Below are 56886 nucleotides of genomic sequence, written 5' to 3' on the forward strand. Positions count from 1 at the left end.
CCAGGTCACGCTCAGCAGGTCGGTCAGCAGCAACCCTTCCGGCGGCACCTCGGCCGTCAGCGCTTCCACGGCGTTCATCGGGAGCAAGGTTTTGCCGTCCGGTTCGGCCTGGCGGATTTTCGGCGGGGCGAGTTCCAGGGCGGTGCCGACGAGGAACGTCAACGGATTCGAATAACTGGTATTCCCCGTCTCCTTGCGCAGGATGCGATAGCTGGCCGTTACCTTTTGCCCGCGATTGGGCTCGATGTGGGTGGCGACGAACGTGGCATTGAGGGTGAAGTTCACATCCTTGTCGGCGGTCAGGGCATTGAGGGTGATCGAGTCTTCGGTTCGGCCGCTGACTTCGCCCATCCAGGTGTAGGTCACGATATCCCCGCTTTTGCTCGGGTTTTCCGTGGGTCTGGGGGCGGTCAATCGGCTGGCGCCGTTGGGCAGGTCGCCAGGCTCCAGGGCGCCATCGGTTTCACCGAGGACGATGGGCTTGACCAGTTCGAGTTGCGGCTCGCCGACCTTCAGTTTGGCGGCGTGCTCTGAGCCACGACGGACGACAGTGTCGTCTTCATCAGTGAGCAGGTTGTACGACAGGTCCAGCGTTCCACCCTCGAGCGTCTTGAGGTGTTTGCCGTCGACGGTGATGAAAAAGCCTTCCGGGTCGGCGGCTTCATCTTTGTCCGGAGAGAACCACTCCAGCTCCGGATCATAGGTACTGCCATTGGGTCGGGTGCCGAACCATTTGAGCTCGATCGCCGTCCCGACCACGATCAGTGGATTAAACGGAATCCGGATGCGGGTGCTGGGCAGGTCGGGGTCGAGGCTGCCCTGTTGTTCATCTTCGGCAATCGGCGCGACCAGGCGGGTGGCCTCGCCCACGACCTGGACAAACCGCCCTTTGGAACGCAGAGGGGCGGGGATGCCGGCCCGTCGCACTTCATAAGAGAAAATGACCTGGGTCTTCACCAGCTTGCGGACATCTTCGCTAGACAGTTCAGGCTCGTAAGTGTGAGGCAGGTTGTCGACTTTTTGTTCGGGCGCTGTGATTTCGACCGGGTCACCGTCCAGGGTGGTGCCGCGCATCTTCACGACGATGACATCGTTCAGCTCGAACGACGGCGGGGTGGCCCACACTTGAACCGTGACCGGCTTATCACCCAGGGCATCGAGGTCAAGGACATTGTTCAGCGTCTCCTTGACGATAGGGGCGAGCAGCAGACTGGTGCCGATGGAAACGACGATCCGGGTTTCCTTGCACCAATCCTCCGAGTAGTTGCCGACCTTGTCGCGCACGATGAAGGTCACGGCCAACCCGGCGCTGTCGGTGTCACCGGCCTGCTCAATGGTGTCTTTGGTGATCCGCACCTCGATCGGGTGATTGACCGGGTCGCTGATCTGCTGCGCGGTCAGTGGCGCTGATTGCTGGAACACGCCCCCCCAACTGACGAAGATGACATCACCCTCGGCGGCGTCGGGGTACGGGATGCCGGTGCCGGAGGCGGCGCGAATCACAATGGGCACCCCTTCTTCGGCGATGTCCTTGTCCACGCCGCCTTGGACGATGTCCGGGGGGATGAACATGAACAGGTTGGAGTGGCCGAAATCCGGGTCGGTGTCCTGGCCCCCGGGGATTTCCAGTTTGACGTAGAGCTCGAGGGGCGGGGCGTAGGTTTCGGGTGCCTGGTTGAGCCGGGTGACCCGGTAGGCCAGGGTGTATGAACCCGTCGGCAATCGAGCCGGCGCGACCCACAAGATTGTGCGCTCGCCGATTTCGGCCGGATCGGTAAGGGTGCGTAGGTCGACCGGGTCGTTGTTGAGCAACAACTCGACCTTGTCGCCCAGGCCTTGGGTCGACCACACGGGAATCTGCACTTTCAGCCCCTGTTCCGGAAAGTTGCCCTGGGCCGCGGCACGGTTGATGCCCCATTCGCCGGAAGGCAGTGGCGGTTCGGTGCGCCCGGGAATGTCCGGGGCGAGCAGGGCCAGGGGATTGAGGTTTTTCACGGGTTGAACGAGCATGACAAGGACTCCTGTCGCGAACGGAAGAGGGGCGCGGTGGAGGGATTTAAAGCCTGAAAAGGGAGGCTGCCTACTGTCAGATCTGACAGGTCTGGAGGGGTTTCCGATGAGTGGTAGGGGGTTGTCGCGTCTGTTTTGGGTGACGGGGCTGAGGGCGTTGCAGCTTTCGTTTCAGCGACGCCAGAACAAACGCGCCAGCAGCGCATCGATGCTGAGCTTGCCGGCACCCGACAGCAGCAGGGGCGTGAGGGCCACAAGGTAGATCAGAGGCAGTTTGAAGTTGCCGTAACCCTTGTTGCTGATGGCATAGCCTTGGGCGAGTTCACTCAGGGTGTGCCAGTCGGCGGGCCAATGCACCGCAGCGGTTGCGACGAGGGTCACCACCATCAGGCTTAACGCCGAAAAACGTGTGCCCAGGCCCACCAGCAAGGTCAAGGCGAAGATCAGTTCGGCCCACATCGACAGTTCCCAGTTCAGTGTCGCTGGAAGGTGGTCGAACGGAAACGGGAAGCGCGTCTGGATATCGGTAAACCAGTTCTGGCCGTTGAATTTTTCAAGACCGGACTCGAAGAATTCCCAGGCGAGGAATACCCGCAGCGCCAGGGGGGCAACCCAGTCGCCGGCACGGTCGAGGTTCAGGTGCAGGCCTTTGACGGCCGAAGAAATGGAGGTGCTCATGGACGTTGCTCTCTTTCAGGTCAGGGCGGCGGGGCAACGGCATGCCCCGTGAGTTGAGCGCTTTGATCGGCGTGGCCAATCGACAGGCGTATTTCATCAATGGGGTGTATCTGCGGTGTGTCGCTGTGGCGGGGTTTTGCGTGCGGGGTGTGTCGGGGGTGGGGCTGTATACATTGAGATACGTAAGCGGCCACCGCTGTCCCCCGTAGGAGCGAGCTTGCTCGCGATGGTCGTTAACGAAAACGCGTGCCTGCTGGATAAACGCGGTGTTCCGGAGTCCATCGCGAGCAGGCTCGCTCCCACAGGGGAATTGCTATACATTTTCAGGCCGCCCATTGCATGGTGATACCGCTTCATGTCCCTCGCGCTCGAACGTCTAGTCGCTGGCACGCCGATCCCTTTCGCCGGTAATCGTGTCACTGTCGTCAGCCCCGAACTGGCGCAACGCTTCCAGCCCGGTGACCACCTGCTGGTGGAGCAGGTCAATGGCGAGCTGCTGCTGATCCCCGTGGCGGACCAGCAAGCGGCCAACATCGCGATCGAGCGCGCCCAGGCGGCTTTTACCGCGCTGTCGACAGTGTCCGATCAAGCGATCAGCACGTTTTTCGACCTGTTTGCCCAACGCCTGGAAACCCCGGAATGCTGGGCCTTGATCGAAGCCGCCAACCTGGCCGACATCGAACGGGCCAAGGCACGCGGTCGCTCGACCACCCGCTTGCTGGCCGATGAGCGCATGCGTCGCGACATGATCGCCGGCCTGCGCGCCTGGCGTGATGCAGCGGCCAGCCGTGGCAAGGTGATCAGTTGCGTCGAGCACGATGGCTGGAAAGTCGAGCAAGTGGTCTCGCCCCTGGGCATTGTCGCGTTCGTCTTCGAAGGCCGGCCGAATGTGTTTGCCGACGCGGCCGGTGTATTGCGCACCGGCAACACCGCCGTGCTGCGCATCGGCAGTGATGCGTTGGGCACCGCCCAGGCGATCGTCACCCATGCACTGAATCGCGCACTGAGCGACGCCGGCCTGCCGGTCGGTGCCGTATCGCTGGTGGAAAGTGTCAACCACGCCGCCGGTTGGGCGATGTTCGCTGACCGGCGCCTGTCATTGGCGGTGGCCCGTGGTTCGGGTCGTGCCGTCAGCCAGTTGGGCAGCATTGCCCAGCAGGCCGGCACGGCGGTCAGCCTGCACGGCACCGGTGGCGCGTGGCTGATTGCCAACGCCGATGCCGATGCCTCGCGCTTTGCCGCCGTGGTGCGCAACTCCCTGGACCGCAAGGTCTGCAACACCCTGAACGTCTGCCTGATTCACCGCGACCGCGCCGCTGAACTGGTGCCGCTGTTCCTCGACGCACTCAAGCAGGCCGGCACCGCAAGGGGCCAGGGATGCAAGCTGCACATCGTCGAAGGCAGCGAGTCGCACCTGCCGCAGGACTGGCTGGCTGCAACGGTCCAGGTGTACCGCGCCGAAGGCTATCAGAGCGAGGCACAGGCCGAGCCGTTGCCGGAAGATCAATTGGGCCGTGAGTGGGAGTGGGAAGAAACCCCGGAAGTCAGCCTGAAGATCGTCGACGACCTGGACAGTGCCATTGACTTGTTCAATCGCTACAGCCCGCAATTCACGGTGTCGCTGATCAGTGAAAGTGCCGAGGCCCAGGAGCGTTTCTACAACGCGGTCAACGCGCCTTTTGTCGGCAATGGCATCACTCGTTGGGTCGACGGCCAGTACGCGCTGAACAAGCCGGAACTGGGGCTTTCGAACTGGGAGAGCGGGCGCCTGTTTGCTCGCAGTGCGATTCTCTCCGGTGATGGCGTGTTCACCATTCGCAGCCGCATGACCCAGGTCGATCTGGGTGTCAAACGCTGAGATGGCCCAGCCTGTGACCGTTGCAAGGGCGGTCACTTTTTGAATGGACGACGGTTCTGATCACTACAAAACCCTGCGGGCTTGCTCCCACTGTTGATCTCCGTTCAGGCATAAAAAAGGCCTGCTCCTTATCGGGAGCAGGCCTTGTTTATCAATAAGTCAGTCATGACTCATTTCAATTAGTAGAACCGGTCAATCACCCGAACTTCGTTCTGATTCTGCATCGAGGCCCAGGCCTGTTTCAGGGTTTGCAGAACATTACCGATGAAGTCCTTGTCGGCGGCGGCTTTCTTGCCGACATAGCCCTGGCCGCGACGGTACATCTTCAGTCGGGCCAACAGGTTCTGGTTGTTCTGGTCGAACTCTGCTTCATGGGCGTGCGGCGACAGGCAGTCGATATGAACCTGGCCACACTTGCTGATCCAGAGAATATGGTTGTCGTGGCTGTCTTTCTTTGCAGCGAAGATACGAGCCAGTTCATCGATAGTTGGTTGATTGTTCAAATTCATCATAAAGCCCCTTGACCAATTGGTGATCTTTCAAAGTTGATTCGCTAATACAGGTAGCCCATCGGTTAGTTGATCCCTGGCACCGAAACCAGGACGTCAGCGTTCGACCGCCTTATCGGGCGGGGTCCTGCGTCTGTTGCATGTAGTCGTGTTGAATAACTGCTACGCAATAGCGTCACAACGAAGAGAAGCGGCGAAAACCTTAAGGCCACTGCCGACGTTTTCAGGGTCGGCCACAAGCTTCATGAGGATTGCTCGCCAAGACTTCTCGCCCTTGTACTGGACGTTCAGGCCAGGTCAGCTTCTTCAATCTGCCTTGTGGGCAGCGTGTATCCGGGAAAAACAGCTCGGCGGTCAGACGAGCTTGCTCAAACGTGTTGCCTGTACTCCCGATCGGGGAGACGTCTGCATCATGCAAGGGCAAATCGGAGGCGTCAACGGTTTTGTAGTGAATATTTTCAGTCACTACATATTGTCGGACAAAGCTGTTGGGAATTAGCGCGGGGGGCGAGGTCGTGTCGGTCAGGACGACAAAGGCGGACACTCAAAGCGGTAAAAAGTGCAGGGATGACCGTCAACTACCTGCTGATGCAAGGTGAACCCGCCAACGTTGAGCCCCGGCATTACGGCGGCCCAGAACAGGCGCGCCGGCTGGTTCGCCTTGATGTGGAAAATCTGCCATTGACCGGGGAAGCGGCTCAAGAGGGTGGAAACGACAAATCGCGCGACACCCTGGCCACGGAAGCGTCGGCTGACAAACAGATAGCCGATGTTGTAGTCGGCACCGGGTAGATGGACCTGGTTATCCACGGTCACGAAGCCGGCCAGTTCACTGTCGACCTTGATCAGGAAGGGCCGGGTGGCCGGGTTTCGCCAGTAGTCGGGCATGGGAAGGATGTTGAACAAACCGTATTCGCCCAGTTTCAGCGGCAACCATTCGCTGAAGTCGTAGGTGTAGAACTGCATCAGGTTCTCGATGGTTTCCAGTTCATCGCGTTCGGCGGCGTGCAGTTCTATCGAAGGCATGCGGGTTGGCTCCAGTTACGCCGGGGCAGGGACACCGTTCATTATGGTTGCCCACAGGGTTCGGTGCCGGGTTCAGGTTTTGCTTGCCGGCTTTGCCCTGCGCCTGGTGCCGCTTGCTGGTTTGCGTGGGGTGCTCTTGCGTTTTTTCTTCCAGGGGGCCGCGGCGGAGCCACCGGGCGGTGGGCCGCTGATGGTCAGGCTCAGCCCGGCACAGCGACTGACCTGTTTGCTCATCCACGCCGCCTGTTTGGTGACGAACTCTTCCAGGCTCATTTCCCCGCTTTGCACCATGTCCAGGGCCTGCTCCCAGATCGCCGTGGTGCCCGGATCGGCGATGGCCCGCGGTACGGCGTCGATCAGGCTGAACGCGGCCGGCGTGGCGGCCAGGGCCTTGCCGTTCTTGACCAGATAACCACGGTCGAGCAGGCCCTGGATGATCGACGCGCGAGTCGCTTCGGTGCCGATGCCGGTGGTGTCCTTGAGTTTTTGCTTGAGCAGCGGGTCTTCCACCAGTTTGGCGACATTCTTCATGGCCTTGATCAGGTCGCCTTCCGTGAACGGCTTTGGCGGTTGCGTCCAGAGGTCCTTGAATTGCACGCCGGCCACTGCGCAATCCATGCCTTCGGCCAGGTTGGGCAGTGTCTGCGGCGCCGGGGCTTCGCGCCCCTTGGCCTGCGCCAGTGCTTCGGGCAGGGCGCGTTTCCAGCCAGGCTCGATGATCTGCTTGCCGACAGCCCGCAAGGCCTCGCCGGCGCAGTCGAAGTCGGCCTGGGTGCGGTCGTATTCGTGATTGGGCAGGAACTGCGCCAGATACCGCGCGCGGATCAGGGTGTAGACCGCACGCTGTTTACCCGCCAGCTTGTCGAGATTCTTCGCCGCCGCCGTGGGGATGATGCCGTGGTGCGCGCTGACCTTGGCATCGTTCCAGGCCCGTGAGCGCCGTTGCGGATCAAGGTGATCGTGCAAGGCGTTCAACGCAGAATCGGCCTGGCGCAACGCCGCCAGAATGGCCGGTGCCTCGCTGTGCTGGCTGAGGGGCAAGTAGCCGCAATCACTGCGCGGATAGGTAATGACTTTGTAGGTTTCGTAGAGTGCCTGGGCGATATCGAGGGTTTCCTGGGCGCCGAGGCCGAGCTTCTTCGAGCAGACCTCCTGCAGGGTGCCCAGGTCGAACGGCAGCGGGGCCACTTCGCGCATCCGTTCGGTGCGCAGCTTGATCACCCGCGCACTGGCCGCGCCGCGCATGGCGGCTGCCGCCTGTTGGGCCAGCGCCTGGTTCAGGCAGCGGTCCTGATCGTCGCAAAGCTCCGATGCCGCGCGCCATTGCGCCGTGAACGTGGTCCCGTTGTGCAGCAATTGCACGTCGATGGCCCAATAGGGGACGGGCACAAAGTCGGCGATGCTGCGATCGCGATCCACCACCAGGCGCAAGGTCGGCGTTTGCACCCGGCCGACCGGTAACACGCCTTGATAGCCGGACTGGCGCCCCAACAGGGTGAACAATCGACTCATGTTCATGCCGATCAGCCAGTCGGCCCGGGACCGCCCCAGGGCCGAGTGATAGAGGCTGAAGGTTTCGTTGCCCGGTTTGAGGGCCGCGAGGGCCTTGCGGATGGACGCATCGTCCAGCGCCGACAACCAGAGCCGGCGGATCGGCCCGCGATAGCGGCAATGCTCCACCAGTTCCCGGGCGATCATCTCGCCCTCGCGGTCGGCGTCCGTGGCGATGATCAGTTCGGAGGCTTCACCGAGCAGGCGCTTGACCGCCTTGTACTGGCTGGCGGTGCGCGGCTTGACGGTCATTTTCCACTTTTCGGGAATGATCGGCAGGTCCGCCAGCACCCAGCGCTTGTAGCGCGCGTCGTAGGCATCCGGCGGTGCGGTTTCCAGCAGGTGGCCGATGCACCAGGTCACCGTGACGTCCGTTCCCAGCCAGCAGCCATCGCCCCGGCGCCGGGCGCCGAGGACAGCCGCAATGTCTTTGGCCTGGGAAGGTTTTTCACAGAGGTACAGCCGCATAACCACCATCGTCGATCAATGTGCCAAGGGTGCACAGAATGGCGCTTGATGGACGATGGAGCAATCTTTATCTGTATGGATGTACAGCTTGGTGTGTCACTCCCGTTCGGCTGCGAAGCAGTCGTGAGGGTAAAACTTGGGTTATACCTGATAAATCGAGGTTTCAGGTTTTGGGGCCGCTGCGCAGCCCATCGCGGGCAAGCCACGCTCCCGCATCATCGATTTGCAGGTCCATCACCGTCATGAGGAACGCATTCCATGAAAAGCTCCGGTCCTAGCCCTGTCATCACCATCGCCGAGCAGCCTGGCTGTCTGCTGGTGAGATTTCACGGTATTCAAGTGGCTGCCTCGGCGCGGGCCCTGGTGTTGCTGGAGGCCAATTACCCGCCGGTGTACTACGTGCCGCGCGAGGATATCGACGAGAAGTATTTCGCCCGCACCGACCACACCAGTTATTGCCCGTACAAGGGCGATGCCAGTTATTTCAGTTTGCAGGTGCCAGGGCATGAAGCTGCCAACGCGGTGTGGAGTTACGAGAACCCCAAGGTGTCTGTCGAACAGATTCGTGAGTACGTGGCGTTCTACCCGGATCAGGTGAAGTTCGAGCTGCTCGATGCCGAGGTTTGATTGGGGCTGGTTACCGCGACGAGGGAGGCGCTCCCTCGTCGCGAACAATGACCTCAGTTCTTGTCGAGATCGACGTTGCGCGTCTCACGCAGGCAAATCATCCCCACCACCAGGCTTACCCCGGTGATCACCACCGGGTACCACAGCCCGTAGAAGATGTCCCCGGTGTACACCACCAACGCGAACGACACGGTCGGCAGGAAGCCGCCGAACCAGCCGTTGCCGATGTGGTAGGGCAGGGACATCGAGGTGTAGCGGATGCGGGTCGGGAACAGTTCGACCATCAACGCCGCCAGCGGGCCGTAGCACATCGCGGAGATGATGATCAGGGCAACGATCAGTGCCACGATCATCGGCTTGTTGATCTGCTGCATGTCTGCCTTTTGCGGGTAACCGGCCAGGGTCACGGCACCGCGCAGGGCGGCTTCGTCGAAACCATCGATCTTCACGTCACCGACGCTGACCTGCACGCCGCTGCCGGCCGGGGCCGCTGCGCTCTGGTACGGCAGGCCCTGCTTGACCAGGAAGGTCTTGACCTTGTCGCACGGGCTGTCGAATTTCGCCTTGCCCACCGGGTCGAACTGGAAGGTGCAGGTGGCCGGGTCGGCCATCACGGTGATCGGTGCCTGGCGGCTGGCCTGGTCGATGGCCGGGTTGGCGTAGTGGGCCAGGGTCTTGAAGATCGGGAAGTACAACGCGGTGGCCAGCAGCAGGCCGATCATCAGCACCGGTTTGCGCCCGACCTTGTCCGACAGCCAGCCAAAGAAAATGAAGAAAGGGGCGCCAATGGTCACGCTGACAATCAGCAGGCCGTTGGCCACGGCCGGGTCCATTTTCAGGAACTGGGTGAGGAAGAACAGCACGTAGAATTGCGCGGCGTAGAAGGTCACCGCTTGCCCGGCATTGATGCTGAACAGGGCGATCAACACCACCTTGAGGTTTTCCCATTTGCCGAAGGAATCGCGAATCGGCTGTTTGCACAGCTTGCCTTCTTCTTTCATTTTCACGAAGGCTGGCGACTCGTGCAGGCTCAGGCGAATCCAGGTCGAGATGCCCAGCAGCACGATGGAAAACAGGAACGGAATGCGCCAGCCCCAGACTTCAAACTGGTCGCCGGTGAAGTAGCGGCAACCCAGCACGACCAGCAGCGACAGCAGCAGGCCCAGGGTCGCGGTGGACTGAATCCAGCTGGTGTGGAAGCCACGCTTGCCGATGGGCGCGTGCTCGGCGACGTAGGTTGCGGCGCCGCCGTATTCACCGCCCAGGGCCAGGCCCTGGAGCATGCGCAGCACCACCAGAATGATCGGCGCGGCGATGCCGATGCTGGCGTAGGTCGGCAGCAATCCGACGCAGAACGTCGCCAGGCCCATGAGGACGATGGTGGCGAGGAAGGTGTACTTGCGCCCGATCATGTCCCCCAATCGCCCGAACACCAGCGCGCCGAACGGCCGGACGATGAAGCCGGCGGCGAAGGCCATCAGGGCAAAGATAAACGCCGTGGTGTCGTTGACCCCGGCGAAGAACTGCTTGCTGATCACCGCCGCGAGGGCGCCATAGAGGAAAAAGTCATACCACTCGAAGACCGTCCCGAGGGACGAGGCGAAGATGACTTTCTGGGTTTCCTGGCTGGTGCCCGCGCTGCGCACGGCTTCCAGGGTTTGAACGTTTTCCGACATTCCGGTATCCCTCACAGTGATTGTTTTTGTTGTTCCACTGGTGCTGCGTGTTCCATTTCAGGGGTAATGCTCAGTGTCCGTGAATCTGATGTGATCCTTGTGGGAGCGAGCCTGCTCGCGATGGCGGTGGGTCAAACAACGAAGATGTTGACTGTCATTCCGTCATCGCGAGCAGGCTCGCTCCTACAGGGATTGTGTGTGCAGCGGAGTCGAGGATCATCCGCGCCGCCTTCTCGGCAATCATCAACGTCGGCGAGCAGGTGTTGCCCGAGGTGATGCGCGGCATGATCGAGGCATCGGCAATGCGCAGGCCGTGGATGCCATGGACCTTGAGTTGCGCATCGACCACGGCGTCGGCGTCGTTGCCCATGCGGCAGGTGCCCACCGGATGGAAAATCGTGGTGCCGATCCGCGCGGCGGCTTCGTGCAGTTGCTCCTCGCTTTGCAGGCTGTCGCCGGGCAGGTATTCCACCGGATTGAAGGCGCGCAGGGCCGGAGCGGCCACGATGCGCCGGGTCAGGCGAATGGCGTCGGCGGCGACCCGCAGGTCCTGCGGATGACTCAGGTAATTGGGTTGGATCAGCGGGGCTTCTTGCGGATCGGCGGAGCGAATTTCCACCCGGCCACGGCTTTGCGGACGCAGATCGCAGACCGACGCGGTGAACGCCGGGAAGGCATGCAGTGGTTCGCCAAAGCGCTCCAGCGACAGCGGTTGCACGTGGTATTCGAGGTTGGCTGACGTCTGCTCCGGCCCCGAGCGGGCAAAGGCGCCCAATTGGCTCGGCGCCATGGACAGCGGGCCGCTGCGGTCATACAGGTAGCGCAGGCCCATGCCCATCTTGCCCCACAGGCTGCCGGCAATCTGGTTCAGGGTGCGGGCGTTTTCCAGCTTGTAGATCAGCCGCAGTTGCAGGTGATCCTGCAAGTTACCGCCGACACCGGGCAGCTCATGGGCGACGCCGATGCCCAGCCGCTCAAGCAATGGTCGCGGGCCGATGCCGGAACGTTGCAGGATGCTGGGCGAACCGACCGAGCCGGCACACAGGACAATCTCCTTGCGCGCCTTGAAGGTTTTCGCCTGGCCTTGCCAGCGGGCGCTGATCGCCGAGGCGCGGCCATTGTCCAGCAGCACGCGGTCGACTTCGACACCGGTCAGCACGGTGAGATTGGGACGCTGGCGAATGGGTTTGAGAAAGGCCTTGGACGCGTTCCAGCGGATGCCGGCCTTCTGATTGACCTGGAAGTAACCGCAACCTTCGTTGTCGCCCTGGTTGAAGTCATCGATGCTGGCGATGCCGCTTTGTTCGGCGGCGCTGCGGAAGGCATCGAGAATCGGCCAAGACAGGCGCTGGCGTTCGACTCGCCATTCGCCCGCGGCACCGTGAAATTCGGCGGCACCGGCAAAGTGGTTTTCACTCTGCTTGAACAGCGGCAACACCTCTTGCCAGCTCCAGCCAGGGTTGCCGTCGGCGGCCCAGCGATCGTAGTCACCGGCCTGGCCGCGCATGTAGATCATGCCGTTGATCGAGGAGCAGCCACCCAGCACCTTGCCGCGCGGGTAACTCAGGGCGCGACCTTGCAGGCCCGGTTGCGCTTCGGTCTTGAAGCACCAGTCGGTACGCGGGTTGCCGATGCAGAACAGGTAGCCCACGGGGATGTGAATCCACGCATAGTTGTCGCGGCCTCCGGCCTCGAGCAGCAACACGCGATGTTGCGCATTGGCCGACAATCGATTGGCCAGCAGACACCCGGCCGGCCCGGCCCCGACCACGATGTAATCGTATTCATCCAGAGAAGTCTGCATCCCTGATCTCGTTTTGTTGTTCTTGTTGTCTGTCATCCTAGTTGTTAGCTTTCGTCAAAAGAATGTTAGTTTTTGCGCAGCCGCTGTGCGTTTTTAAACAGCATCCCGAACGGCAAAGAACAAGGACGCTTCATGTTCGACTGGAATGACCTGCGGTTTTTTCTCGAATTGCAGCGCAGCGGGCGTTTGCTTACGGCTGCCCGTCGCTTGAATACCACCCACGCCACCGTGGCGCGGCATATCGAGGCCATCGAAAAAAGCCTCGGTACGGCGTTGTTCGTCCAGCATGCCCAGGGTTACGAGATGACCCCGGCAGGCGAGGCGTTGCTTAAACACGCCGAGGCGATGGAGAACGTGGCACTGCTGGCCCAGGAGGAAATCACCCAGTCCACCGCGCCGCTGGGCAAGATCCGCGTCGGGGTGACGGAAGGGCTGGGGATCATGTTCCTGGCCAGTCGCATGAACGGCTTGTTCGAGCGCTATCCGGGGCTGGAGGTGGAACTGGTGGCGGTGCCGCGCTTTGTCAGCATCCTCAACCGCGAGGCGGAAATCAGCATCCACCTTGAGCGTCCGGCTGCCGACATGTTGGTCACCCGCAAACTCACCGATTATCGCCTGGCGCTCTATGCCAGCCAGGACTACCTCGACCGCTCACCGCCGTTGCGCAGTCGTGAGGACCTGGGGCGTCATGCGTGGATCGGCTATGTCGACGACCTGCTGTTCAGTCAGGAACTGATGTTCCTCAACAGCTTCTGCCGCAATCCGCGGGTGGTGTTTCACAGCACCAGCGTGATTGCCCAGCAACAGGCGGCCCGCTCAGGCCTGGGGATTGCCGTGTTGCCGTGCTACATGGCCAGTGCCGATCCCGGTCTGGTGCCTTTGTTGCCGGACGAAAGCATCCAGCGCAGCTACTGGATCAGCACCCGCCGGGAGCTGCACAAGTCGGTGCGGTTGCGGGTGTTGTGGGATTATGTGGTGCAGATGTGTGAGCGGGAGCAGGGGTTGTTGTTGGGCGGTGCCTGAGCTGGCGCCATCGCGAGCAGGCTCGCTCCTACAGGGGACCGCATTCCAATGTGGGAGCGAGCTTGCTCGCGATGGCGGCGGCACATACAGAATTGATCTTATGGTTTAACCGAGAATCTCGAACGCCGTGCTGGCCAGCCGCTCACCATTGACCATGATATGCACCGCATGGCGCCCCGCATAATGCCGGCGGGTGGTGAGTTCCTTGATCTGCTGACCACGGCTGACGGCTTCGACGGCGTTGCCCGGCAGCGTCAATGCCTTGAGCTTGAACACCTTCGCCGAGGTGCTGCCGTTGGCCTTGACGTAATCGATGGCGTAGTCGATCACCAGGCGCTGGCTGCTTTGGACGGTGGATTTGACGGCAAACGACAGGGTGATTTTTTCTCCGAGGCCAATCACCGGCGGTTCGACTTTCACATCAACGATCTCGACTTCAGGCTTGCCGCCCGCGCCGATGATCGCCAGTGCCCGCTGGTTGCCCTGTTTGATCAGGCTGCGCAGGGCGTGTTTGGCGATCCATGCGGTGTGCCGGTTGTCCAGCGACCAGCTTTCGATCAGGTCCAGCACCCAGTCGGGATGATCCTTGGTGATGTCATTGAGGTGGTTGGCCACGGACTTGCGCACGTACAGGCTGCTGTCGGCCTTGAGGTTGTCGAGGATGTTCGCGGCCAGTGTCGGATCGGCCTGGATGGGTTCCAGGCGGAATGACCAGGGCAGGCGTGGCCGGCACCCTTCGCTGGCCAGGCGCCGAACGTGCTCGTTGTCGTCCAGGGACCAGGCGTGCATCAGCTTGAGTGAGCGCTCGAGGTCACTGCGCAGGAAGTGACGGATTGCGAATTCCGAAGAGCCAAAAGTGGTGAAGTACTTCAGCGCGTCCATCGACTGATCGAACGCATGGGCGCCGTAGCTGGCGACATAGTGCGGCAGGCACATGCTGACGAAGCCGCTGTTCAGGCGCGGGGCAAGGGCGCGCAGCACCTGCAGCGACGCTTCAAAGTCCAGCGGCAACACCGCATGCAGGCACTCGCTGACCCGGGCCATGCGTTGCATGACGCTGAGGTCTGCCAGGCCGGATTGGGCCAGCTTCAGGAAGCGCCTGGCCTCGAATGACGGATAGACCGCGGTCATTTCGCTCGCGATGTGCTGGAGGCGCTCGGGGTTGAAGATTTCCTTCAGCGCCGGAGATTGTTGGTCAGTCATGGTGGCTCCCTGGCAATTGTTGTTGATCCATCACACCGCGTTATCGTTCATCGCGAGCAGGCTCGCTCCTACAGAAGAGCGTATAAGCGACAAAGATCCAGTGTAGGAGCGAGCCTGCTCGCGATGAGGCGCTCAAATTCACCTCAATTCTTGCCCGCTTGCTCCTGCAGTTGATCCGACTCGAACAACCGGCCCAGTTCGACCCGCGCTTCCTGCGCCGTCTGCATCACTTTCACCGCGTCGTCGTACACCGCATGCTGGGCTTCAAGCACCTCTTCGTCGTGCTGCTTGAAACGCTTGATCCGCGCATCCGCCTGGGCCTGGGTCAATCCCAGACCGATCAGGGTTTGGCGGCTCATTTCCAGGCTCGAATGGAAGGTTTCGCGCACGGCGTGAGCGCCGACGTCCATTAGTCGGTGCACATGCTGACGGTTACGGGCACGGGCGATGATTTTCATGTGCGGGTAGAGCTTGCGCACAAGTTCCGCGGTCTTGATGTTGGTGTCCGGGTCGTCGGTGGCGATCACGAAATACTCGGCTTCCCCGACCTTGGCCGCGTTGAGGATTTCCGGGCGCATCGGGTCGCCATAGAACACCGGCACGCCACCAAAACTGCGGGACAGTTCGATGGTTTCCACCGAAGTGTCGAGGGCCACGAACTTGATGTTCTGTGCGCGCAGAATCCGCGCAATGATCTGGCCCATGCGACCCATGCCGGCGATCACCACCCGTGGCGCATCGGTGTCGATTTCGCGGAACTTCTCCGGCACTTCCACCGGTTGCACTTTCGGGCTGACCAACCGCGCGCAAACCAGCAGCAACAGCGGCGTCACGGCCATGGACAGGGTGATGGTCAGCACCAGCAAGTCATACAGTTCGGTGGCGAACAGCCCGTGGTCGCGCCCGATCTTGAACACCACAAAGGCAAATTCACCACCGGCCGCCAACACGATGCCCAGGCGGATCGCACTGACTTTTTTCAAGCCCCCGGCCAGGCGACCGACCAGAAACAGCAGCGGCAGTTTGATCGCGATCAGCAGCAGGGTCAGGCCCAGCACCGCCACCGGCATGCTCAGCAACAGGCTCAGGTTCGCACCCATGCCGACGCTGATGAAAAACAGCCCGAGCAACAGGCCCTTGAACGGCTCGATCTGGGCTTCCAGTTCATGGCGATACTCGGAGTCCGCCAGCAAAAGGCCGGCGAGGAAGGCGCCCAGGGCCATGGAAATGCCGACCAGCTCCATCAGCCATGCCGTACCGATCACCACCAGCAACGCCGTGGCGGTGGAGACTTCTGGCAACGCGGTCTTGGTCACCACGCGAAACACCGGCCGCAGCAGATAACGCCCGCCGATCACCACCACGGCGATGCTGGCCAGCACTTGCAGGCCGTGGTTCAGGTTTTCGCTGGCGGTGGTGCTGTGGTCGCCACCGGCCAGCAACGGCACCATGGCGATCAAGGGGATCGCGGCGATGTCCTGAAACAACAGGATCGCGAACGCCAGCCGCCCGTGGGGGCTGGTCAGTTCCTTGCGTTCAGCCAGGCTTTGCAGGCCGAACGCCGTGGACGACAGCGCCAGGCCCAGGCCCAGGACGATCGCGGTGTTCAACGGTTGGCCAAACAGCCACAGCGCGACCACGCCAATCACCGTGCCAGTGAACAACACTTGCGCCAGACCCACGCCGAACACTGATTTGCGCATCACCCACAGGCGTCGCGGCGACAGCTCCAGGCCGATGATGAACAGCAGCAACACCACGCCGAGTTCGGAAATGTTCGCGACGCTTTGCGGATTGTCGATCAGGCCCAGCACCGACGGGCCGATGATCACTCCGGCAAACAGATAGCCCAGAACCGCCCCCAGTTGCAGGCGCTTGGCCAAGGGAACGATGAGCACGGCCGCCATCAGAAACACGACAGCGGCTTGTAGCAGGTTGCCTTCATGGGGCATGGGTGAAACTCCAGAACTCGACACAGCGGGGGCGTCAAGGATAAAGGCTGGGCTCGCCGAAGATCTACCGTGGGTTGTCAGTTAGATCTTTACAGTCGGGCCGCGGCCTTCGCGAGCAGGCTCGCTCCCACAATGTTTCCTGGTCGTACGCAAATTCTGTGTACGGCACAAATCACTGTGGGAGCGAGCCTGCTCGCGATAGGCTCCCGTCGACGAAGCGCTATTCGCTATGCGCCCGCACCACGCTCTCGGTGCCCAGCCGATACTGATTGTTCCCGCTGCGCTTGGCCTCATACATCGCCAGGTCGGCAATGTGCAGCAAGCGGTCGATGCTCGGCGCATGATCGGGGAACACGGCGACGCCGAGGCTGGTGCCGATATGGCGCTGGTCGTTGCCGATGGTCACGGGCGGGGAGAGTTCGACGAAGATTTTCTGGCAAATGGTGCGCGCTTCGTCTTGCAGGCTTTTGCCCTGGGGCAGGCCCTGGAGGATGACCACGAATTCGTCGCCACCGATCCGGGCGACGGTGTCGGTGCCACGCAGAATGCGCTTGAGCCGGGTGGCGGTCGTGACCAGCACGCGGTCGCCGGCCGCATGACCATAGCGGTCGTTGATGGCCTTGAATCCATTGAGATCGACAAACACCAGCGCCACCCGCGTGGCACCGGTGCGCGCCAGCTCCAGGGCTTCGGACAGGCGCTCTTCGAGCACCAGACGATTGGGCAGGCCGGTCAACGGGTCGTAATGGGCCAGGTGCTTGAGGTAGTTGGCCGAGGCCTTTTCTTCTGTGATGTCGCGAACCACGCCCATCATCTTGATCGTATCGTCGTGGTCATTCTTGACCACGTTGCCGGTTTCCCGCAGCCAGCGGATCGTTCCGTCGGGCCAGACCACACGGTATTCCTCGTCATGGTTTTCGCCGGTTTCCAGGCAACGCAGTTCGCCGGCCCGTACCCTGAGGCGGTCGTCCGGATGCACGCAGGAGCAGAACAGGGCGTAAGAGGGCGTCACTTCGCCGATCTTGAAGCCGAACATGCCGAAAATCGCATCCGACCAATACAACCGGTCGGTGTCGACATCCCAGTCCCAGGTGCCGATGCGGGCAAAGTACTGGCTGCGTTTGAAGCGCTCTGCGTCACTATCCTGGTGGATGTTCCGGCTTTCGGCCAGGCTGTTGATGATCGCGCGATACTCCGCCAGTCGCTTTTGCAACGAGCGCCCGCGCCAGACCAGCGCGACGATCAGGCTGAGCGTCGTTGAACCTAGGATGAGACTGGTCCAGAGCAGGATCATTCGGGGATGGCCATCAGGGCGGTGAACCGTACGGGTAATTGTTGATTATTTTAGTTCAGTAAACAGCTTTAAACGCTGCGCGCAGAGGCGGCAATGGTTGCCAATCGAGGGTAAATCTGGGAAAACGGCGCCCATCCGGCCCTTGAGGGCGAGAGAGCATACGAGTGAATTCAATGAATGACGAGCTTCAGGTAATCGATCTTCAGGTGGGTGACGGAAAAGCCGCCGTAAAAGGCGCGCTCATCACCACCCAGTACCGTGGCTGGCTGGAGGACGGCACCGAATTCGATTCCTCCTACAGCCGTGGCAAGCCCTTCCAGTGCGTGATCGGCACCGGGCGGGTCATCAAGGGCTGGGACCTGGGCATCATGGGCATGCAGGTCGGCGGCAAGCGCAAGTTGCTGGTGCCGGCGCACCTGGCCTATGGCGAACGCACCATGGGCAAGATCACGCCGAATTCGGACCTGATTTTCGAGATCGAGTTGCTGGAAGTGCTGACGCGGGATGATTGACCGCGGGCAGGGGGGATCTACAGCAACTCCCCCGTATCCCAAAGATGTACCAGTTCTCCCGGTGCCTGGTCCTCCGGCACTTTAAGCACCATCCGGTCTTCCCGCTCGCCTAGCCGATAGTTCACCTCTATCTGGTAAAAGCGCTGGTCGCCACGCCCGGGCACCGAACTGTCCAGGGTCAGGCAACCCTCCAGTACCGAGCAGATGCGGGTGCGCTGGCTGATGTCGCATTGCGCAAATTCAATCTCCCGAGGGCGGCTCAAGGCGTGAATCGCCGCGAAACCACCCTGGCGGGAGAGGCGAACCCGGGTGTCGTCGCCCAATGCAGGCAGGGTTTTCATAGGGTCTCCGTGATTTCGATGCCCGTTTGAGCCCACCCCTGGCGCACGGCCTCGACTTCTCGCGCACCGAAGCGTTGGCCGGCATGGTGGACGGTCAGTCGGGCGAAGGCATCGAAGCTGGCGTCCGGATCCAGGCGTTTGTCGCACAGGGCGTCGTACCAGATTACTCCGGCTTTCTTCCAGGCGAACCCGCCAAGTGCTCTGGCCACCAGATAAAACGCGCGATTGGGGATGCCGGAATTGATGTGCACACCGCCATTGTCCTCCTGGGTGATGACGAATTCACGCATGTGATCCGGTTGCGGATCCTTGCCCAACAGCGGGTCGTCGTAGGCCGTGCCCGGATGGGACATCGAGCGCAGGCCTCTGCCGTTGATCCTTGCGCTCAACAAGTCAGCGCCGATCAACCAGTCCGCCTGCTCGGCGGTGTGGCCGAGGACGAATTGCTTGGTGAGGATACCGAACACATCCGACAGCGACTCGTTCAAGGCTCCTGACTGGTTGGCGTAAATCAACCCGGCCGCGCTTTCGGTCACGCCATGGGCCAGTTCATGGGCGACTACATCCAGCGAGCGGGTAAAACGCTGGAAAATTTCCCCGTCACCGTCGCCGAAGACCATTTGCGCACCATTCCAAAAGGCGTTTTCGTATCCCTGGCCATAATGCACGCTGCCGACCAAGGCAAATCCGTTGTTATCGATCGAGTCACGGCCGAACACCTTCCAGAAGAAATCATAGCTGGCACCCAGTGCGTCGTAAGCTTCATCGACGGCCGCATCGCCTGTGGCCGGCTGACCTTCCAGGCGCACCGGCATACCTGGCAGCAGCATTTTGTTCTGGGCGTCGTGCACGCTGCGCTGGGCTACGCCCGGCTTGCCGCGCGGCGGCAGAATCGCCCGCTCCGGCGGCTGCGAAGGTGGCCCGGGATTGGGCAGCAGGCTTTGCACATGATGCAGGGTGATCATCGCCGCCGTGCGCTGCGGCTCTGAGCCGTGGGCGATGATGCGATTGAGAATGTAGGGCGGGATAAAACTGCGCAGTGCTCGTGAGTCGGTCATCAGTGCATCCCTGGCGTGATAGCGGGCGATACTGATGTGATCCGGGCACCGCGCGTTCGGTTCCGTGCCGCGTACTGGCGAGTGTGATGTGCAGGGCAATCGGCAACGATTATCAGGCTGCCGGCAGATCCTTGAAGAGGGGCACCCTCCCGTTCAGTGACGGGCGGTACTGCCAATCCAGGTCCAGCTCAGGGTTCACCGCCAGTATCTGCCTGACTGAGGCGATGGCGATGCTCAGAGCCAGCGCCTGCCCCGGACAGTGATGACGCCCCGCCCCGAACGTGAAGCTGCGGCGCTGCGCGCGGTCGAGGCATAAGTTGTCGGCTCGGTCATTGAGCTGTGGATCTCGATTGGCCGAGGCCAGCAGCACCAGAATCACATCGCCAGGATTGAGGCTCACACCCTCTATTTCGCAAGGCGTTGCGACGAAGCGCCGGGTGTTTTGTACCGAGGGATCGAAGCGTTGGACTTCGGCGATCAGGTCACCGATATGCATCGCATCGTGCCGCAACGACGGGTTTTGCATCAGGGCCAGAACGGCATTGCCGATCAATCCGGCCGTGGCGTCGTATGTCTGGGACAGCAGACCGATCAGGTTGGCGATCAGCACTTCGGATGGCGCGGATGTCGAGGCAAAGCGCTGGCGGATGCCGGCGAGCAGGGGGCTTTGATCGGCCTGTTCATCCAGCAACTCGACAAAGTAGCCGCTCAGTTGCTCGGCGGCAGCGTCGGCGACGACCAGTTGTGCCGGGGTGCTGAGCGGTGACAGGCAGGCGACGAAATCCGCGGTCAGCTCGGCGATGATGCGGCCCTGTGCCGGTGAAAAACCCAGCAGCGTTGCAACTACACAGACCGGGCCGCGGAACATGGCGGCCTGTATCCCGTCCGCGCCCGGCGTGATCAGGCGCGCTGCAACCAATGTCTCGACTGCCTGCGCATCGATCAATTGCAGCTCCGGCTGGATTGCCGAACGGGGGCAATGCTGGCGTTCGCCTTCATTCATCCGCATCAATTGGCCAAACACCTTGCCGGCCATGCCGTCGGCAATGGCCTTGGGCACGGGTTCGGAGGCCGGACGAACGTGGCAGTCAGGATGCGCCAGCACAGCCGCCACAGCGTGGGCACTGCTGGCGACCCACAGGTTCAGGCTCTGGTGAAAAACCAGCCCACCCTCGGCGCGCCATTGCGCATAGCAAGGATAAGGATCGGTGTGAGTCGCAGCGGTGATCGGGTCCATGGTCGCAGCCTTTTGTTGTCGGGAAGTGTTGCTACTATCTCCAGTCCGAACAGGCGATGATTCGTCCGGGAGCGAAATATGAACGTAGAACGACATGACATCGGTGTTTCTCAAGTGGCGGCGGCCATCGCTGAGCCGGCGCGGACGAAAATCCTCTGTTCGCTGATGGACGGCCACGCCCGCACCAGCACCGAACTGGCGGCGGTGGCCGAAGTCAGTGCATCGACCGCCAGCGCCCACCTGGCCAGACTCAAGGAGCTGGCGCTGGTGCGGTTGCACGTTCAGGGCCGTCATCGCTATTACAGCCTGGCGGACAAGCGTGTGGCCCGGGCGTTGGAGGCATTGATGGTGATTGGCCAAAACGCTGCGCCGGCCTTTAACTCGCGCACCCCGGACCGCCTGCAGTTTGCCCGCACCTGCTACGACCACATGGCCGGCACCCTGGCCGTGCTGCTGCATGACCGGATGCTTGAAGCGGGCTGGCTTGAGGAAACCGACGAACAGGCCTATCGCTTGAGCGACAGCGGTACGGCAATGTTTCAAAGGCTCGGGATCGAGGTACAGGACTTGAGCACCTTGCGCCGCCGCTTTGCCTGCCCGTGCCTGGACTGGAGCATGCGTCGGCCACATCTGGGCGGGTCGCTGGGCGCGGCAGTGTTGCAAACGGCGCTCAAGCGCAAGTGGGTGACCCAGGATCTGGACAGTCGGGCGTTGGCGTTGACGGCGTTGGGGCGCAAGGAGTTTGGAAGGCGGTTTGGAATCGGGTTGCCGTTGGTGGTTGAGGGTAATGTCAAAGTTTCGAAAACTGCAGCAGAATCGGTGGAGTTCGGGAATATTCGCTGACTGACGATACGTGTATTCCAGTTGTCTTTGTGTTGAATGAAATGCCGTCATCGCGAGCAGGCTCGCTCCCACAGGGGGCGGGGTGGGTTTGTCAGTACAATGCAAACAAAAAAGCCCCCCATCGGTCACCCGATGGGGGGCTTTTGTGCGTGTGGCGTCAGGTCAAACCTTGACGATCCAGCCCGCTGGCGCTTCGATGTCGCCGGTTTGCACGCCGGTCAGCTCTTTGTAGAGCTTCTGGGTGACCGGGCCGACTTCGGTTTCGCTGTGGAACACGTGCAGGTGGTCGTTGTAGTCGATGCCGCCGATTGGCGTGATCACCGCCGCGGTACCGCAAGCACCGGCTTCCTTGAAGTCGGAGAGCTTGTCGATGAACACATCGCCTTCAACCACTTCCAGGCCCAGACGGGTCTTGGCCAGCTCGATCAGCGACAGACGGGTGATGCCCGGCAGTACCGACGGCGAGTTCGGGGTCACGAACTTGTTGTCGTGGGTGATCCCGAAGAAGTTGGCCGAACCGACTTCCTCGATCTTGGTGTGGGTCATCGGATCCAGGTAGATGGCGTCGGCGAAGTGGGCTTTCTTGGCCTTGGAACCCGGCATCAGGCTGGCGGCGTAGTTGCCACCGACCTTGGCGGCACCGGTGCCTTGTGGCGCGGCGCGGTCGTAGCTGGAGATCTGGAAGTTGTGCGGGGTCAGGCCGCCCTTGAAGTAGGCGCCGACCGGGATGCAGAAGATCGAGAAGATGAACTCGGGGGCGGTACGCACGCCGATGTTGTCACCCACGCCGATCACGAACGGGCGCAGGTACAGCGCGCCGCCGGTGCCGTACGGCGGGATGAAACGCTCGTTGGCGCGGACCACGGCCTTGCAGGCTTCGATGAACTGCTCGGTGTCGACTGTCGGCATCAGCAGGCGGGCGCAGCTGCGCTGCATGCGCAGAGCGTTCTGGTCCGGGCGGAACAGGTTGATCGAGCCGTCCTTGCAACGATAGGCCTTCATGCCTTCGAAGCACTGCTGGCCATAGTGAAGGGCGGTGGAGCCTTCGCTGATGTGCAGCACGTTATCTTCGGTCAGGGTGCCTTTGTCCCACTCGCCATTGCGGAAATACGACAGATAGCGCTTGTCGGTCTTGATGTAGTCAAAACCCAGCTTGTCCCAATTTATGCTTTCGTTACCCATGACACCCTCTATCACTGAACAACCGTCGAAACGGTTCAAGGCTTCTGACGTTTTTTGGATGGGGACAACAATACTTCATTCCGGGCCTGTTTCGCAGCCCGGACTATCGGATGGCAGGCAGATAATTCGCGCTGGCCTCAAGAAATCGCTAGCAGGCTAGCTCCCACAGGGGAACGCATTCCAACTGTGGGAGCCAGCCTGCTGGCGATGGGGCCATCCCTGCCACCCTCAGTTACAGGTGCAACGCATGTCCCAACGCCCGCAACGCCGCTTCCTGCACCGCCTCACCCAGCGTCGGGTGCGCATGGATGGTGCCGCCGATGTCTTCCAGCCGCGCGCCCATCTCCAGGCTTTGCGCAAACGCCGTGGACAATTCCGACACGCCAACGCCCACCGCCTGCCAGCCGACAATTACATGATTGTCGCGGCGGGCGACCACCCGCACGAAGCCGCTTTTCGATTCCAGGGTCATCGCCCGGCCATTGGCGGCGAACGGGAAGCTCGACACGATGCAGTCCCAACCTGCGGCCTTGGCCTCGTCCGGGGTCTTGCCGACCACCACCAGTTCCGGGTCGGTGAAGCACACGGCGGCGATGGCGGTCGGGTTGAACTCGCGGGACTTACCGCTGATCAGCTCGGCGACCATCTCGCCCTGGGCCATGGCCCGGTGGGCGAGCATCGGTTCGCCGCTCAGGTCACCGATGGCATACACGTTGCGCATGCTGGTCTGGCAGCGGTGGTCGATCTTGATCGACGAACCGTTCATGTCCAGGTTCAGCGCTTCGAGGTTCCAGCCCTGGGTGTTCGGCTTGCGACCGACGGCCACCAGCACCTGATCGGTTTCCAGGTTCAGGGTCGCGCCGTTCGGGGCCAGTACTTGCAAAGTATTTTCTTTTGAATCAAAGCCTTGAACGCTGTGTTTCAAGTAAAGCTTCACACCGAGTTTTCTCAGTTCGTCGTGCACCGGCTGGGTCAGTTCGGCGTCGTAGGCCGGCAGGATGCGTTCCTGCGCTTCCACCACGCTGACCTCGGCGCCGAGCTTGCGATAGGCAATGCCCAGCTCCAGACCGATGTAGCCACCACCGACCACGATCAAGCGCTTGGGCACGGACGTCGGCGCCAGGGCTTCGGTGGACGAGATGATCGGCCCGCCAATCGGCAATATCGGCAGGTTCACGCTTGTCGAACCGGTGGCCAGCACCAGGTGCTCGCACTGGATGCGCGTGTCGCCGACGTCGACGGTTTTACCGTCAACCACTGTGGCCCAGCCTTGAACGATCTGGACCTTGTTCTTTTTCAGCAGCGCCGCGACGCCGGTGGTCAGGCGATCGACGATGCCATCCTTCCACTCGACGCTCTTGGTGATATCGAGGGTCGGCGCCGAAACGCTGATGCCCAGGGACGAAAGCTGATGGTGGTGCTGCGTCTGATGAAACTGCTCGGCAACGTGAATCAGTGCCTTGGACGGAATGCAGCCGATGTTCAGGCAGGTGCCGCCCAGGGATTGGCCTTCAACCAGGATGGTCGGGATGCCCAACTGGCCGGCACGGATCGCCGTCACATAACCGCCGGGGCCGCCGCCGATGATCAGCAGCGTGGTGTTCAAAGTTTGCATTCGTTACTCCACAAACAGGGTAGCGGGTTGTTCGAGCAAGCCACGGATGGCCTGGATGAATTGCGCCGCGTCCATGCCGTCGACCACGCGGTGATCGAAGGAGCTGGAGAGGTTCATCATCTTGCGGATCACGATCTGGCCTTTGATCACCATTGGCCGTTCGACGATCTTGTTCACGCCGACAATCGCCACTTCCGGCAGGTTCAGCACCGGCGTGCTGACGATGCCGCCCAAGGCGCCAAGGCTGGTCAGGGTGATAGTCGAGCCGGACAGTTCGTCGCGGCTGGCCTTGCCGTTGCGCGCGGCAGTGGCCAGGCGAGCGATTTCCGCTGCGCTGTCCCACAGGCTGCGGGCTTCGGCGTGACGCACCACCGGCACCATCAGGCCGACGTCGCTCTGGGTCGCGACGCCCACATGCACCGCGCCGAGGCGGGTGATGACCTGGGCTTCGTCGTCGTAGCGGGCATTCATCTGCGGGAAGTCGCGCAGGGCGACGACCATGGCGCGGACCAGGAATGGCAGCAACGTCAGCTTGCCACGGGCCGCGCCGTGTTTTTCATTGAGGTGCGCGCGCAGCTCTTCCACGGCGGTGACGTCGATTTCTTCGACATAACTGAAGTGGGCGGCACGCTGGGTGGCATCCTGCATGCGCTGGGCGATCTTGCGGCGCATGCCGATCACCGGGATCTGCTGTTCATCGGTACGCTGGATGTAAGCGCTGCTGACCGTCGAGGCGTTCGACTGACCCTGGGCCAGGTAGGCGTCGAGGTCTTCATGCAGTACGCGACCGGCCGGGCCGCTGCCACGTACCAGGCGCAATTGAATGCCGAGGTCCAGTGCATGCTTGCGCACGGCCGGAGAGGCCAACGGACGCTCATCGGCCTGGCGAGCAACCATCGGGCCCTGGCAGACGGCAACTTTCGGTGCCGGGGCAACAACCGGTTTGCTTTCAGCCACGGCTTCAACTTTAGGTGCAGCCACGGGCGCTTCTTTAACAGGTGCCGGCTGCGCCGATTCCTTAACGTTGCCCGCGCCTTCGACTTCAATGCTGATCAGCACGCTGCCGACCGCCATGACTTCGCCCGGCTGGCCGCCAAGGGCGATGACCTTGCCATGCACCGGCGACGGAATATCCACCATCGCTTTATCGGTCATGACATCGGCCAGCACCTGATCTTCGACGACCATGTCGCCGACCTTGACGTGCCATACCGACAATTCAACTTCTGCAATGCCTTCACCAATGTCCGGCATTTTAATGACGTGCGTGCCCATTCAGACCTCCATGACCCGTTTCAATGCCGCGCCCACTCGGGACGGGCCTGGGAAATACGCCCACTCTTGCGCGTGCGGGTAAGGGGTGTCCCAACCGGTGACGCGTTCGATAGGCGCTTCCAGGTGGTGGAAGCAATGTTCTTGCACCAGCGACACCAGTTCGGCGCCGAACCCGCAGGTTCGGGTGGCTTCGTGCACCACCACGCAACGGCCGGTCTTTTTCACCGATTTGACGATGGTTTCCAGGTCCAGCGGCCACAGGCTGCGCAGGTCGATGACTTCGGCATCGACGCCGCTTTCTTCAGCAGCGACTTGCGACACGTACACGGTGGTGCCGTAGGTCAGCACGGTCACGTCCTTGCCCGGACGGGTGATCGCAGCGACGTCCAGCGGCACGGTGTAGTAACCGTCCGGCACTTGCGCGGCGGGGTGCTTCGACCACGGGGTTACCGGGCGGTCGTGGTGACCGTCGAACGGGCCGTTGTACAGGCGTTTCGGCTCGAGGAAGATCACCGGGTCATCGTTTTCGATGGAGGCGATCAACAGGCCCTTGGCGTCGTACGGGTTGGACGGCATCACCGTGCGCAAGCCGCAGACCTGGGTGAACATCGCCTCGATGCTCTGGCTGTGGGTCTGGCCGCCGTAGATGCCGCCGCCGCAAGGCATGCGCAGGGTCATCGGTGCGGTGAACTCGCCGGCCGAGCGGTAACGCAGGCGGGCGGCTTCGGAAATGATCTGGTCGGAGGCCGGGTACACGTAGTCGGCGAACTGGATTTCAGCGACCGGACGCAGACCGTAGGCGCCCATGCCCACGGCGACACCGACGATGCCGCTTTCGGAGATCGGCGCGTCGAACACCCGGGAGGTGCCGTACTTGGTCTGCAGGCCTTCGGTGCAGCGGAACACGCCGCCGAAGTAGCCCACGTCCTGGCCGAAGACCACGACGTTGTCGTCACGTTCAAGCATCACATCCATGGCCGAGCGCAGGGCCTGGATCATGGTCATGGTGGTCGTGGTCATGGCGGTTTCCAGCTCGATATTGTTGTTGTGATCGTTCATGTCAGATCCCCAACTCTTGACGCTGGCGCTTCAAGTGCTCCGGCATCTCTTTGTAGACGTCCTCGAACATGGTCGCGGCGCTCGGAATCTGGCCACCGGCGAGGGTGCCGTACTGTTCGGCTTCTTTCTGTGCGGCGATCACTTCGGCTTCCAGCTCGGCGCTGACGGCGGCGTGTTCCTCTTCGGACCACTGGCCGATCTTGATCAGGTGCTGCTTGAGGCGCGCAATCGGATCACCCAGCGGGAAGTGGCTCCAGTCATCGGCGGGACGGTATTTGGAAGGATCATCAGACGTCGAGTGCGGGCCGGCGCGGTAGGTGACCCATTCGATCATGGTTGGGCCCAGACCGCGGCGCGCACGTTCGGCGGCCCAGGCGGAGGCGGCGTAGACCGCGTAGAAGTCGTTGCCGTCGACCCGTAGGGAGGCAATACCGCAACCGACGCCACGACCGGCGAAGGTGGTGGCTTCACCGCCGGCAATCGCCTGGAAGGTCGAAATAGCCCACTGGTTGTTGACCACGTTGAGAATCACCGGCGCGCGGTACACATGGGCGAACGTCAGGGCGGTGTGGAAGTCCGACTCGGCGGTGGCGCCGTCGCCGATCCACGCCGAGGCGATTTTGGTGTCGCCCTTGATCGCCGAAGCCATGCCCCAGCCCACGCCTTGAATGAACTGGGTGGCGAGGTTGCCGGAAATGGTGAAGAAACCGGCGTCCTTGACCGAGTACATGATCGGCAATTGCCGGCCCTTGAGCGGATCGCGCTCGTTGGACAGCAACTGGCAGATCAGGTCGACCAGCGGTACGTCGCGGGCCATCAGGATGCTTTGCTGGCGGTAGGTCGGGAAACACATGTCGTCGATGTTCAGGGCCAGGGCCTGGGCGCTGCCGATGGCTTCTTCGCCAAGGCTCTGCATGTAGAACGACATCTTTTTCTGACGCTGGGCGACCACCATGCGGTTGTCGTAGATGCGGGTCTTGAGCATGGCACGCATGCCCTTGCGCAGTATCGCCACCGGCACGTCTTCAGCCCAGGGGCCGTGGGCGTTGCCCTGGTCGTCGAGCACGCGGATCAGGCCGCGGGCCAGGTCAGCGGTGTCAGCCGGTTCAACATCGATTTGGGGTTTGCGCACCGTGCCCGCGTCGGTCAGATGCAGGTAGGAGAAGTCGGTTTTGCATCCTGGACGGCCCGAGGGTTCTGGGACGTGCAGGCGCAGCGGTTCATACGCTTGGGTCATGGCTTCTACGCTCGATCTTGTGAATTTCTTGTAGTGAGCTGACAGATTTCGTTCGGTAGAAGAAATCTTGTCCTACAACAATCATAGGCCCGGCCAAGAAGAATATTTCTCTCTGTTTCATTGCCTTGAAGCTCATTTGCAGATAAAAAACCTGCATAAACATAAAAAACAGGTGGTTTTATCTCATGCGCAAACTGGACCGTACCGACATCGGCATTCTCAACAGCCTTCAGGAGAACGCACGCATCACCAACGCCGACCTGGCGCGTTCGGTGAACCTGTCGCCGACCCCGTGTTTCAACCGGGTCAAGGCCATGGAAGAGCTGGGGGTGATTCGCGAGCAAGTGACGTTGCTGGATGCCGACCTGCTGGGGCTGCATGTGAACGTGTTCATTCACGTCAGCCTGGAGAAACAGGTGGAGGAGGCGTTGCAGCATTTCGAAGAGGCGATTTCCGATCGCCCCGAGGTGATGGAGTGCTACCTGATGGCCGGCGACCCGGACTATCTGATCCGGGTGCTGGTGCCGACCATCCAGTCGCTGGAGCGCTTCATGATGGACTTTCTGACCAAGGTGCCGGGGGTGGCGAACATCCGTTCGAGCTTTGCGCTCAAGCAGGTGCGCTATAAAACAGCGCTGCCGTTGCCGGCCAATGGGTTGACGTTGCCGTAGGAGCGAGCTTGCTCGCGAAAAACCTGAGGGCACCGCGGGGCGTCAGGTTTGCCGCGTTATCGTTGACGTTTTTCGCGAGCAAGCTCGCTCCTACAGGTCAGAGTTTGTTCAAGGGGATTTTCAGGTAGGTCACGCCATTGTCTTCGGCTGGCGGCAAATTCCCCGCCCGCACATTCACCTGGATCGCCGGCAGCAACAGCGTCGGCATTCCCAACCCCTCATCACGCCGGGTGCGCATGGCAACGAAGGCGGTTTCATCAATGCCGTCGCGCACGTGGATGTTGTTCTTGCGCTGGTCGCCAACGGTGGTCATGCACTCCGGTGCGCGGCCTTCGGGCGGGTAGTCGTGGCACACGTAGAGGCGCACGCTGGCGGGGAAGGCCAGCAGTTTCTGGATCGAGGCAAACATCTGGTTGGCATTGCCGCCGGGAAAGTCGCAGCGCGCGGTGCCCACGTCCGGCATGAACAGTGTATCGCCGACCAGGATCACATCGTTGCCGATCAGGTAGGCCATGTCCGCCGGGGTATGGCCGGGCACGTGCAGGGCGGTCGCCTTGAGGTTGCCGATCATGAACGATTCGTCGGGGGTGAACAGGTGATCGAACTGCGAACCGTCGATGCGAAAGGATGGCTCCAGATTGAACAGCGCCTTGAACACGTCCTGGACCTTGCTGATCGACTCGCCAATGGCAATTTTGCCGCCAAGCACCCTGCGCAGATACGGCGCTGCGGACAGGTGATCGGCATGGGCGTGGGTTTCCAGTAACCATTGCACTTGCAGATTGTGGGTGCGGACGAAGGCGATGATTTTCTCGGCCTGGGTGGTTGCGGTACGCCCGGCGGCACCGTCGTAGTCGAGCACGGGGTCGACAATCGCACACTGCCCGCCATCGGCCTCGTAGACCACGTAGCTGTAGGTCGAGGAGGCGGGGTCGAGGAAAGCTTCAATCAGCGCGGGCATGGACACGAACCTGTGCAGGGGGAGAAAAGTCAGTCATGGGTTGCAACACTTTATGTAAAGACATAATGTTCGCAGCTTAAGTGACGTTGAAGGCATCCTGCAAATGCAATCCAGTCTGAACGAATGTGAAGTCGCCCAATTGCGCGCCTCGGCCTCCAAGGCGTGTGCGCTGCTCAAGGCCCTGGCCAATGAGGATCGCCTGCTGATCCTGTGCCAGTTGACCCAGGGCGAACGCAATGTGGGCGAGCTGGAAAAAATGACCGGCGTGCGTCAACCGACCCTGTCCCAGCAATTGGGGATCCTGCGCGATGAAGGACTGGTCGCCACCCGTCGTGAAGGCAAGTACATTTTTTACGGTCTCGCCAGTCACGAAGTGATCCAGGTGATGAAAACCCTCTCCGGGCTTTATTGCGGGGCGGTGCTTAAAAGCTGGGTTCAACCCTGATCCTGTTCAACACACCGAACCTGTGGGAGCGAGCCTGCTCGCGATGGACGTAATGGCACCGCGTTTATACAGATAACACGCGTGATCGTTAGCGACCATCGCGAGCAGGCTCGCTCCTACAGTGCAGCAAAAGGAACAAGCAATGAACGATCAACACTGGGGCCCATCCATCAGTGCAGATATCGTGGTCATCGACGGCGGCGGTACGGCGGGTATCGGCTTTTTCGCCAGCCTGCTCAAGCGTAGTCCGCATCTGAACATCACCGTGATCGAACCCGACTCCCGGCACTACTGAGAATTCCTTATGTTGCTGGCAAGTCTGTTTGGTGTAGTGATGGGGTTGGTGCTCGGCTTGACGGGCGCCGGCGGCGGTATCCTTGCGGTCCCGGCGCTGGTGTTGGGGTTGGGCTGGAGCATGACCCAGGCCGCTCCGGTGGCGTTGTTCGCGGTGGGCAGTGCGGCCGCGGTCGGTGCCATCGACGGTTTGCGCCATGGTCTGGTGCGTTATCGCGCGGCGCTGCTGATCGCCGCGCTGGGCGCAGTGTTTTCGCCGCTGGGCATCTACTTTGCCCACCGGTTGCCGGAAAAAATCCTGATGATCCTGTTCAGTCTGCTGATGGTCGTGGTGGCCGGGCGGATGTTGCGCCGCGAGCGCAAGGACCAGGGCCCCAGCGACCACGGCCAGGCCAACTGGGGCCAGAAGAACTGCATGCTCGATCAACAGACCGGGCGCTTTTCCTGGACCGCCAAATGCACCGCGACCCTTGCCGCGCTCGGGGCGGTGACCGGCGTGGTCTCGGGATTACTGGGGGTGGGCGGCGGCTTTCTGATTGTCCCGGCCTTCAAGCAACTGACCGACGTGCAGATGCGCGGGATCATCGCCACTTCGCTGATGGTGATCAGCCTGATTTCGGCTATCGGCGTGATCGGCGCGTTCAATGCCGGGGTGCGCATCGATGGCTTGGGCATTGCCTTCATCGTCTCCAGCATCGTTGGCATGATCATCGGCCGCAAGCTCTGCGCCCGGGTGCCGGCGCGGGCGTTGCAGCTCGGGTTCGCCAGCATCTGCATCGTGGTCGCCGGTTACATGCTGTTCAGGGCCAACGCCTGATCGGTAGCGGTTCCTGTGGACGCCAGTGGGGTCCACAGGCCTACGCCCTAAGTGGCGAGCCTTGCCGACCAGCGGTCTTACACCATAGCGGTCACGCACCGCCGGCCCATCCAAAGCACCTGCAAACCAGCCCCAAGGCAGCGTATGGCACCGCTCGTCAGGTTTCGATAATCGCCTCCGACACTCAGTCCCCGTTTCGGAGCGCGCCATGCACAACAATAAGAACGTCACGCATCGTTTTCTGCCGGCCTTCATCGCCAGCCTGTCTGCTCTCGGCCTGAGCCAGATGGCCGAGGCGGATATCATGCTGTACGACAAGGACCAGACCACGTTCTCCACCGACGGCTACATCAACGCCTTCTACGTGAACAGCGATGTCGACCGCGCAGGCGATCAGTTCGACCGTCGACAGTCGCGGGTCAAAATGGGCTTTTTGCCCAACTACCTGGGGTTCAACATGGGCAAGCAGGTAGACGACCTCAAGCTCGGTGCCCGCGCCTCGTTCTGGGTCACCATCAACGACAGCCAGACCAACGGCACCGACACCGCCATCGATGTGCGGCAGTTCTTCGGCACCGTGGCCAACCCGGAGTGGGGCGAAGTGCTGATCGGCAAAGACTTCGGGCTGTTCGCCCGTTCCAACATCCTGCTCGACGAAATGCTCGCCGGTTACGGTCAGGTCAGCGATACGCTGGGGCTGGTGGATGGCGGCGGGGTGTCGTTCGGCAACATCGGCACCGGTTACCCGTATCCGTTCCCGACCTCGCAGATCACCTATCGCACCCCGGTGATGGACGGTCTGCGCGTGGCGGTCGGCATCATGGACCCGGTGGACACCAACGACAGCAGCCCGACGGGCAAGGCCTACCAGGAAAACCCGCGTACCGAGAGCGAGGTCACCTATCAGTTCGACCTGGCCGGGGCCAAGATCTACAGCTGGGTCAACGGCAGCTACCAGACCTCGGACAACACCGATTCCACGGTCGAGACCGTCACCTCCAAGGGTGTCGGGTACGGCGTGCAGGCGAAGATGGGCGGCTTGTCCCTCACCGGGTCCGGTTTCCAGGCCAAGGGCATCAACCCGTTTTTCACCAACAATGCCGGCGAGCCGACCCTGCGCAACGTCGACAGCGACGGCTACCTGATGCAGGGCTCCTACAAACTGGGCAAGAACCGCCTGGCCTTGTCCTATGGCAAGACCAATGACGATGGCAACGGCGTGGTCGGCAGCGGCGCGGACTACGAGACCCGCGGCATCGCGTTGTTCCATGACGTCAACGACAACCTCAAGCTGGTGGCCGAGTACAACCAGTTCGAAATCAACGGCCACGACACCGACGAGCAGAACGAAGACACCGACACCTTTGCCGTGGGCGCGGTGCTGACCTGGTAACCCCGGGAGGTGGCCCTGGCCGTGCGCATCGCGGCGAGGGTCGCCAACCGTCTCATCCCATCGAAGCGGCTACCCGCTACCCAAGTAGCATTCGTCGCACCCCACAGACTTCGTACACTCGTGCCTCATACACACGCACCTGCGGGAGGTAAGGATGCAGCAGAGCGAAGGCGTCGTCAGTGCAATGTCCCAGGCCACCGATGCCCGGCAGGTCGCGCAGGAACTGGCACGCCAGTTGTTGCATCCGCACCTGGGGTTCGTGCTGTTCTTCTGTTCCGCCGAGTACGACTTGCAGGCGCTGGGCCAGGCCTTGCAGCAAAGCTTCGGCGGCATCCGCCTGGCGGGCTGCACCAGTGCCGGGGAAATCACCCCGCTGGGCTACGGGCGCAATTGCGTGACAGCGGTGGGTTTCGATCACCGGCACTTTTCCATCGCGATCGAGCTGATCGACCAGATGGAGCACTTCAGCCTGATCGACGCCCAGCAAATGGTCGAGCGCCTGGTCAGTGGCTGTCGCAGCAACACCCTGGCCCCGATCAAGGGCAACAGCTTTGCCCTGACCCTGCTCGATGGCCTGTCCAGCCGCGAAGAAATGGTCCTGGCGGCCTTGAGCGCGGCATTGGGCGACATTCCGCATTTCGGCGGCTCGGCCGGCGACGACAACTACCTGACCCATACCCATGTGTACTTCGATGGCGAGTTCCACAGCGGCGCGGCCGTGGTGGTGCTGGTCAATACCTGGCTGGATTTCGAAGTGTTCACCACCCACCACGTGTTGCCCCGCGCCGAGAAACTGGTGGTCACCGGTGCCGACAGCACCTTGCGCCGGGTCTTCGAACTCAATGCCGAGCCGGCCGCCGAGGAGTACGCCCGGCACATCGGCGTGCCGGTGGCGCAGCTCGATCACCGGATCTTCGCCGCGCACCCGTTGGCGGTGCGGATCAACCAGCAGTACTACGTGCGGGCCATCCAGCAGGTGCATCCGGACCTGAGCCTGAGTTTCTACTGCGCCGTGGAAAACGGCATCGTCCTCACCGCCATGACCCCTGGGCCGATGCTGCCAAACCTGCAGAGCCTGTTCGAAGGGTTGCAGGAACGCCTGGGGGATTTGCTGCTGACCATCGGTTGCGACTGTTTCCTGCGGCGTCTGGAACTCGAAGACGACGGCAGTCTCGATCAGATCGGCACGTTTTTGCGCGAGCAACGGGTGATGGGGTTCAACACCTATGGAGAACAGTTCAATGGCATGCACATCAACCAGACCTTCACCGGCGTTGCCATTGCCCGTGGCCGTGCCCCAGGACATCGCTGAGCTGCAGGCCGAACTGGCCAGGCTGCGCCTGGAAAACCATAAACTGCAGCGCATCAATGGTGCGCTGATCGAACGGGTCGAGTCCGGGGGGACCCGCGGCAACGATCCCTACGCGGCATTCCAGCATTCGGTGGTGCTGGCCGAGCAAGTGCGCGAACGCACCGATGCCTTGAACCAGGCCATGGCCGAACTCAAGGCCGGTAATCATTTGCTCAGCGAAGCCCGCCTGCGCGCGGAAACGGCGCATCAACACCTGATCGATGCCATCGAAAGCATTTCCGACGCCTTCGTGCTGTTCGACGCCGAGCAGCGCATCGTGCTGTTCAACAGTCGCTTCAAGGCGTTCTGGAGCAACAGCCGGGTGCGGATCAACGCCGGCATGCGCCTGACCGAGGTCAAGCGGTTGATAATGAACAACGGCCTGTTCACCGAAGAGCCTCGGGGGCATGCCGACGAAAACCCGCTTTACCGCCTGCAGAACGGGCGCTGGCTGCAAGTCAGCGAACGGCCGACCCAGGAAGGCGGGCGGGTGATTCTGTTCACCGACATTACCGACGTCAAACTCAGCGAAACCATGCGCCGTGAACAGGCGGTGGCGCAGAAGTCGCACCTGTTGCAACGGGCGGTCGACAACCTGTCCCAAGGGGTGGCGATGGTCAGCGCCGAGGGCATCCTGGAGTTGTGGAACCGGCGTTTCCTGGAGCTGAGCGGCCTGGCGCCGGTGGCGGCCCATCGCCCGTTTGCCGAAGTGATCGCCGACAGCGAGTTGAAACTGCTGACCCCGGCCAGTCGCGATGGCAACGGACGACCGGTGCGCGAATGCGAGCAGCGCCTGTACGATGGCCGGGTCCTGGAGATCCGCACCCATCCGTTGCCCACCGGCGGTTTCGTCAACACGTTCACCGACATCACCGAACGCTACCAGCACGCCGAGGCGCTGAGCGAAAGCGAACACTGGATTCGCCTGATCACCGATCACGTACCCGCATTGATTGCCTACCTCAATGCCGACCTGGTCTACGAGTTCACCAACAAGGTTTACGAGGAGTGGTACTGCTGGCCCCGGGGCGTGATGCTCGGCCAGAGCCTGCGCGAGGTGCACAGCGAACAGCATTACCAGCGACTGGAGTCCTACGTGACCAGGGCGCTGGCCGGCGAGAGCGTGACCTTCGAGTTCGCCGAAACCAACGTCAACAACCAGGAGCGCTACATGCTGCGCTCCTATGTGCCCAACCGTCTGGCCAGTGGTGAGGTGGTGGGGATCTTCGTGCTGATCCGCGACATCACCGAACGCCGCCGCACTGCCGAGGCGCTGCATCAGGCGTATCAGAACCTGGAACTGCGGGTACGCGAGCGCACGGCGGAATTGACCACCCTCAACGACCAGCTGCTGCGCGAGATCGATGAGCGACGCCTGGTCGAGTCACGCTTGCGCGAGGCCAAGCAGGAAGCCGAGCAGGCCAACCTGTCGAAGACCAAGTTCCTCGCCGCCGTCAGCCACGACCTGCTGCAACCGTTGAATGCAGCGCGCCTGTTTACCAGTGCCTTGCTGGAACGGCGCGAGCCGATGTCCAGCGAGATTCTGGTGCGCAACGTGAGCAATTCCCTGGAAGACGTGGAGAACCTGCTCGGCACCCTGGTGGACATTTCCAAGCTCGATGCGGGGGTGATCAAGGCCGACATCGCGCCGTTCGCCCTCAGTGAACTGCTGGACAACCTGGCCGCCGAATACACCCAGGTGGCGCGCAGTGAAGGCCTGCAACTGCACTTCATCGGCTGTTCGGCACTGGTGCGCAGCGACATCCAGCTGCTCGCGCGGATTCTGCGCAACCTGCTGAGCAATGCGATTCGCTATACCTACAGCGGTCGCGTGGTGCTCGGTTGCCGGCGGCATCATCAGTGCCTGACGATCGAAGTCTGGGACAGCGGCATGGGCATTGCCGAGCATCGCCTGGAGGAGATTTTCCAGGAGTTCAAGCGCGGTGATGTGCAGCGACCCGATCAGGATCGCGGCCTGGGCCTGGGCCTGGCGATTGTCGAGAAGATTGCCGGCATCCTCGGGCATCCCATTCATGTGCGCTCATGGCCGGGCCGGGGTTCGATGTTCTCGGTCGAAGTGCCGTTAAGCGCCACCGCGCCGAAGCCACCGCCGACGTTGCAGATGAGCGAACCGATGCTTGAGCGCCTGCGCGGCGCGCGGATATGGGTGCTGGACAACGACGCGACCATCTGTGAAGGCATGCGCACCTTGCTGGAGGGGTGGGGGTGTCGGGTGGTGACGGCGCTGTCGGAGGAAGACCTGGCGCGGCAAGTGGACAATTATCATGCCGAGGTCGACCTGCTGATTGCCGATTACCATCTGGACAACGATCAGAACGGTGTCGATGCGGTGGCCCGGATCAATGCCCGGCGCGCGTCACCGATTCCGGCGATGATGATCACGGCCAACTACAGCAATGAACTCAAGCAGCAGATCCGCGAACTGGGCCACACCCTGATGCACAAGCCGGTACGGCCGATGAAGCTGAAGACGGCGATGAGTCATCTACTTGGCAGGCCTTGATATCTCGGTGTTTTCACCACCGCTATCGCGAGCAGGCTCACTCCTACAGGTACATCGCAATCCTGTAGGAGCGAGCTTGCTCGCGATAAGAGCGACGCGGTCTTGCCGACTCAACGCCGCAGATATGACCCGAAATCAATATCCCCGGCACTCAGGATCGCCTGCACCCGGTTGTGCACGTTGAGCTTGCGCAGGATCGCCGAGACGTGGGCCTTGACCGTGGTCTCGGCGATTTCCAGGGTGTAGGCGATCTGCTTGTTCGACTCGCCCTTGGTCATGCGTTCCAGCACCTGCAGTTGCTTGCGGGTCAGGGCCTGGAGCAGTTCGGGCGGGAAGCTCGGGGTGTCGTTCATCCGCCGGTGGGTGCTGCTTTTGGCGGTGCGGATGATGTCCGGGGGCAGGTAGACGTTGCCATTGAGAATCTGCTGGATGGCATCGGTCATCTGGGTGCGGGGTGACGACTTGGTGATGAAACCCACCGCGCCGTAGGTGATGGCTTGCAGCACGATCTGTTTGTCCTGCTCGGCGGAGACGATCACCACCGGAATGGTCGGTGCTTCGTTACGCAGGTTGATCAGGCCATTGAGCCCGTGCATGCCGGGCATGTTCAGGTCGAGCAGGATCAGGTCCAGGTCGTCGTGTTCCTGGGTCAGGGCCAGGGCGCTGTCCAGGTCGGCGGTTTCCATCACTTCGCTGCCGACAAAACCGTCGCTGATGACGTTGTGGATGGCTTCGCGAAACAGCGGGTGATCGTCGGCAATCAGGATTTTGTACATGGCCTTTCACCTCATTATTTTGATTATGGTGTGGCAACAACACGCACGCGTAAAGCTCAGGGAAAGGGTTCGGGCCTGGCTGGCGAAACCGGCAGGTTGGCCGCTTGCCAGGCGTCCAGGCCATCGCGATACCAATACAGAGTTTTATAGCCCATGGTGGCGGCGCGCTTGACCGCATTCCAGCTCAACCAGCAGTCGGAGCGGCAGTAGAAGACCAGCGGTCGCGTCGGGTCGCCGGCGGTCAGCTTTTTCAGGTTGGCGGCGAAATAGTCCTGCCATTGCGGCGTCAAGTCGCCGTCCCCGGTATTGGCCAGCCAATGGCTGCCGGGCAGGTTTTCATGGGGCTGGTCTTCGATGAATTGCCCTTGCAGCCACTGACGGCGGTAGACGTCGATCAACACCGGGCGCGGGGTTTGGCCGAGCAGGGTTTGCAGGGCGGGGGTGTCGACGATGGTTGCGCCTTGCAATTGGTCGGGCGTCGGGCTGCGGTACAGGCCGATGCGATAGCCGTCGGCGGAGAACAGCACTGTGTCGGCCTGCGCGGTGCTCAACAGCAGGCTCAGGGACAGGGCGGTGAGAGCAGGGCGCAACAGGCAACGTCGGGCACGTGGCATGGGGTCGGTCCTTATAGTTATGGACCTATTACATGCCAGTCGGGGGGCGTTGGGAATGCGACGATAGACAGGGAAACCAGTACTAAAGTAGTAATTTCACCCTGTTCAATCAAAATCCCTCTGTAGGAGCGAGCCTGCTCGCGAAAGCGTTGTGTCAGTCAACTCATTTATTGAATGTGCCACCTTCGCGAGCAGGCTCGCTCCTACAGGGGGATTGTGTTGTCAGTTGGCTTTGCGCAAGGCCGCATGCTGCGGGTTGAAGCTCAGTACGGCGAGCAAGGCAAACAGCAGCGTCAGCCCGGTGCACACCGCCAGTGCCAACGGATTGAAGCGTTCATACAGGGCAAAACGCACCAGCTCCACCGCATGGGTAAACGGATTCACCGCGCACAGCCAGTACAGCCACTCGTTGGCCTCGCGCATCTTCCACAACGGATACAGCGCCGATGACAGGAAAAACAGCGGGAAGATCACGAAATTCATCACCCCGGCAAAGTTCTCCAGTTGGCGGATTGCGTTCGACAGCAACAGGCCCAGGGCGCTGAGCATCAACGCCACCAGCAGCAGCGCGGGCAACGCCAGTAACAGGCCCATGGCCGGTGGCCGCACGCCATAGACCCAGGCAATCGTCAGGAACGCATACACCTGCAACAGCGAAATCAGTGAGGTGGCCAGCAGCTTGCTGCACAGCAGAAAGGTGCGGGGCAGGGGGCTGGTCAGCAGCACGCGCATGCTGCCCATCTCGCGGTCGTAGACCATCGACAGTGAGCCCTGCATGCCGTTGAACAGCAGGATCATGCAGGCCAGGCCGGGGATGATGTAGACCTCATAGGGGATGTAGGTGTCATAGGGCTCGATGATCGCGATCCCCAGCGCTGCGCGAAAACCGGCGGCGAACACCAGCAGCCACAGCAACGGCCGCACCAGGGCGCTGAGAAAACGCGTGCGTTGCAACACAAAGCGCAGCCATTCGCGCAGCACGATACCGCTAAAGCATTGCCAGTAAGCGTTCATTGGGCAGCTCCTGCTGTTGTCAGGCGGGTGAAGGCCGAACCGAGATCGCCACCGTGTTCAAGGCTCAGGGCATCGGCCTGTCCGCTGGCCACCAGCCGGCCTTGATGCAGGATCAGCAAGTCATCGCTGGGCTGTACTTCGTCGAGCAGGTGGGTGGTCCAGAGCGCGCTGATGCGCTCCTCGCGACACAGACTGCGGATGTGCTGGTTGAGCGCCAGGCGACTCGCCGGGTCGAGGCCGACACTGGCTTCGTCGAGCAGCAACAGACGCGGCTCATGCAACAGAGCGCGGGCAATTTCCACCCGACGACGATGGCCGCCATTGAGTTCACGCACCCGTTCACGGCGGCGTTCGGTCAGGGCCTGGCGAGCCAGTTCGGCGTCGACCCGAAGGTCGGTCTGGCGCCGGGACAAGCCATGCAATGCAGCGTGATAACGCAGGTTCTGCTCGACGCTGAGGTCCAGGTCCAGAGTGCTTTGCTGGAACACCACACCCAACTGCCTGAGTGCCGGGCGTGCGGCGCTGCGCAATGAGCAGCCACCGATGCGGATCTCGCCTTGCTGCAGATCATAGAGCCGGGTCAGCAGGGCAATCAGGGTCGACTTGCCCGCGCCGTTGGGGCCCAGCAGCGCGGCGAAACGCCCCGGCTCCAGGCTGAAACTCACCTTGCGCAAGGCCTCTCGAGCGCCGTAGGCGAAGCTCAGGTCGCTGACTTCAAGGGCGTTCATGGCGTCACCACCACGCCCCAGGGATAGCGCCCGACCTTCACCGACTTGCTGACCTTGAGGCTGTCGACATCGATCACCGAGACATCGCCGCTGACGCCGTTGGTAGCCAGCAGTTGCTTCTGATCCGGGGTGAATGCCATCTGCCAAACCCGTCGACCCACCAGCAGGTAGTCGAGAATCTCGAAGGTCTTGGCGTCGATCACCGCCACATGGTTGGCCGGGCCAAGGGCGACGAAGCCGTACTTGCCATCGGCGCTGAGCTTGATGCCGACGGGCTGGACCTTGTCCGGGTGCACGCCCTTGATCTGGAAGTTCAGGGTCTTGAGCACGGTGCGACTGGCGACATCGAGAATGGTCACGGTGCCGCCGATTTCCGCCGAGGCCCAGAGCTGGGCACCATCGGGGGAGAACTCGACGAAGCGCGGGCGCTGGTCCACCAGGGTGCTATCGGCCAGGGTCTGGGTGCCGGTGTCGATCCAGTGCAGCATGTTGGTGGTTTCGCTGGTGTTGACCGCCCACTTGCCGTCGGGGCTGACGGCCATGCCTTCAGGTTCGACGCCGACGTTGATCTGGGCGAGCACCTTGGAAGTCTCGGTGTCGATCACCGTGACCAGCGCATCGTCCTCGTTGGAGACGTACAACCAGCGGTTGTTGGGGTGCAGGGCGAATTGTTCAGGGTCTTTGCCCGAGGGCAGTTCCTTGATGATCTTGCGCGTGGCCACGTCCATCACCTGGACCCGGTCCGAATCGCTGGCGCAGATGTACAGCAGCTTGTTGTCATGGGACAGCAGCAGACCGCGGGGGCGCTGGCCGACGGGCAGGGTGTCGGTGACTTGCAGGGTCTGCAGGTCGATCAGGCTCAGGCTGTTGTCCTTTTCGTTGGAGACCCAGGCAGTGCTGGCAACGGCATGGCCAGCGACGAGCAGCAAGGTGCAAGAGAGCAGGGTGCGGCGCATGGCGGATTCCTTGTTGTTGTGATGTTCGGATCAGGGAAAACGGCAACTGACCTCGGGTTTGTCGTAGCCAAGGCTGTCCATTTCGTTGAAGGGGTGCAGAAAGCCGTCCTGGGGAGAGGTGCTGACCAGCGCCCGGGGCTGGACGATGGGAATCGGCTGGCGCAACTGACCGTTCCACGACCGGTAGCTGAGCTTGCGGCCCTTGAAACCGTCGAGGGGCAACTGGTCGCTGACTTCCAGCGCACGGATCGCCATCGGCTCGGCCTGGCGCAGTTTGCTCACGGCGCTGGCGATACTGCGCACGGCCATCCACGCGGCGAAATCGCGGTCGTTCATCCAGCGCCCGGTCAGGGCTTCGAAGCGTTTTTGCAACTGCGCGGCGCCGAAGGTTTCCACGGTCTTGTGCCAGCCCACCGGGGTCAGGCCCTGGGTGCCGGCGACCGGGCGCGGATACCAGGTCTGGTAGGGCACGTATTCACCGAAGTCGCCACGCTCATCGGCCACCAGTACCACGTCGTACTCGGCGGTCTGGGTGAACAGCGGCATGTCGGCCTGGGCGCTGCGGCGTTGGTCGTTATCGAAGCTCCAGGGTTTTTCCGCCACCAGTTGCAAGCCGAAGCGCTTGGCGGCGCGACGCAGGGCGGCGGCATAGGCTTGATCGTCCGGCGTTGGGCCGACAATCAGCAGCGCCCGCTGCCACTTGCGCAGCACCAGAAACTGCGCCAGCGCATCGGCGAGCATCGCCCGGCTCGGCAAGGTGTGCAGCACGTTCGACAGGCAGTCGGTGGTGCGCAGGCTGTCATCGGCACTGCCGGCGTTGAACAGCAAACTGTCGGGCAGTGCCGCACTCAGTTGGCGCAGGCTGGCAGCAGGTGCGTTCACCACAAACAGACGCAGGCCTTGTTCGTGCTGAGCCTTTGCCGCCTCGAGCAAGGCCTCGGGGCTGTCGACACTGGCGCTGACCAGGCTGTAGCCGTGGTTGAGAAAACGCCCGGTGCTGTTGCTGTCGGTGATCGCCAGGTCGGCGCCGCGCAGCCCGGCATCGGTGGGCTCGGGGATGACGTTCGACAGTAACGGGCCGGGGTCTGGGCGATAACCCAGGTAGCCGATCCGCACCTGCAAGGGCGCATCGGCGGCCTGGCTCTGGGTGGCCAGGCCGGCGGCGCAGGCAATCGCCAGCAGATAGATCAGGGCGTAAGGGGCAAGCTGGCGCATAAGGCTCTCCATGACCGTTAGCGCCAGCATAGGAAGCCCGTGAGGCTGAGGAAATATGCAGAAAGTACCGGTGGTGTCCATCCAGCGCCTTACTACCAAGGGACTAGGTGGCGACCACCAAAGCAGCATGGGGCGAGTGCAATGCCGTTTCTAAGATAGCTGCCATAGCCTCTGCCAAGAGGTTTTGCGTGCAATCCAGAGGGCATAACAATGACAACAAAACGCAACGCCTTGCTCGTGACCGGGCTATTGGCCGGTCTTATCAGCGCAGGCTCCGTGTGGGCCCACGGCAACGTGGTGCCACAGGCCGTGGAAACCAAGGGGCTGACGCCAATCAAGGACGCCGGCGTGCAACTCGATGCCGACGGCTGGGCCGCGGTGAACCCGTATCGCACTGCCCCGGAACACGACAAGGCAGTTGAGATCGGCTCCTCGGCCTATACCCAGAACTGCGCGGCCTGTCATGGCCTGGAAGCCAAGTCCGGCGGTATCGCTCCCGACTTGCGCATGCTCGATGTCGGTGAGGCGGGTGATGAATGGTTCGCCGAACGGGTGCGCCATGGCGCGGTGCGCGACGGCCGGGTGTACATGCCGAAGATGGCCGACTACCTGAGCCAGGAAGCTCTGTGGGCGGTGCGCACTTATCTGGACACTGTGCACGTCGAGGAGTGACCCATGCGCCTGCTCGCGGTGCTGATCAGCGCTCTGTGGCTGTGCTGCCAGGCGGCGCAGGCGCAGGTTCGCAACTTCGACGAAATGATCGCCGCCGGGGAACTGAAGGTGGCGGTCTACAAGGACTTCGCCCCCTACAGCTTTGAACGCGCCGGAAAGCCCCAGGGTGTCGATGTCGAACTCGCCGAGGCCCTGGCCAAGGCACTCGGCGTGCGCCTGACGCTGATCTGGGCGCCGGCCGGGGAAAAGCTCGACGACGACCTGCGCGACTACATCTGGCGTGCCAGTGCCTTGCACAACCAGCAATTGGCCGACCTGATGATGCGCGTGCCCTACGACCGTGATTACGCGCAGAAGCGTAACGAGTTCGGCGAACGGGTCAACGGCCAGGTAGTGATGTTCGGTCCGTACCAGAACGAACAATGGCAGGTGGCCTATGACCGCCGAAGGCTGGACAAGGTCGCCAGCGTCGCGGTGTTCGAGCATCACCCGATTGGTGTCGAAGTTGACAGCGTGCCTTCGTTCTACCTGACCTCGGTGTTCAACGGCATGCTCGCCGGCAAGACCCATCACTATCCGGGCGTGCCCCAGGCGTTTGCCGCGATGAAGGCCGGTGAGGTCGACGCGGTGATGGCCATGCGTGGCGAGATCGACTGGCAAGTTCACGAAGCGGCCGACCCGCAAGTGGCGCTGGCAGAAAATGCCTACCCGAACATGGGCAAACAGCTCTGGGAAATTGGCATGGCGGTGCACGAAAGCAACCGGCAACTGGCCTATGCCGTGGAAGAGGCGCTGGAAAGCCTGATCCGCGAGGGTTCGGTGAAGACCATCTACGGCCATTACGGCCTGCGTTACGACGTGCCCGAGATGTATCAATAAGGAGCAGGCGATGAAATGGCGAGGGAGTTGTCTGTTGGCCTGCTGGTTAAGCCTGACGGCACAGGCTGGCGCTATCGATCCCGGTAAAGACCCGGTGCCATCGGTGATGTGGGCCTTCTATCAGCAGCAGTTTCTGGGCAATGCGCCGTTCGTTTTCGATGAGCGGGTCAAGTTGCTGGCGCCGCCGTTTGCCGAAGATGCCCGGCAGGTGCCGCTGGAAATCGACGCCCGGGCGTTCAAGGGCGAGGTGGTGAAAATCCTCGCCTGGGCAGAACTGAACCCGTTGCCGAAAATCGTCGACTTCCAGCCGCTGAATTCGGTTTTGCCCTGGCTGTCGTTGCGCATTCGCATCGAACAGGCCACGCCCTTGCGCGCGGCGGTGTTGACCCGCGACGGTGTGTGGCATGTCGGTTCGACGCTGATCGACGCCGCCGGTGGCGGCTGCACCGCGCCGAGCGTGGTGCGGACTCAACCGGGCTGGGAGGAGCATATCGGTGAAGTACTCGGCGGGCGCTATCCCCGGGGTGAGTTCAGCCGTTTGCGTTTGCAGGTGGCCCATCCCATGGACAACGGCATGGTCAGCGGCATCCCGGAATTCTTCATCAACCATGCCGAGCTGCGCGACCGCAACGAGCAAGTGCTGGCCCGGCTGGAACTGTTTCCGGCGGTCAGCGAAAACCCCAACCTGGCCTTCGACATCGAAGGAACAGGGCAAACGCGGCTGCTACTACGGGACAACAGCGGCAATGAATTCGATGCGTCGATTCTCTGATCCCAAGAAGCGTGACCCCAAGGAGCGTGGCATGCGCTGGATCCTGTTGATGGTGTTAAGCGTCAGTCTGCCGGCCCTGGCCGATCTCGACTACTCACTCAAGCCCCGGCAGATCGCCCAGGACACCTGGCTGCTGGAAGGCAGCACCGATAATTTTGCCAAGGCCAACGGCGGCAACATCGTCAACACCGCGTTCATCGTCACCGAACGCGGTGTGGTGGTGATCGACACCGGGCCGTCCCGGCGTTACGGCGAAGCGATGCGCAAGGCCATTGCCGCCACCACCGACAAGCCGGTGATCGAGGTCTTGCTGACCCATCACCACCCGGATCATGCGCTGGGCAATCAAGCCTTCAGCGACGTGCCGATCGGCGCCCTGGCCGGCACCACTGAATTGCTGCACCGGCAAGGTGATGCCATGGCCGAGAACATGTACCGGATGGTCGGCGACTGGATGCGTGGCACCGAAGTGGTGCTGCCGACCCAGACGCTGACAGCCGGCGTGAAAAGTTTTGGGAATCACGATCTGCGTCTGCTGAGCCTGGGTGGGCATACGGGCGCGGATCTGGCTATTCTCGACCAGCGAACCGGCGTGCTGTTTGCCGGGGACCTGGTGTTTTATCAACGGGCACTGACCACGCCCAATAGCTCGGGCCTGGCCGTATGGCTGACGGACATCGCGACCCTGCAAGGCTTGCCCTGGACGCTGGTTGTACCCGGCCATGGCCCGGTGGCGAGCGATCCACAACCCTTCGAGCAGATGCGCGATTACCTGACCTGGCTCGATCGGCTGATGCGCGACGGCGCCGCCAATGGCAGCGACATGGCCGAGATGATCCGCAGCCCCATCCCCGAACGCTTCGCCGGGATCAGCCTGAGCCGCTACGAACTGATCCGTAGCGTCAGTCATTTGTACCCGCGATACGAGCGGGAACGGATGACGCGGGTGGATTCCGCCGCCGGAAAATGATGCTTTTCTGTAGGAGCGAGCCTGCTCGCGATGGACGTTAACGATAACGCAAGCTGCCTGGATGAACGCGGTGGTCTGACGTATTTCGCGAGCAGGCTCGCTCCTACAAGGGGCCGGTGTCGTTCACGTTCATCTCATCCGACCTGCTACCAAGGAACTAGCAATCTCCTCATTGCGGGCAATTGTTGCCAGGGCGGCGGCGCTCAAGAATCTGCACCAGACCGGGAAAATTTTCCGGACATAACAAAAATCCGCAGAGGAAGCCGTCATGACCCAACCCGCACGTCGCCAGCCCTTCGTCTTGAGCCTGCTGCTCACTGCCATGCTGTTGTCCGGCCAGGCATTGGCCGGGGTTTCCGACCAGGACATTCTCCAGGACCCGAAAAACCCGGAACAGGTCGTGACCAATGGCCTCGGCGTTCAAGGGCAGCGCTACAGCCCGCTGGATATTCTCAACGTCGACAACGTCAAGGAGCTGCGCCCGGCGTGGGCGTTTTCCTTCGGCGGTGAAAAACAGCGGGGCCAGCAAGCGCAGCCGATGGTCAAGGACGGCGTGATGTACATGACCGGTTCCTACTCCCGGGTGTTCGCCGTGGATGCCCGCACCGGCAAGAAACTCTGGCAATACGATGCACGCCTGCCCGATGACATCCGCCCTTGCTGCGACGTGATCAACCGTGGCGTCGCGCTGTATGGCGACCTGGTGATTTTCGGCACCCTCGACGCCAAGCTCGTGGCGCTGAACAAGGACACCGGCAAGGTGGTGTGGAGCAAGAAAGTCGCCGACCACAAGGAAGGCTACTCGATCAGCGCCGCGCCGCTGGTGATCAACGGCAAGCTGATTACCGGCGTGGCCGGTGGCGAGTTCGGCGTGGTGGGCAAGATCGAGGCCTACGACCCGAAAAACGGTGACCTGCTGTGGACCCGGCCAACGGTCGAAGGCCATATGGGCTACGTCTACAAGGACGGCAAAGCGGTGGAGAACGGCATCTCCGGCGGCGAGGCGGGCAAGACCTGGCCGGGCGATCTCTGGAAAACCGGCGGCGCGGCCCCTTGGCTTGGCGGCTATTACGACCCGGAAACCAACCTGCTGCTGTTCGGTACCGGCAACCCGGCACCGTGGAACTCGCACCTGCGCCCTGGCGACAACCTCTACTCCTCGTCGCGCCTGGCGCTCAACCCGGACGACGGCACCATCAAGTGGCACTTCCAGAGCACGCCCCACGACGGTTGGGACTACGACGGTGTGAACGAGCTGGTGTCGTTCAACTACAGCGAAGGCGGCAAGGAAATCAAGGCGGCAGCCACTGCCGACCGTAACGGTTTCTTCTACGTGCTGGACCGCACCAACGGCAAATTCATCCGTGGCTTCCCGTTCGTGGACAAGATCACCTGGGCCACCGGCCTGGATAAGAACGGCCGGCCGATCTACAACGAAGCCAGCCGTCCCGGTGCCCCGGGTTCCGAAGCCAAGGGCAGCTCGGTGTTCGTGGCGCCGGCGTTCCTCGGCGCGAAAAACTGGATGCCGATGGCTTACAACAAGGACACCGGGCTGTTCTATGTGCCGTCCAACGAATGGGGCATGGACATCTGGAACGAAGGCATCGCCTACAAGAAAGGCGCGGCGTTCCTAGGTGCCGGCTTCACCATCAAGCCGTTGAACGAAGACTACATCGGCGTGCTGCGGGCCATCGATCCGAAAACCGGCAAGGAAGTGTGGCGCCACAAGAACTACGCGCCGCTGTGGGGCGGGGTGCTGACCACCAAGGGCAACCTGGTGTTCACCGGCACGCCTGAAGGTTTCCTGCAGGCGTTCAACGCCAAGACCGGCGAAAAGGTCTGGGAATTCCAGACGGGCTCCGGCGTGCTCGGCTCCCCCGTGACCTGGGAAATGGACGGCGAACAGTACGTCTCGGTGCTCTCCGGCTGGGGCGGCGCGGTACCGCTGTGGGGCGGCGAAGTAGCCAAACGGGTGAAGGACTTCAACCAGGGCGGCATGCTCTGGACCTTCAAGCTGCCCAAGGATCTGGTGGCCAGGCACTGATTCAAAAATCACCGCATTCCCCCTGTAGGAGCGAGCCTGCTCGCGATGAACCTGAGAACACCGAGGGGTGTCAGGTGCCCAGCGTCATCGTTGACGACCATCGCGAGCAGGCTCGCTCCTACAGTGATCTGTGTGAAATCTACGACCAAATAACGAGAGCCCCTCCTGCCAACGATGCATTCGTCTGGCACGCGGGGCTCTCTAGTATCGGCTCATCGCCTGTCAGTACGACAGGCATCGACCCAGACAGAGGCCCACCATGATCTACGCACAACCCGGAACCCCAGGCGCCGTCATTACCTTCAAACCGCGCTACGGCAACTTCATCGGTGGCGAGTTTGTCGCTCCAATCAATGGCGAGTACTTCACCAACACCTCGCCGGTCAACGGTGAAGTGATCGCCGAGTTCCCGCGCTCCAGCGCCGCCGACATCGACAAGGCCCTCGACGCCGCCCATGCCGCTGCCGATGCCTGGGGCAAGACCTCGGCCCAGGACCGCTCCCTGGTGCTGCTGAAAATCGCCGATCGCATCGAGCAGAACCTTGAGGTGCTGGCCGTCACCGAAACCTGGGACAACGGCAAGGCCGTGCGCGAAACCCTGAACGCCGACGTCCCCTTGGCTGCCGACCACTTCCGTTACTTCGCCGGTTGCATCCGCGCCCAGGAAGGCGGGGCTGCGGAGATCAACGAGCTGACCACGGCCTATCACTTCCATGAGCCCCTGGGCGTGGTCGGGCAGATCATTCCGTGGAACTTCCCGCTGCTGATGGCCGCCTGGAAACTCGCCCCGGCCCTGGCCGCAGGCAACTGCATCGTGCTCAAGCCGGCCGAGCAAACGCCGCTGTCGATCATGGTCTTCGCCGAGCTGATCGCCGACCTGCTGCCGGCCGGCGTGCTGAACATCGTCCAGGGCTTCGGTCGCGAAGCCGGCGAGGCCCTGGCCACCAGCAAGCGCATCGCCAAGATCGCCTTCACCGGCTCGACCCCGGTGGGCGCGCACATCATGCATTGCGCCGCTGAGAACATCATCCCGAGCACCGTCGAACTGGGCGGCAAGTCGCCGAACATCTTCTTCGAAGACATCATGAACGCGGAACCGGCGTTCATCGAAAAAGCCGCTGAAGGCCTGGTGCTGGCGTTCTTCAACCAGGGCGAAGTCTGCACCTGCCCGTCCCGGGCGCTGGTGCAGGAATCGATCTACGAGCCGTTCATGGCCGAGGTGATGAAGAAGATCGTCAAGATCAAGCGCGGCAACCCGCTGGACACCGAAACCATGGTCGGCGCCCAGGCGTCCGAGCAGCAATACGACAAGATCCTCTCGTACCTGACCATTGCCCAGGAGGAGGGCGCCGAGCTGCTCACCGGCGGCGCGGCCGAGCGTCTGGAAGGTGATCTGTCCAGTGGTTACTACATCCAGCCAACACTGCTCAAGGGTCATAACAAGATGCGTGTGTTCCAGGAAGAAATCTTCGGCCCGGTGGTGGGTATCACCACCTTCAAGGACGAAGCCGAAGCCCTGGCGATTGCCAACGACAGCGAGTTCGGCCTCGGCGCCGGCCTGTGGACCCGCGACATCAACCGCGCCTACCGCATGGGTCGGGCGATCAAGGCCGGTCGCGTATGGACCAACTGCTACCACCTGTACCCGGCGCACGCCGCGTTCGGTGGCTATAAGAAGTCCGGCGTCGGTCGGGAAAACCACAAGATGATGCTCGATCATTACCAGCAGACCAAAAACCTGCTGGTGAGCTATGACATCAATCCGCTGGGGTTCTTCTGATTCCTTGAACACGACGCAAAAACTGTAGGAGCGAGCCTGCTCGCGATAGCGGTCCGACAGTCAACATTAATGTTGAATGTGCTGACCTCATCGCGAGCAGGCTCACTCCTGCATGGGGTTTGCGTGATGCCAGTGACCGCGCAACACCCCCTACCAAATCACCCCGCCAACTCCTTCGAAAGTAGCATTCGGGCCCTCATCGCCCCGTGCATTAATGGCTCTACCGGAATCACCCGGGCACAAGAAGAGGAATGACCCATGTGGACTAAACCCGCGTTTACCGATCTGCGCATTGGCTTCGAAGTGACGATGTATTTCGCCAACCGTTGATTGATCACCCGGCCAGCCGCTGCGTTGGCCGGGCCTGCCTTCTGGAGCATCCGCCATGCACATCCGCGTTCTCGGTTCCGCCGCCGGCGGTGGTTTCCCGCAGTGGAACTGCAACTGCCGCCAGTGCGCCGGCGTGCGCAATGGCAGCCTGCGGGCACAGCGCCGTACGCAATCGTCGATTGCCCTGAGTGACGACGGCGTGGAGTGGGTGCTGTGCAACGCGTCACCGGACATTCGCGCGCAACTCGAGAGTTTCGCGCCACTGCAACCGGCGCGGCGCCTGCGTGACAGCGCCATCGCCGGCATCGTGCTGCTCGACAGCCAGATCGACCATTGCACCGGCTTGCTCAGCCTGCGTGAAGGCTGCCCGCATGACGTTTGGTGCACCGAGCGCGTGCACCAGGACCTGAGCAGCGGTTTCCCGTTGTTCAACATGCTCGGGCACTGGAACGGCGGATTGCACTGGCAACCGGTCGGCCTCGATCGTCAGCCGTTCAGCATCCCGGCCTGCGGGCATTTGCAATTTCGCGCGATTCCCCTGGTGAGCAACGCGCCGCCGTATTCGCCCAATCGCGGCAACCCGCAACCGGGCGACACCATTGGCTTGTTCATTGAAGACCTGCGCAACGGCACGTCGCTGTTCTATGCGCCGGGCCTTGGCCGAATCGACGAAGAAGTGCTGGGCTGGATGCAGCGTGCCGATTGCCTGTTGCTGGACGGCACCCTGTGGCGCGACGACGAGATGCGTATCTGCGAAGTCGGCCAGAGCCTGGGCAGCGAAATGGGGCACCTCCCACAAAGCGGCCCCGGCGGGATGCTGGAAGTGCTGGAGGGTTTCAACCGCCAGCGCAAGGTGCTGATCCATATCAACAACACCAATCCGATCCTTGATGAAGACTCGGCCGAGCGGGCGTTGCTGGAGCGGCGGGGTATTGAAGTGGCTTATGACGGCATGAGTATTGAGCTGTAGCCGCTGGCCCTATCGCGAGCAGGCCCCACAGGGATCTGCGGCAAACACCAAACCCTGTAGGAGCGAGCCTGCTCGCGATGAGGGCAGTGCAGACGCCGCAGAACTTCCCGGAGAACCGAAATGACTGACAACGCAATGACCCCCACAGAATTCGAAACCGCCCTGCGCGCCAAGGGCGCCTACTACCACATCCATCATCCCTTCCACCAAGCCATGTACGCCGGCCGCGCCAGCCGCGAGCAGATCCAGGGCTGGGTCGCCAACCGCTTCTACTATCAGATCAACATCCCCCTGAAGGACGCCGCGATTCTCGCCAACTGCCCGGACCGCGACGTGCGCCGGGAATGGCTGCAACGGATTCTCGACCACGACGGCGTCCCCGGCAGCGAGGGCGGAATCGAAGCCTGGCTGCGCCTGGGCGAAGCGGTGGGGCTCGATCGCGAGCAGATCCTCTCCCAGGAACTGGTGCTGCCCGGGGTGCGTTTTGCGGTGGACGCCTACGTCAATTTCGCCCGTCGCGCCTGCTGGCAGGAAGCGGCCAGCAGTTCGCTGACCGAACTCTTCGCGCCACAGATCCATCAGTCGCGACTCGATGCCTGGCCGACCCATTACCCGTGGATCGACGTCGCCGGCTACGACTATTTCCGCACGCGCCTGAGCCAGGCACGGCGCGATGTCGAGCATGGCTTGCGCATCACCCTGGCGCACTACGTGACGGCCGAGGGGCAACAACGCATGCTGCAGATCCTGCAATTCAAGCTCGACGTGCTGTGGAGCATGCTCGATGCCATGAGCATGGCCTACGAGCTTGGTCGCCCGCCGTATCACACGGTCACCGGCGACAACGTCTGGCACCGGGGGATCGTCCTGTGAGCCTGATCGATCGCCAGCAGTCACCGGCCTTGCGTCGCGGGTTTCGTCTGCAATGGGAGCCCCGCCAGGACTGCCATGTGTTGCTGTACCCCGAAGGCATGATCAAGCTCAACGCCAGTGCCGGACAGATTCTCGACCTGGTCGATGGCCAGCGCAGCGTGGCGGCGATCATTGATCGATTGAACGCCAGTTTCCCCGGCGTACCCGGGATCGACGAAGACGTGCTGGCGTTTCTGGAGGTGGCCCATGCGCAATTCTGGATCGAGTGAGGCGCTGCCCGGACCGCCGTTGTGGCTGCTCGCCGAGCTGACCTACCGCTGCCCGCTGCAATGCCCCTATTGCTCCAATCCACTGGACTTTGCCCGGCACGACGAAGAACTGAGCACGGAAGAATGGATTCGCGTATTCCGTGAAGCGCGGGACATGGGTGCCGCGCAATTGGGCTTTTCCGGCGGCGAGCCATTGGTGCGCCAGGACCTCGCCGAACTGATCAAGGCCGCCCGGGACATGGGCTACTACACCAACCTGATCACCTCCGGCATTGGCCTGACCGAGCAGAAGGTGCGCGACTTCAAGGTGGCCGGGCTGGACCATATCCAGATCAGCTTCCAGGCCGCCGACGAGGCGGTGAACAACATGCTCGCCGGCTCGCGCAAGGCCTTTGCCCAGAAACTCGCCATGGCCCGTGCGGTGAAAGCCCAGGGCTATCCGATGGTGCTGAACTTCGTCACCCATCGGCACAACATCGACCGGATCGCGCAGATCATCGAGTTGTGCCTGGAGCTGGAGGCGGACTTTGTCGAATTGGCCACCTGCCAATTCTACGGCTGGGCCGAACTGAATCGCGTCGGGCTGTTGCCTACCCGCGAGCAATTGCAGCGTGCCGAACGCATCACCAACGAATATCGCCAGCGTCTCGAAGCCCAGGGCCACCCGTGCAAGTTGATCTTTGTCACCCCGGACTACTACGAGGAGCGTCCCAAGACCTGCATGAACGGCTGGGCCAACCTGTTTCTCGACATCACCCCCGACGGCACGGCGCTGCCTTGCCACAGCGCCCGGCAGTTGCCCGTACAGTTTCCCAATGTGCGCGAGCACAGCCTCTCGCACATCTGGAACGACTCGTTCGGCTTCAATCGTTTTCGCGGCGATGACTGGATGAAGGAGCCGTGTCGCTCCTGTGATGAAAAACACAAGGACCTAGGGGGCTGCCGTTGCCAGGCGTTCATGCTGACCGGTGATGCGAGCAATGCCGACCCGGTGTGCAGCAAGTCCGCGCACCATGGCGTGATCCTCAAGGCCCGCGAGGAAGCCGAGGCGCCGGGGTTGGGGATGGAGCACCTGACCTTGCGCAATGCGAAAGCCTCTCAGCTGATCTATCGCGGATAAGTCGGGCCACACAAATCCCCTGTGGGAGCGAGCCTGCTCGCGATGACGGAGTGTCAGTCACAGACATGTTGAATGTTCAACCGCTTTCGCGAGCAGGCTCGCTCCCACAGGGGCTGCGGTGAATTTGAATGCGAGTACACCCCAGCCGTGCTACCCATTGGTCTGATTGCATTCACAGCTGGATGGTTTAGTGTGGTTTCTACCTTCCAAAACAATAAAAACAGGCTTTCCAATGAGCCAGAGTCTCAACCAGCTGCGTAAGTTCGTTTCACCTGAAATCATCTTCGGTGCCGGTAGTCGGCACAGTGTCGGCAATTACGCCAAGACCTTTGGCGCGCGCAAAGTTCTGGTGGTCAGCGATCCCGGTGTGATTGCCGCTGGCTGGGTCGCCGATGTCGAAGCCAGCCTGCAGGCCCTGGGCATCGAATACTGCCTCTACAGTGATGTCTCGCCCAACCCTCGGGTCGAAGAGGTGATGCTCGGCGCCGAGATGTACCGGGAAAACCACTGTGACGTGATCGTCGCCGTCGGTGGCGGCAGCCCGATGGACTGCGGCAAAGGCATCGGCATCGTCGTCGCCCATGGTCGCAGCATTCTCGATTTCGAGGGCGTGGACACCATCCGCGTACCCAGCCCGCCGCTGATCCTGATCCCGACCACCGCCGGCACCTCGGCCGACGTCTCGCAATTCGTGATCATTTCCAACCAGCAGGAACGCATGAAGTTCTCCATCGTCAGCAAGGCCGTGGTGCCGGACGTTTCGCTGATCGACCCGGAAACCACCCTGAGCATGGACCCGTTCCTGTCGGCCTGTACCGGTATCGACGCGTTGGTGCATGCCATCGAAGCCTTTGTGTCCACCGGTCACGGGCCGCTGACCGACCCCCACGCGCTGGAGGCGATGCGCCTGATCAATGGCAACCTGGTGCAAATGATCGCCAACCCGACCGACATCGCCCTGCGCGAGAAGATCATGCTCGGCAGCATGCAGGCCGGGCTTGCGTTTTCCAACGCCATCCTCGGTGCGGTGCATGCCATGTCCCACAGCCTCGGCGGCTTTCTCGATCTGCCCCATGGCCTGTGCAACGCGGTGCTCGTCGAGCACGTGGTGGCCTTCAACTACAACTCGGCGCCGGAGCGCTTCAAGGTGATCGCCGAGACCTTCGGCATCGACTGCCGAGGCCTGAATCACCGGCAGATCTGCGGGCGCCTGGTCGAACACCTGATCGCCCTCAAGCACGCCATCGGCTTTCACGAAACCCTCGGTTTGCATGGCGTGCGGACCTCGGACATTCCGTTCCTGTCGCAGCATGCGATGCACGATCCGTGCATCCTGACCAACCCGCGCGAATCCAGCCAGCGTGATGTCGAGGTCGTCTATGGCGAAGCCCTCTGACGAGCAGCAACGGGCTCTGGCCGGGCTGCTGGGGCTGGGCAGCCATTCGGCGCGCAAGAGTCATTACCCGGAACTGGCCGCGCGCCTGGATGATCTGGAAGCCGAGCGTAACCGCTACAAGTGGCTGTTCGAGAACGCGGTTCACGGGATCTTCCAGGCCAGCCTGCACGACGGCATGCGCGCCGCCAACCCGGCGCTGGCACGCATGCTCGGTTACCAGGACCCGCAGGAGGTGCTGTTCTCCCTGACCGACCTGGCCAGCACCCTGTTCGTCGACGGCGCGCAGGAGCTGGAAACCATCGGCGAAATCCTCCGGCACCAGCGCAGCCTGCACGGCTATGAAACCCGTTTGCGGCGCAAGGACGGCAGTCACCTGGATGTATTGATGAACCTGTTGCTCAAGCCCGGTCAGGAAGGGCTGGTGGAAGGGTTCGTCTCCGATATCACCGAGCGCAAGCTGGCCCAGCGACGCCTGCAGCAACTCAATGACGAACTGGAGCAGCGCGTGGTCGCGCGCACCGATGAATTGCTTGAGGCCAACCGTAACCTTCAGCAGCAGATCACCCAGCGTAAACAGATCGCCAAGGCCTTGCGCGACGCCCGCGATGCCGCCGAGGCCGCCAATCACAGCAAGGACAAATACCTCGCCGCCGCCAGCCACGACCTGCTGCAACCGCTGAACGCCGCGCGGTTGCTGATTTCGACCTTGCGCGAACGCACGTTGCCGGAAGCCGAACAGGTGCTGGTGGAACGCACTCACCAGGCCCTGGAAGGGGCCGAAGACCTGCTGACGGATCTGCTCGACATTTCCCGGCTCGATCAGGCCGCGGTCAAGCCGGACATTGCGTCGTACCGCCTCGACGAACTGCTCGGGCCGCTGGTCTCGGAGTTTCAGTCCGTCGCCCAGGCGGCCGGCTTGAACCTGCGGGTGCGCATGGTCGATTACGCCATCAGCACGGACTTGCGCCTGATGACGCGGATCCTGCGCAACTTCCTCAGCAATGCCTGCCGCTACACCGATGAAGGCAGCATCCTGCTGGCGGCAAGGCGTCGGGGCAAGATGCTGCGCCTGGAGGTCTGGGACACCGGGCGTGGTATCGCCGACGACCGGCTCGATTCGATCTTCCTCGAGTTCAACCAGCTGGACGTCGGTCGGGCCGCCGACCGCAAGGGCGTGGGCCTGGGGCTGGCGATTGTCGAGCGCATCGCCAAGATCCTTGGCTATAGAATCGGCGTGTACTCGTTGCCGGGGCGGGGTTCGATGTTCAGCATCGAGGTGCCGATATCCGACGAGGTTCCGCTGCCCGTGAGCCAGGCGGTGCCACAACCGGGTACCGGCAATCCGCTGCCGGGCCGCCGTTTACTGGTGATCGACAACGAAGTGAGCATTCTCGACAGCATGGGCGCGTTGCTCGGGCAGTGGGGCTGCGACGTTCTGGTCGCCACCGATGAAGCGGCTGCGCTGGCGGCGCTGCGCGGGCAGGCGCCGGAACTGATTCTCGCGGACTATCACCTCGATCACGGGGTGGTCGGCTGTGATGTGGTGCGACATTTGCGCGAGCATTTCCACCAGGACATTCCTGCGGTGATCATTACCGCCGACCGCACCGACCATTGTCGGCGTGCGTTGCAGCGGCTCAACGCCCCCTTGCTGAACAAACCGGTGAAGCCCGGCAAGTTGCGAGCGGTGTTGAGTCAACTGTTGGGGGCCTCTGCCTGAAGCGACTGGTACTGCAGGGTGAAGCCCAGTTCGGTGGATTGACCCTGTTCCAGCAAACGCAAGCCTGGCCGACCGGGCAGGTGGTGCGCGTTGACCGGGTGGCTCACCGGTTCGATGCAGAAAAACTCCAGGCCCACGGGGCAATAGAGCAGGAAGTAATCGCTGCCGGTGGCCTGGCAGTCGAGTTCATAGCCGAGGTCGGGCTGGCGGATCAGGCAGTGGCCGTCCCATTCACAGAAACCGTTGTCCACCAGCGCTTCGGGCAATGCCTTCAGTTGCTGAAAATCCCACTCGACCGGCAATGGGCTGAGTTCTGTCGGCAGTTTTGCCCCGTCGCACAACCACACGTGTCGGGCGGGTGCCTGTAGTCGGGTGTTCGCGGTGCGCGGCAGATACGGATGCAATCCCAGGCCATGCCATGCAGCGTGTTCAGCCAGGTGCGTGACGTGCAGTTCGACGCTCAGTTTGCCCGCGCTCAAATGGAAACGTTGCCGGGCGCGATAAGCGAAGGGGGTTGTGCTGTCGAGTTGCAGGACCACTTCATTTTTCGATTGTGAAACCACCTCCCAAGGCTGCTGCCAGGCGCTGCCGTGAATCGGCAGGGGATCAGTGCGACTGTTGGGCGCCAATGCCAGCCAGCCATCGGGGCAATCGAAACCGCCATTGGCGATGCGGTTGGACCAGGGAACCAAGGGAAAGCAGCCGAGCTTGCCGGGCAGGCCGGTGTTCAAGGCGTCTCCATCGGTGTGTCGCAACAAGGGCTGGCCAGTGCCGCGTACGGTCCAGTTGACGATGCTGGCGCCGAGTTCCGGGGCGAGGGTGAGGTGGGTGAGTTCGTCTTCGAGTTCGATCAGTGTTAGCGACATGTTGACCTGCTTCAAAAAGGGTGGTGGCAAGGGAGGATGCGCCTCCCTTGCCTTGAACTTCACAACACCAGATGCGGCAACCACAGTGAGATTGCCGGAATGTAGGTCACGGCCAACAGCACCAGGAACAGCACGCCATAGAACGGCAGCAGGGCCTTCACGGTGGATTCGATACTGACCTTGCCCACCGCCGACCCCACGAACAGTACCGCACCCACGGGTGGTGTGATCAGGCCGATGCCCAGGTTCACCAGCATGATCATGCCGAACTGCACCGGGTCCACGCCAATGCCGAGGATCACCGGCATCAGGATCGGCGTGAGGATCAGGATCAGCGGCGCCATGTCCATCACGGTGCCGAGCAACAGCAGCATGACGTTGATGCACATCAGGATCACGTAGCGGTTGTCCGACAGGGTCAGGAACAG

The 56886-nt window shown here is 62.0% G+C and carries 50 protein-coding genes and 3 pseudogenes (1 of these 53 only partly in view); 25 read left to right on the forward strand and 28 right to left on the reverse strand.

All coding sequences use genetic code 11. The features are described 5' to 3' along the window. Together BSF44_RS14630 and BSF44_RS14635 are read right to left on the reverse strand one after the other, a co-directional pair. Positions 1-2010: pseudogene (locus tag BSF44_RS14630) on the reverse strand (hypothetical protein); the annotation flags it as partial. 171 nt (positions 2011-2181) lie between these two features. Next, positions 2182-2688: a DoxX family protein gene (locus BSF44_RS14635; protein WP_095944092.1), complete on the reverse strand. Its 507-nt coding sequence runs from the start codon at positions 2686-2688 to the stop codon at positions 2182-2184. A gap of 355 nt (positions 2689-3043) precedes the next feature. Between BSF44_RS14635 and BSF44_RS14645 the strand changes: the two genes are divergently transcribed. Continuing rightward, positions 3044-4546: an aldehyde dehydrogenase family protein gene (locus BSF44_RS14645; protein ID WP_095944094.1), complete on the forward strand. Its 1503-nt coding sequence runs from the start codon at positions 3044-3046 to the stop codon at positions 4544-4546. Between the two features lie 179 nt (positions 4547-4725). Here the strand turns inward: BSF44_RS14645 and BSF44_RS14650 are convergent, their stop codons facing one another. The 3 genes from BSF44_RS14650 to BSF44_RS14660 form a co-directional block, all read right to left on the reverse strand. Then, a complete protein-coding gene (locus BSF44_RS14650) occupies positions 4726-5055 on the reverse strand; it encodes a hypothetical protein (protein WP_032829393.1) in 330 nt (109 codons plus the stop codon). A 522-nt stretch (positions 5056-5577) separates the two neighbouring features. Next, on the reverse strand, positions 5578-6081 hold the full coding sequence (locus BSF44_RS14655) for a GNAT family N-acetyltransferase (RefSeq protein WP_095944095.1): 504 nt from the start codon (positions 6079-6081) through the stop codon (positions 5578-5580). Between the two features lie 72 nt (positions 6082-6153). Further along, positions 6154-8100 (reverse strand): DNA topoisomerase III, encoded by a 1947-nt coding sequence (locus tag BSF44_RS14660; RefSeq protein ID WP_256589079.1) that lies wholly within the window; start codon positions 8098-8100, stop codon positions 6154-6156. A 258-nt stretch (positions 8101-8358) separates the two neighbouring features. Here BSF44_RS14660 and BSF44_RS14665 point away from each other — a divergent pair, with 258 nt between their 5' ends. Continuing rightward, positions 8359-8727: a DUF427 domain-containing protein gene (locus tag BSF44_RS14665; protein WP_095944097.1), complete on the forward strand. Its 369-nt coding sequence runs from the start codon at positions 8359-8361 to the stop codon at positions 8725-8727. Positions 8728-8780: 53 nt separating this feature from the next. Here BSF44_RS14665 and BSF44_RS14670 read toward each other — a convergent pair whose 3' ends face one another. After that, positions 8781-10403, reverse strand: a complete 1623-nt coding sequence (locus BSF44_RS14670) for an MFS transporter (RefSeq protein ID WP_095944098.1) — start codon at positions 10401-10403, stop codon at positions 8781-8783. A gap of 154 nt (positions 10404-10557) precedes the next feature. Continuing rightward, complete coding sequence (locus tag BSF44_RS14675) at positions 10558-12207, reverse strand: GMC family oxidoreductase (protein WP_095944099.1); 1650 nt, start codon at positions 12205-12207, stop codon at positions 10558-10560. A 132-nt stretch (positions 12208-12339) separates the two neighbouring features. On the opposite strand from BSF44_RS14675, the gene BSF44_RS14680 reads away from it, so the two are divergent. After that, positions 12340-13230, forward strand: a complete 891-nt coding sequence (locus BSF44_RS14680; protein WP_095944100.1) for a LysR family transcriptional regulator — start codon at positions 12340-12342, stop codon at positions 13228-13230. Between the two features lie 105 nt (positions 13231-13335). On the opposite strand, the gene BSF44_RS14685 is transcribed toward BSF44_RS14680, so the two are convergent. From BSF44_RS14685 to BSF44_RS14695, 3 genes are all read right to left on the reverse strand, one after another. Continuing rightward, a complete protein-coding gene (locus BSF44_RS14685; protein WP_095944101.1) occupies positions 13336-14433 on the reverse strand; it encodes a DNA alkylation repair protein in 1098 nt (365 codons plus the stop codon). Between the two features lie 143 nt (positions 14434-14576). After that, a complete protein-coding gene (locus tag BSF44_RS14690) occupies positions 14577-16385 on the reverse strand; it encodes a monovalent cation:proton antiporter-2 (CPA2) family protein (protein ID WP_095944102.1) in 1809 nt (602 codons plus the stop codon). A 220-nt stretch (positions 16386-16605) separates the two neighbouring features. Then, positions 16606-17679: a sensor domain-containing diguanylate cyclase gene (locus BSF44_RS14695; RefSeq protein WP_095944103.1), complete on the reverse strand. Its 1074-nt coding sequence runs from the start codon at positions 17677-17679 to the stop codon at positions 16606-16608. Between the two features lie 173 nt (positions 17680-17852). Here BSF44_RS14695 and BSF44_RS14700 point away from each other — a divergent pair, with 173 nt between their 5' ends. Further along, on the forward strand, positions 17853-18191 hold the full coding sequence (locus tag BSF44_RS14700) for an FKBP-type peptidyl-prolyl cis-trans isomerase (protein ID WP_095944104.1): 339 nt from the start codon (positions 17853-17855) through the stop codon (positions 18189-18191). 17 nt (positions 18192-18208) lie between these two features. Here BSF44_RS14700 and BSF44_RS14705 read toward each other — a convergent pair whose 3' ends face one another. From BSF44_RS14705 to BSF44_RS14715, 3 genes are all read right to left on the reverse strand, one after another. Beyond that, complete coding sequence (locus BSF44_RS14705; protein ID WP_095944105.1) at positions 18209-18532, reverse strand: protealysin inhibitor emfourin; 324 nt, start codon at positions 18530-18532, stop codon at positions 18209-18211. Next, positions 18529-19590: a M4 family metallopeptidase gene (locus tag BSF44_RS14710; protein ID WP_095944106.1), complete on the reverse strand. Its 1062-nt coding sequence runs from the start codon at positions 19588-19590 to the stop codon at positions 18529-18531. The genes BSF44_RS14705 and BSF44_RS14710 overlap by 4 nt, the downstream gene beginning before the upstream one ends. A 112-nt stretch (positions 19591-19702) precedes the next feature. Next, a complete protein-coding gene (locus tag BSF44_RS14715) occupies positions 19703-20827 on the reverse strand; it encodes a cytochrome P450 (protein ID WP_095944107.1) in 1125 nt (374 codons plus the stop codon). Between the two features lie 78 nt (positions 20828-20905). Here BSF44_RS14715 and BSF44_RS14720 point away from each other — a divergent pair, with 78 nt between their 5' ends. Then, complete coding sequence (locus BSF44_RS14720; protein ID WP_095944108.1) at positions 20906-21670, forward strand: helix-turn-helix transcriptional regulator; 765 nt, start codon at positions 20906-20908, stop codon at positions 21668-21670. A 162-nt stretch (positions 21671-21832) separates the two neighbouring features. On the opposite strand, the gene BSF44_RS14725 is transcribed toward BSF44_RS14720, so the two are convergent. The 5 genes from BSF44_RS14725 to BSF44_RS14745 form a co-directional block, all read right to left on the reverse strand. After that, the gene (locus BSF44_RS14725; RefSeq protein WP_095944109.1) at positions 21833-22852 is read right to left on the reverse strand and encodes a branched-chain amino acid aminotransferase; all 1020 of its coding nucleotides are present in this window, start codon (positions 22850-22852) and stop codon (positions 21833-21835) included. Between the two features lie 232 nt (positions 22853-23084). Beyond that, positions 23085-24467 (reverse strand): dihydrolipoyl dehydrogenase, encoded by a 1383-nt coding sequence (lpdA, locus tag BSF44_RS14730; RefSeq protein WP_095944110.1) that lies wholly within the window; start codon positions 24465-24467, stop codon positions 23085-23087. A gap of 3 nt (positions 24468-24470) precedes the next feature. Beyond that, positions 24471-25742, reverse strand: coding sequence for a dihydrolipoamide acetyltransferase family protein (locus BSF44_RS14735; RefSeq protein WP_095944111.1), 1272 nt, complete (start codon positions 25740-25742; stop codon positions 24471-24473). After that, entirely contained in the window at positions 25743-26801 is a 1059-nt protein-coding gene (locus BSF44_RS14740) for an alpha-ketoacid dehydrogenase subunit beta (protein ID WP_095944112.1), read from the reverse strand. A gap of 1 nt (position 26802) precedes the next feature. Then, the gene (locus BSF44_RS14745) at positions 26803-28038 is read right to left on the reverse strand and encodes a 3-methyl-2-oxobutanoate dehydrogenase (2-methylpropanoyl-transferring) subunit alpha (protein ID WP_095944113.1); all 1236 of its coding nucleotides are present in this window, start codon (positions 28036-28038) and stop codon (positions 26803-26805) included. A gap of 185 nt (positions 28039-28223) precedes the next feature. On the opposite strand from BSF44_RS14745, the gene bkdR reads away from it, so the two are divergent. Next, a complete protein-coding gene (bkdR, locus tag BSF44_RS14755) occupies positions 28224-28709 on the forward strand; it encodes a Bkd operon transcriptional regulator BkdR (protein ID WP_095944115.1) in 486 nt (161 codons plus the stop codon). Here the strand turns inward: bkdR and BSF44_RS30700 are convergent. Both BSF44_RS30700 and BSF44_RS14760 read right to left on the reverse strand, forming a co-directional pair. Continuing rightward, positions 28705-28791: pseudogene (locus tag BSF44_RS30700) on the reverse strand (outer membrane lipoprotein carrier protein LolA); the annotation flags it as partial. The gene bkdR and the pseudogene BSF44_RS30700 sit on opposite strands and share 5 nt — an antisense overlap. Positions 28792-28806: 15 nt before the next feature. Then, positions 28807-29670, reverse strand: coding sequence for an MBL fold metallo-hydrolase (locus BSF44_RS14760; RefSeq protein WP_095944116.1), 864 nt, complete (start codon positions 29668-29670; stop codon positions 28807-28809). A gap of 103 nt (positions 29671-29773) precedes the next feature. Between BSF44_RS14760 and BSF44_RS14765 the strand changes: the two genes are divergently transcribed. The 6 genes and pseudogenes from BSF44_RS14765 (at position 29774) to nahK (ending at position 36494) form a co-directional block, all read left to right on the forward strand. Then, entirely contained in the window at positions 29774-30115 is a 342-nt protein-coding gene (locus tag BSF44_RS14765; protein WP_008052731.1) for a helix-turn-helix transcriptional regulator, read from the forward strand. Positions 30116-30257: 142 nt separating this feature from the next. Continuing rightward, a pseudogene (locus BSF44_RS14770) lies at positions 30258-30407 on the forward strand (pyridine nucleotide-disulfide oxidoreductase); the annotation flags it as partial. A gap of 12 nt (positions 30408-30419) precedes the next feature. Beyond that, the gene (locus BSF44_RS14775) at positions 30420-31226 is read left to right on the forward strand and encodes a sulfite exporter TauE/SafE family protein (RefSeq protein WP_095944117.1); all 807 of its coding nucleotides are present in this window, start codon (positions 30420-30422) and stop codon (positions 31224-31226) included. A gap of 208 nt (positions 31227-31434) precedes the next feature. After that, complete coding sequence (locus BSF44_RS14780) at positions 31435-32619, forward strand: porin (protein WP_095944118.1); 1185 nt, start codon at positions 31435-31437, stop codon at positions 32617-32619. Positions 32620-32773: 154 nt separating this feature from the next. Next, positions 32774-33931 (forward strand): nitric oxide-sensing protein NosP, encoded by a 1158-nt coding sequence (gene nosP, locus BSF44_RS14785; RefSeq protein WP_095944119.1) that lies wholly within the window; start codon positions 32774-32776, stop codon positions 33929-33931. Next, a complete protein-coding gene (nahK, locus tag BSF44_RS14790; RefSeq protein ID WP_095944120.1) occupies positions 33861-36494 on the forward strand; it encodes a hybrid sensor histidine kinase/response regulator NahK/ErcS' in 2634 nt (877 codons plus the stop codon). Before nosP ends, nahK begins: the two co-directional genes overlap by 71 nt. A 110-nt stretch (positions 36495-36604) precedes the next feature. On the opposite strand, the gene BSF44_RS14795 is transcribed toward nahK, so the two are convergent. From BSF44_RS14795 to BSF44_RS14820, 6 genes are all read right to left on the reverse strand, one after another. After that, complete coding sequence (locus BSF44_RS14795) at positions 36605-37270, reverse strand: response regulator transcription factor (protein ID WP_095944121.1); 666 nt, start codon at positions 37268-37270, stop codon at positions 36605-36607. 56 nt (positions 37271-37326) lie between these two features. Continuing rightward, the gene (locus BSF44_RS14800) at positions 37327-37884 is read right to left on the reverse strand and encodes a PQQ-dependent catabolism-associated CXXCW motif protein (protein WP_095944122.1); all 558 of its coding nucleotides are present in this window, start codon (positions 37882-37884) and stop codon (positions 37327-37329) included. Between the two features lie 222 nt (positions 37885-38106). After that, positions 38107-38898, reverse strand: coding sequence for an ABC transporter permease (locus tag BSF44_RS14805; protein ID WP_095944123.1), 792 nt, complete (start codon positions 38896-38898; stop codon positions 38107-38109). Further along, positions 38895-39626 carry an ABC transporter ATP-binding protein gene (locus BSF44_RS14810; protein WP_095944124.1) on the reverse strand — a complete coding sequence of 244 codons (732 nt, stop codon included), beginning with the start codon at positions 39624-39626 and terminating at the stop codon, positions 38895-38897. Before BSF44_RS14810 ends, BSF44_RS14805 begins: the two co-directional genes overlap by 4 nt. Then, on the reverse strand, positions 39623-40582 hold the full coding sequence (locus BSF44_RS14815; protein WP_095944125.1) for a YVTN family beta-propeller repeat protein: 960 nt from the start codon (positions 40580-40582) through the stop codon (positions 39623-39625). Before BSF44_RS14815 ends, BSF44_RS14810 begins: the two co-directional genes overlap by 4 nt. Positions 40583-40612: 30 nt before the next feature. Then, on the reverse strand, positions 40613-41797 hold the full coding sequence (locus BSF44_RS14820; protein ID WP_095944126.1) for an ABC transporter substrate-binding protein: 1185 nt from the start codon (positions 41795-41797) through the stop codon (positions 40613-40615). 210 nt (positions 41798-42007) lie between these two features. On the opposite strand from BSF44_RS14820, the gene pedF reads away from it, so the two are divergent. The 13 genes from pedF (at position 42008) to BSF44_RS14885 (ending at position 55592) form a co-directional block, all read left to right on the forward strand. After that, positions 42008-42469, forward strand: a complete 462-nt coding sequence (gene pedF, locus BSF44_RS14825; protein WP_095944127.1) for a cytochrome c-550 PedF — start codon at positions 42008-42010, stop codon at positions 42467-42469. A gap of 3 nt (positions 42470-42472) precedes the next feature. Beyond that, positions 42473-43348: an ABC transporter substrate-binding protein gene (locus tag BSF44_RS14830; RefSeq protein WP_095944128.1), complete on the forward strand. Its 876-nt coding sequence runs from the start codon at positions 42473-42475 to the stop codon at positions 43346-43348. 10 nt (positions 43349-43358) lie between these two features. Further along, positions 43359-44120 (forward strand): quinoprotein dehydrogenase-associated SoxYZ-like carrier, encoded by a 762-nt coding sequence (locus BSF44_RS14835; protein ID WP_095944129.1) that lies wholly within the window; start codon positions 43359-43361, stop codon positions 44118-44120. Positions 44121-44151: 31 nt separating this feature from the next. Continuing rightward, on the forward strand, positions 44152-45090 hold the full coding sequence (locus tag BSF44_RS14840) for a quinoprotein relay system zinc metallohydrolase 1 (RefSeq protein ID WP_095944130.1): 939 nt from the start codon (positions 44152-44154) through the stop codon (positions 45088-45090). Positions 45091-45358: 268 nt separating this feature from the next. After that, positions 45359-47134 (forward strand): PQQ-dependent methanol/ethanol family dehydrogenase, encoded by a 1776-nt coding sequence (locus BSF44_RS14845; protein ID WP_095944131.1) that lies wholly within the window; start codon positions 45359-45361, stop codon positions 47132-47134. A 259-nt stretch (positions 47135-47393) separates the two neighbouring features. After that, on the forward strand, positions 47394-48914 hold the full coding sequence (locus tag BSF44_RS14850; RefSeq protein WP_046037291.1) for an aldehyde dehydrogenase family protein: 1521 nt from the start codon (positions 47394-47396) through the stop codon (positions 48912-48914). A gap of 258 nt (positions 48915-49172) precedes the next feature. After that, positions 49173-49244, forward strand: a complete 72-nt coding sequence (gene pqqA, locus BSF44_RS14855; protein WP_003253598.1) for a pyrroloquinoline quinone precursor peptide PqqA — start codon at positions 49173-49175, stop codon at positions 49242-49244. A gap of 55 nt (positions 49245-49299) precedes the next feature. Continuing rightward, the gene (gene pqqB / locus BSF44_RS14860) at positions 49300-50214 is read left to right on the forward strand and encodes a pyrroloquinoline quinone biosynthesis protein PqqB (RefSeq protein ID WP_095944132.1); all 915 of its coding nucleotides are present in this window, start codon (positions 49300-49302) and stop codon (positions 50212-50214) included. A gap of 120 nt (positions 50215-50334) precedes the next feature. Further along, positions 50335-51087, forward strand: a complete 753-nt coding sequence (gene pqqC / locus BSF44_RS14865) for a pyrroloquinoline-quinone synthase PqqC (RefSeq protein ID WP_095944133.1) — start codon at positions 50335-50337, stop codon at positions 51085-51087. Then, on the forward strand, positions 51084-51356 hold the full coding sequence (gene pqqD / locus BSF44_RS14870) for a pyrroloquinoline quinone biosynthesis peptide chaperone PqqD (RefSeq protein ID WP_095944134.1): 273 nt from the start codon (positions 51084-51086) through the stop codon (positions 51354-51356). The genes pqqC and pqqD overlap by 4 nt, the downstream gene beginning before the upstream one ends. Beyond that, entirely contained in the window at positions 51334-52476 is a 1143-nt protein-coding gene (gene pqqE / locus BSF44_RS14875; RefSeq protein ID WP_095944135.1) for a pyrroloquinoline quinone biosynthesis protein PqqE, read from the forward strand. The genes pqqD and pqqE overlap by 23 nt, the downstream gene beginning before the upstream one ends. 232 nt (positions 52477-52708) lie before the next feature. Beyond that, positions 52709-53872 (forward strand): alcohol dehydrogenase-like regulatory protein ErcA, encoded by a 1164-nt coding sequence (gene ercA / locus BSF44_RS14880; RefSeq protein ID WP_057715188.1) that lies wholly within the window; start codon positions 52709-52711, stop codon positions 53870-53872. Beyond that, positions 53856-55592, forward strand: coding sequence for a NahK/ErcS family hybrid sensor histidine kinase/response regulator (locus BSF44_RS14885; RefSeq protein WP_095944136.1), 1737 nt, complete (start codon positions 53856-53858; stop codon positions 55590-55592). Before ercA ends, BSF44_RS14885 begins: the two co-directional genes overlap by 17 nt. Here the strand turns inward: BSF44_RS14885 and BSF44_RS14890 are convergent. Continuing rightward, positions 55568-56458 carry an aldose 1-epimerase gene (locus BSF44_RS14890; RefSeq protein WP_095944165.1) on the reverse strand — a complete coding sequence of 297 codons (891 nt, stop codon included), beginning with the start codon at positions 56456-56458 and terminating at the stop codon, positions 55568-55570. The genes BSF44_RS14885 and BSF44_RS14890 overlap by 25 nt on opposite strands. Before the next feature lie 59 nt (positions 56459-56517). After that, positions 56518-56886: the 3' portion of a TRAP transporter large permease gene (locus tag BSF44_RS14895; protein WP_095944137.1), read on the reverse strand. 912 nt of this gene lie beyond the right edge of the window; only the last 369 of its 1281 coding nucleotides appear in the window; its start codon lies off the right edge, out of view; the stop codon is at positions 56518-56520.

This window comes from Pseudomonas sp. ACN8, assembly GCF_002303925.1.
Taxonomy (GTDB): Bacteria; Pseudomonadota; Gammaproteobacteria; order Pseudomonadales; family Pseudomonadaceae; genus Aquipseudomonas.

Excerpts from the sequence above, each read along its gene's own strand:
- BSF44_RS14635 (WP_095944092.1), bottom strand. The coding sequence starts at position 2,688 with ATGAGCACCTCCATTTCTTCGGCCGTCAAAGGCCTGCACCTGAACCTC.
- BSF44_RS14645 (WP_095944094.1), top strand. The coding sequence starts at position 3,044 with ATGTCCCTCGCGCTCGAACGTCTAGTCGCTGGCACGCCGATCCCTTTC.
- BSF44_RS14650 (WP_032829393.1), bottom strand. The coding sequence starts at position 5,055 with ATGAATTTGAACAATCAACCAACTATCGATGAACTGGCTCGTATCTTC.
- BSF44_RS14655 (WP_095944095.1), bottom strand. The coding sequence starts at position 6,081 with ATGCCTTCGATAGAACTGCACGCCGCCGAACGCGATGAACTGGAAACC.
- BSF44_RS14660 (WP_256589079.1), bottom strand. The coding sequence starts at position 8,100 with ATGCGGCTGTACCTCTGTGAAAAACCTTCCCAGGCCAAAGACATTGCG.
- BSF44_RS14665 (WP_095944097.1), top strand. The coding sequence starts at position 8,359 with ATGAAAAGCTCCGGTCCTAGCCCTGTCATCACCATCGCCGAGCAGCCT.
- BSF44_RS14670 (WP_095944098.1), bottom strand. The coding sequence starts at position 10,403 with ATGTCGGAAAACGTTCAAACCCTGGAAGCCGTGCGCAGCGCGGGCACC.
- BSF44_RS14675 (WP_095944099.1), bottom strand. The coding sequence starts at position 12,207 with ATGCAGACTTCTCTGGATGAATACGATTACATCGTGGTCGGGGCCGGG.
- BSF44_RS14680 (WP_095944100.1), top strand. The coding sequence starts at position 12,340 with ATGTTCGACTGGAATGACCTGCGGTTTTTTCTCGAATTGCAGCGCAGC.
- BSF44_RS14685 (WP_095944101.1), bottom strand. The coding sequence starts at position 14,433 with ATGACTGACCAACAATCTCCGGCGCTGAAGGAAATCTTCAACCCCGAG.
- BSF44_RS14690 (WP_095944102.1), bottom strand. The coding sequence starts at position 16,385 with ATGCCCCATGAAGGCAACCTGCTACAAGCCGCTGTCGTGTTTCTGATG.
- BSF44_RS14695 (WP_095944103.1), bottom strand. The coding sequence starts at position 17,679 with ATGATCCTGCTCTGGACCAGTCTCATCCTAGGTTCAACGACGCTCAGC.
- BSF44_RS14700 (WP_095944104.1), top strand. The coding sequence starts at position 17,853 with ATGAATGACGAGCTTCAGGTAATCGATCTTCAGGTGGGTGACGGAAAA.
- BSF44_RS14705 (WP_095944105.1), bottom strand. The coding sequence starts at position 18,532 with ATGAAAACCCTGCCTGCATTGGGCGACGACACCCGGGTTCGCCTCTCC.
- BSF44_RS14710 (WP_095944106.1), bottom strand. The coding sequence starts at position 19,590 with ATGACCGACTCACGAGCACTGCGCAGTTTTATCCCGCCCTACATTCTC.
- BSF44_RS14715 (WP_095944107.1), bottom strand. The coding sequence starts at position 20,827 with ATGGACCCGATCACCGCTGCGACTCACACCGATCCTTATCCTTGCTAT.
- BSF44_RS14720 (WP_095944108.1), top strand. The coding sequence starts at position 20,906 with ATGAACGTAGAACGACATGACATCGGTGTTTCTCAAGTGGCGGCGGCC.
- BSF44_RS14725 (WP_095944109.1), bottom strand. The coding sequence starts at position 22,852 with ATGGGTAACGAAAGCATAAATTGGGACAAGCTGGGTTTTGACTACATC.
- lpdA (WP_095944110.1), bottom strand. The coding sequence starts at position 24,467 with ATGCAAACTTTGAACACCACGCTGCTGATCATCGGCGGCGGCCCCGGC.
- BSF44_RS14735 (WP_095944111.1), bottom strand. The coding sequence starts at position 25,742 with ATGGGCACGCACGTCATTAAAATGCCGGACATTGGTGAAGGCATTGCA.
- BSF44_RS14740 (WP_095944112.1), bottom strand. The coding sequence starts at position 26,801 with ATGAACGATCACAACAACAATATCGAGCTGGAAACCGCCATGACCACG.
- BSF44_RS14745 (WP_095944113.1), bottom strand. The coding sequence starts at position 28,038 with ATGACCCAAGCGTATGAACCGCTGCGCCTGCACGTCCCAGAACCCTCG.
- bkdR (WP_095944115.1), top strand. The coding sequence starts at position 28,224 with ATGCGCAAACTGGACCGTACCGACATCGGCATTCTCAACAGCCTTCAG.
- BSF44_RS14760 (WP_095944116.1), bottom strand. The coding sequence starts at position 29,670 with ATGCCCGCGCTGATTGAAGCTTTCCTCGACCCCGCCTCCTCGACCTAC.
- BSF44_RS14765 (WP_008052731.1), top strand. The coding sequence starts at position 29,774 with ATGCAATCCAGTCTGAACGAATGTGAAGTCGCCCAATTGCGCGCCTCG.
- BSF44_RS14775 (WP_095944117.1), top strand. The coding sequence starts at position 30,420 with ATGTTGCTGGCAAGTCTGTTTGGTGTAGTGATGGGGTTGGTGCTCGGC.
- BSF44_RS14780 (WP_095944118.1), top strand. The coding sequence starts at position 31,435 with ATGCACAACAATAAGAACGTCACGCATCGTTTTCTGCCGGCCTTCATC.
- nosP (WP_095944119.1), top strand. The coding sequence starts at position 32,774 with ATGCAGCAGAGCGAAGGCGTCGTCAGTGCAATGTCCCAGGCCACCGAT.
- nahK (WP_095944120.1), top strand. The coding sequence starts at position 33,861 with ATGGCATGCACATCAACCAGACCTTCACCGGCGTTGCCATTGCCCGTG.
- BSF44_RS14795 (WP_095944121.1), bottom strand. The coding sequence starts at position 37,270 with ATGTACAAAATCCTGATTGCCGACGATCACCCGCTGTTTCGCGAAGCC.
- BSF44_RS14800 (WP_095944122.1), bottom strand. The coding sequence starts at position 37,884 with ATGCCACGTGCCCGACGTTGCCTGTTGCGCCCTGCTCTCACCGCCCTG.
- BSF44_RS14805 (WP_095944123.1), bottom strand. The coding sequence starts at position 38,898 with ATGAACGCTTACTGGCAATGCTTTAGCGGTATCGTGCTGCGCGAATGG.
- BSF44_RS14810 (WP_095944124.1), bottom strand. The coding sequence starts at position 39,626 with ATGAACGCCCTTGAAGTCAGCGACCTGAGCTTCGCCTACGGCGCTCGA.
- BSF44_RS14815 (WP_095944125.1), bottom strand. The coding sequence starts at position 40,582 with ATGCGCCGCACCCTGCTCTCTTGCACCTTGCTGCTCGTCGCTGGCCAT.
- BSF44_RS14820 (WP_095944126.1), bottom strand. The coding sequence starts at position 41,797 with ATGCGCCAGCTTGCCCCTTACGCCCTGATCTATCTGCTGGCGATTGCC.
- pedF (WP_095944127.1), top strand. The coding sequence starts at position 42,008 with ATGACAACAAAACGCAACGCCTTGCTCGTGACCGGGCTATTGGCCGGT.
- BSF44_RS14830 (WP_095944128.1), top strand. The coding sequence starts at position 42,473 with ATGCGCCTGCTCGCGGTGCTGATCAGCGCTCTGTGGCTGTGCTGCCAG.
- BSF44_RS14835 (WP_095944129.1), top strand. The coding sequence starts at position 43,359 with ATGAAATGGCGAGGGAGTTGTCTGTTGGCCTGCTGGTTAAGCCTGACG.
- BSF44_RS14840 (WP_095944130.1), top strand. The coding sequence starts at position 44,152 with ATGCGCTGGATCCTGTTGATGGTGTTAAGCGTCAGTCTGCCGGCCCTG.
- BSF44_RS14845 (WP_095944131.1), top strand. The coding sequence starts at position 45,359 with ATGACCCAACCCGCACGTCGCCAGCCCTTCGTCTTGAGCCTGCTGCTC.
- BSF44_RS14850 (WP_046037291.1), top strand. The coding sequence starts at position 47,394 with ATGATCTACGCACAACCCGGAACCCCAGGCGCCGTCATTACCTTCAAA.
- pqqB (WP_095944132.1), top strand. The coding sequence starts at position 49,300 with ATGCACATCCGCGTTCTCGGTTCCGCCGCCGGCGGTGGTTTCCCGCAG.
- pqqC (WP_095944133.1), top strand. The coding sequence starts at position 50,335 with ATGACTGACAACGCAATGACCCCCACAGAATTCGAAACCGCCCTGCGC.
- pqqE (WP_095944135.1), top strand. The coding sequence starts at position 51,334 with ATGCGCAATTCTGGATCGAGTGAGGCGCTGCCCGGACCGCCGTTGTGG.
- ercA (WP_057715188.1), top strand. The coding sequence starts at position 52,709 with ATGAGCCAGAGTCTCAACCAGCTGCGTAAGTTCGTTTCACCTGAAATC.
- BSF44_RS14885 (WP_095944136.1), top strand. The coding sequence starts at position 53,856 with ATGGCGAAGCCCTCTGACGAGCAGCAACGGGCTCTGGCCGGGCTGCTG.
- BSF44_RS14890 (WP_095944165.1), bottom strand. The coding sequence starts at position 56,458 with ATGTCGCTAACACTGATCGAACTCGAAGACGAACTCACCCACCTCACC.